General features: G+C 63.2%; 44 protein-coding genes (1 of these 44 running past the window's edge). 24 read left to right on the forward strand and 20 right to left on the reverse strand.

Annotated elements, in window-relative coordinates:
* The 3 genes from LPW29_RS07235 to msrA form a co-directional block, all read left to right on the forward strand.
* Positions 1 to 2,075 (forward strand): TRAP transporter permease (locus tag LPW29_RS07235; RefSeq protein ID WP_238627456.1); only part of this gene is annotated, 2,075 nt, incomplete at its 5' end.
* A gap of 112 nt (positions 2,076 to 2,187) precedes the next feature.
* Positions 2,188 to 2,763 (forward strand): hypothetical protein, encoded by a 576-nt coding sequence (locus LPW29_RS07240; RefSeq protein WP_238627457.1) that lies wholly within the window; start codon positions 2,188 to 2,190, stop codon positions 2,761 to 2,763.
* A gap of 121 nt (positions 2,764 to 2,884) precedes the next feature.
* Positions 2,885 to 3,526, forward strand: a complete 642-nt coding sequence (msrA, locus tag LPW29_RS07245) for a peptide-methionine (S)-S-oxide reductase MsrA (protein ID WP_238627458.1) — start codon at positions 2,885 to 2,887, stop codon at positions 3,524 to 3,526.
* Here msrA and LPW29_RS07250 read toward each other — a convergent pair.
* The 8 genes from LPW29_RS07250 to LPW29_RS07285 form a co-directional block, all read right to left on the reverse strand.
* Entirely contained in the window at positions 3,478 to 4,611 is a 1,134-nt protein-coding gene (locus tag LPW29_RS07250; protein ID WP_238627459.1) for a hypothetical protein, read from the reverse strand. The two genes, msrA and LPW29_RS07250, sit on opposite strands and share 49 nt — an antisense overlap.
* A complete protein-coding gene (locus LPW29_RS07255; protein ID WP_238627460.1) occupies positions 4,608 to 5,414 on the reverse strand; it encodes a DUF2169 domain-containing protein in 807 nt (268 codons plus the stop codon). Before LPW29_RS07255 ends, LPW29_RS07250 begins: the two co-directional genes overlap by 4 nt.
* A complete protein-coding gene (locus tag LPW29_RS07260; protein WP_238627461.1) occupies positions 5,407 to 6,576 on the reverse strand; it encodes a hypothetical protein in 1,170 nt (389 codons plus the stop codon). The genes LPW29_RS07255 and LPW29_RS07260 overlap by 8 nt, the downstream gene beginning before the upstream one ends.
* A 15-nt stretch (positions 6,577 to 6,591) precedes the next feature.
* Entirely contained in the window at positions 6,592 to 7,041 is a 450-nt protein-coding gene (locus LPW29_RS07265; RefSeq protein ID WP_238627462.1) for a DUF3540 domain-containing protein, read from the reverse strand.
* An 87-nt stretch (positions 7,042 to 7,128) separates the two neighbouring features.
* A complete protein-coding gene (locus LPW29_RS07270) occupies positions 7,129 to 7,914 on the reverse strand; it encodes a gamma-glutamyl-gamma-aminobutyrate hydrolase family protein (RefSeq protein ID WP_090251832.1) in 786 nt (261 codons plus the stop codon).
* A gap of 3 nt (positions 7,915 to 7,917) precedes the next feature.
* Positions 7,918 to 8,916, reverse strand: a complete 999-nt coding sequence (locus LPW29_RS07275; RefSeq protein ID WP_238627463.1) for an amidoligase family protein — start codon at positions 8,914 to 8,916, stop codon at positions 7,918 to 7,920.
* The gene (locus LPW29_RS07280; protein ID WP_238627464.1) at positions 8,913 to 9,824 is read right to left on the reverse strand and encodes a diguanylate cyclase domain-containing protein; all 912 of its coding nucleotides are present in this window, start codon (positions 9,822 to 9,824) and stop codon (positions 8,913 to 8,915) included. Before LPW29_RS07280 ends, LPW29_RS07275 begins: the two co-directional genes overlap by 4 nt.
* Positions 9,825 to 9,832: 8 nt before the next feature.
* Complete coding sequence (locus tag LPW29_RS07285) at positions 9,833 to 15,535, reverse strand: PAS domain S-box protein (RefSeq protein ID WP_443112350.1); 5,703 nt, start codon at positions 15,533 to 15,535, stop codon at positions 9,833 to 9,835.
* Between the two features lie 176 nt (positions 15,536 to 15,711).
* Here LPW29_RS07285 and dapF point away from each other — a divergent pair, with 176 nt between their 5' ends.
* The 9 genes from dapF to ubiB all read left to right on the forward strand — a co-directional run bounded on the left by dapF (position 15,712) and on the right by ubiB (position 23,905).
* A complete protein-coding gene (gene dapF / locus LPW29_RS07290) occupies positions 15,712 to 16,548 on the forward strand; it encodes a diaminopimelate epimerase (protein WP_238627466.1) in 837 nt (278 codons plus the stop codon).
* The gene (locus tag LPW29_RS07295; RefSeq protein WP_238627467.1) at positions 16,545 to 17,243 is read left to right on the forward strand and encodes a DUF484 family protein; all 699 of its coding nucleotides are present in this window, start codon (positions 16,545 to 16,547) and stop codon (positions 17,241 to 17,243) included. Before dapF ends, LPW29_RS07295 begins: the two co-directional genes overlap by 4 nt.
* On the forward strand, positions 17,240 to 18,157 hold the full coding sequence (xerC, locus tag LPW29_RS07300; protein ID WP_238627468.1) for a tyrosine recombinase XerC: 918 nt from the start codon (positions 17,240 to 17,242) through the stop codon (positions 18,155 to 18,157). The genes LPW29_RS07295 and xerC overlap by 4 nt, the downstream gene beginning before the upstream one ends.
* A gap of 255 nt (positions 18,158 to 18,412) precedes the next feature.
* Positions 18,413 to 18,946 (forward strand): ATP-dependent protease subunit HslV, encoded by a 534-nt coding sequence (gene hslV / locus LPW29_RS07305; RefSeq protein WP_025280226.1) that lies wholly within the window; start codon positions 18,413 to 18,415, stop codon positions 18,944 to 18,946.
* Between the two features lie 57 nt (positions 18,947 to 19,003).
* Positions 19,004 to 20,347 (forward strand): ATP-dependent protease ATPase subunit HslU, encoded by a 1,344-nt coding sequence (gene hslU / locus LPW29_RS07310; protein WP_090251855.1) that lies wholly within the window; start codon positions 19,004 to 19,006, stop codon positions 20,345 to 20,347.
* Positions 20,348 to 20,398: 51 nt separating this feature from the next.
* On the forward strand, positions 20,399 to 20,761 hold the full coding sequence (locus tag LPW29_RS07315) for a gamma-butyrobetaine hydroxylase-like domain-containing protein (protein WP_090251857.1): 363 nt from the start codon (positions 20,399 to 20,401) through the stop codon (positions 20,759 to 20,761).
* Positions 20,762 to 20,775: 14 nt separating this feature from the next.
* Positions 20,776 to 21,525, forward strand: a complete 750-nt coding sequence (gene ubiE / locus LPW29_RS07320; RefSeq protein ID WP_238627469.1) for a bifunctional demethylmenaquinone methyltransferase/2-methoxy-6-polyprenyl-1,4-benzoquinol methylase UbiE — start codon at positions 20,776 to 20,778, stop codon at positions 21,523 to 21,525.
* A 62-nt stretch (positions 21,526 to 21,587) separates the two neighbouring features.
* Positions 21,588 to 22,208 (forward strand): ubiquinone biosynthesis accessory factor UbiJ, encoded by a 621-nt coding sequence (locus LPW29_RS07325; protein ID WP_090251861.1) that lies wholly within the window; start codon positions 21,588 to 21,590, stop codon positions 22,206 to 22,208.
* An 8-nt stretch (positions 22,209 to 22,216) separates the two neighbouring features.
* Positions 22,217 to 23,905, forward strand: coding sequence for a ubiquinone biosynthesis regulatory protein kinase UbiB (gene ubiB, locus LPW29_RS07330; protein ID WP_238627470.1), 1,689 nt, complete (start codon positions 22,217 to 22,219; stop codon positions 23,903 to 23,905).
* Between the two features lie 332 nt (positions 23,906 to 24,237).
* On the opposite strand, the gene lpdA is transcribed toward ubiB, so the two are convergent.
* The 3 genes from lpdA to LPW29_RS07345 form a co-directional block, all read right to left on the reverse strand.
* On the reverse strand, positions 24,238 to 25,686 hold the full coding sequence (gene lpdA / locus LPW29_RS07335) for a dihydrolipoyl dehydrogenase (protein ID WP_238627471.1): 1,449 nt from the start codon (positions 25,684 to 25,686) through the stop codon (positions 24,238 to 24,240).
* A gap of 85 nt (positions 25,687 to 25,771) precedes the next feature.
* Positions 25,772 to 27,112 carry a 2-oxoglutarate dehydrogenase complex dihydrolipoyllysine-residue succinyltransferase gene (gene odhB / locus LPW29_RS07340; protein ID WP_238627472.1) on the reverse strand — a complete coding sequence of 447 codons (1,341 nt, stop codon included), beginning with the start codon at positions 27,110 to 27,112 and terminating at the stop codon, positions 25,772 to 25,774.
* A 100-nt stretch (positions 27,113 to 27,212) separates the two neighbouring features.
* Positions 27,213 to 30,041 carry a 2-oxoglutarate dehydrogenase E1 component gene (locus LPW29_RS07345; RefSeq protein ID WP_238627473.1) on the reverse strand — a complete coding sequence of 943 codons (2,829 nt, stop codon included), beginning with the start codon at positions 30,039 to 30,041 and terminating at the stop codon, positions 27,213 to 27,215.
* Between the two features lie 134 nt (positions 30,042 to 30,175).
* Here LPW29_RS07345 and uvrD point away from each other — a divergent pair, with 134 nt between their 5' ends.
* On the forward strand, positions 30,176 to 32,347 hold the full coding sequence (gene uvrD, locus LPW29_RS07350; RefSeq protein WP_238627474.1) for a DNA helicase II: 2,172 nt from the start codon (positions 30,176 to 30,178) through the stop codon (positions 32,345 to 32,347).
* A 227-nt stretch (positions 32,348 to 32,574) separates the two neighbouring features.
* On the forward strand, positions 32,575 to 33,681 hold the full coding sequence (locus LPW29_RS07355) for a TRAP transporter substrate-binding protein (protein WP_238627475.1): 1,107 nt from the start codon (positions 32,575 to 32,577) through the stop codon (positions 33,679 to 33,681).
* Between the two features lie 40 nt (positions 33,682 to 33,721).
* Here the strand turns inward: LPW29_RS07355 and LPW29_RS07360 are convergent, their stop codons facing one another.
* Together LPW29_RS07360 and LPW29_RS07365 are read right to left on the reverse strand one after the other, a co-directional pair.
* Positions 33,722 to 34,063, reverse strand: coding sequence for a DUF2782 domain-containing protein (locus LPW29_RS07360; protein WP_238627476.1), 342 nt, complete (start codon positions 34,061 to 34,063; stop codon positions 33,722 to 33,724).
* The gene (locus LPW29_RS07365) at positions 34,060 to 34,785 is read right to left on the reverse strand and encodes a TIGR00730 family Rossman fold protein (protein WP_238627477.1); all 726 of its coding nucleotides are present in this window, start codon (positions 34,783 to 34,785) and stop codon (positions 34,060 to 34,062) included. Before LPW29_RS07365 ends, LPW29_RS07360 begins: the two co-directional genes overlap by 4 nt.
* Positions 34,786 to 34,896: 111 nt before the next feature.
* Here LPW29_RS07365 and polA point away from each other — a divergent pair, with 111 nt between their 5' ends.
* Positions 34,897 to 37,653, forward strand: a complete 2,757-nt coding sequence (gene polA, locus LPW29_RS07370; protein ID WP_238627478.1) for a DNA polymerase I — start codon at positions 34,897 to 34,899, stop codon at positions 37,651 to 37,653.
* 414 nt (positions 37,654 to 38,067) lie between these two features.
* Here the strand turns inward: polA and yihA are convergent, their stop codons facing one another.
* Complete coding sequence (gene yihA / locus LPW29_RS07375) at positions 38,068 to 38,700, reverse strand: ribosome biogenesis GTP-binding protein YihA/YsxC (RefSeq protein WP_238627479.1); 633 nt, start codon at positions 38,698 to 38,700, stop codon at positions 38,068 to 38,070.
* 173 nt (positions 38,701 to 38,873) lie between these two features.
* Between yihA and LPW29_RS07380 the strand changes: the two genes are divergently transcribed.
* The 6 genes from LPW29_RS07380 (at position 38,874) to LPW29_RS07405 (ending at position 46,429) form a co-directional block, all read left to right on the forward strand.
* Positions 38,874 to 39,497, forward strand: a complete 624-nt coding sequence (locus LPW29_RS07380; protein WP_370642802.1) for a c-type cytochrome — start codon at positions 38,874 to 38,876, stop codon at positions 39,495 to 39,497.
* Between the two features lie 171 nt (positions 39,498 to 39,668).
* Entirely contained in the window at positions 39,669 to 41,732 is a 2,064-nt protein-coding gene (locus LPW29_RS07385; protein ID WP_238627480.1) for a cytochrome c biogenesis protein ResB, read from the forward strand.
* Between the two features lie 45 nt (positions 41,733 to 41,777).
* On the forward strand, positions 41,778 to 43,124 hold the full coding sequence (gene ccsB / locus LPW29_RS07390; RefSeq protein WP_238627481.1) for a c-type cytochrome biogenesis protein CcsB: 1,347 nt from the start codon (positions 41,778 to 41,780) through the stop codon (positions 43,122 to 43,124).
* A 69-nt stretch (positions 43,125 to 43,193) separates the two neighbouring features.
* Positions 43,194 to 44,078 (forward strand): endonuclease/exonuclease/phosphatase family protein, encoded by an 885-nt coding sequence (locus LPW29_RS07395; RefSeq protein ID WP_370642804.1) that lies wholly within the window; start codon positions 43,194 to 43,196, stop codon positions 44,076 to 44,078.
* Positions 44,068 to 45,411 (forward strand): GGDEF domain-containing protein, encoded by a 1,344-nt coding sequence (locus LPW29_RS15640; RefSeq protein ID WP_238627483.1) that lies wholly within the window; start codon positions 44,068 to 44,070, stop codon positions 45,409 to 45,411. Before LPW29_RS07395 ends, LPW29_RS15640 begins: the two co-directional genes overlap by 11 nt.
* Positions 45,412 to 45,490: 79 nt before the next feature.
* On the forward strand, positions 45,491 to 46,429 hold the full coding sequence (locus LPW29_RS07405) for a carbohydrate kinase family protein (RefSeq protein ID WP_238627484.1): 939 nt from the start codon (positions 45,491 to 45,493) through the stop codon (positions 46,427 to 46,429).
* Between the two features lie 105 nt (positions 46,430 to 46,534).
* On the opposite strand, the gene asnB is transcribed toward LPW29_RS07405, so the two are convergent.
* The 5 genes from asnB to LPW29_RS07430 all read right to left on the reverse strand — a co-directional run bounded on the left by asnB (position 46,535) and on the right by LPW29_RS07430 (position 52,341).
* On the reverse strand, positions 46,535 to 48,547 hold the full coding sequence (asnB, locus tag LPW29_RS07410) for an asparagine synthase (glutamine-hydrolyzing) (protein WP_238627485.1): 2,013 nt from the start codon (positions 48,545 to 48,547) through the stop codon (positions 46,535 to 46,537).
* Between the two features lie 65 nt (positions 48,548 to 48,612).
* Positions 48,613 to 49,677 carry an aspartate/ornithine carbamoyltransferase family protein gene (locus tag LPW29_RS07415; protein ID WP_090251899.1) on the reverse strand — a complete coding sequence of 355 codons (1,065 nt, stop codon included), beginning with the start codon at positions 49,675 to 49,677 and terminating at the stop codon, positions 48,613 to 48,615.
* A 34-nt stretch (positions 49,678 to 49,711) separates the two neighbouring features.
* Positions 49,712 to 50,443, reverse strand: a complete 732-nt coding sequence (locus tag LPW29_RS07420) for a cysteine hydrolase family protein (protein ID WP_238627497.1) — start codon at positions 50,441 to 50,443, stop codon at positions 49,712 to 49,714.
* Between the two features lie 17 nt (positions 50,444 to 50,460).
* The gene (locus LPW29_RS07425) at positions 50,461 to 51,717 is read right to left on the reverse strand and encodes a Zn-dependent hydrolase (RefSeq protein ID WP_090251903.1); all 1,257 of its coding nucleotides are present in this window, start codon (positions 51,715 to 51,717) and stop codon (positions 50,461 to 50,463) included.
* Between the two features lie 93 nt (positions 51,718 to 51,810).
* Positions 51,811 to 52,341, reverse strand: a complete 531-nt coding sequence (locus tag LPW29_RS07430) for a MarR family winged helix-turn-helix transcriptional regulator (protein ID WP_238627486.1) — start codon at positions 52,339 to 52,341, stop codon at positions 51,811 to 51,813.
* Positions 52,342 to 52,479: 138 nt separating this feature from the next.
* Here LPW29_RS07430 and LPW29_RS07435 point away from each other — a divergent pair, with 138 nt between their 5' ends.
* The gene (locus LPW29_RS07435; protein ID WP_238627487.1) at positions 52,480 to 54,864 is read left to right on the forward strand and encodes a sucrose synthase; all 2,385 of its coding nucleotides are present in this window, start codon (positions 52,480 to 52,482) and stop codon (positions 54,862 to 54,864) included.
* 89 nt (positions 54,865 to 54,953) lie between these two features.
* On the opposite strand, the gene LPW29_RS07440 is transcribed toward LPW29_RS07435, so the two are convergent.
* Positions 54,954 to 56,261 carry an MFS transporter gene (locus LPW29_RS07440; RefSeq protein WP_238627488.1) on the reverse strand — a complete coding sequence of 436 codons (1,308 nt, stop codon included), beginning with the start codon at positions 56,259 to 56,261 and terminating at the stop codon, positions 54,954 to 54,956.
* Positions 56,262 to 56,448: 187 nt separating this feature from the next.
* Between LPW29_RS07440 and coaBC the strand changes: the two genes are divergently transcribed.
* Together coaBC and dut are read left to right on the forward strand one after the other, a co-directional pair.
* Positions 56,449 to 57,654, forward strand: a complete 1,206-nt coding sequence (gene coaBC / locus LPW29_RS07445; protein WP_238627489.1) for a bifunctional phosphopantothenoylcysteine decarboxylase/phosphopantothenate--cysteine ligase CoaBC — start codon at positions 56,449 to 56,451, stop codon at positions 57,652 to 57,654.
* Positions 57,655 to 57,661: 7 nt separating this feature from the next.
* Positions 57,662 to 57,671: the 5' end (the start) of a dUTP diphosphatase gene (dut, locus tag LPW29_RS07450; RefSeq protein ID WP_238627490.1), read on the forward strand. It continues 446 nt past the right edge of the window; the window shows 10 of its 456 coding nt (coding positions 1-10); the start codon lies at positions 57,662 to 57,664; the stop codon falls past the right edge of the window.

Consider the following 57,671-nt stretch of genomic DNA (forward strand, 5'->3'; position numbering starts at 1 on the left):
AATACTGGCTGCTATTCGCGCTGGGGCTGACCTATACCAGCTTCCACCTGCTGGTCCTCAATGTCTTCCCTGTGGAGACCTGGACCTTCCGTATCCTGCACGTGGCGGGCGCCCTGGTGATCGGTTTCGCCATTGTTGCCGCCTGCGTACCGCCCGCCGATCAATCACCCGGGCGACGATGGTTGCTTGAGTTACTGCCCATGGTGATCACCGTGGGCGCTGCGCTCTACTCCCTGGGCGCCATTATCGGTGCTTATTTCATGCGCCATGCCTGGGATTATGACTCATGGTCCATGCCAGACTGGCTGTTCCAGAGTTTCAGCTGGACCCTGCTGGCCGCCACCGTGCTGGGTATCCTCTTTGCCTGGGTCTTCAAGCCCCGGTCGGATCGCATCGGCTGGTACGACTGGTCCTTGATGGCCAGCAGTATCTCGGTGGGCGCCTACCTGGTTTTCCATCTGGTGGACCTGCAGTTCAGGGCTGGAGTGATGCCCACTCAACCCGACTTCTGGGTTTCAGTGGCCGGTATCCTGCTCGTCCTTGAACTCACTCGCCGTGTCGCCGGCATGGCGCTGGTGGTGATAGCGGCCATCTTCATCCTCTATGGCTTCGCTGGTCCCTGGTTGCCGGGGGTGCTGGAGCATGGCGGGTACAATGCCGATCGTTTCTTTACCTATCTGTACACCGATAACGGCATCCTTGGGCCCACCACGGCGGTGTCCTCCACCTACATCATCCTGTTCATCGCCTTTGCCGCCTTCCTGCAGGCCTCCAAGGTGGGTGACTATTTCGTGAACTTTGCCTTTGCCGCCGCCGGGCGGGCCCGAGGTGGTCCGGCCAAGGTGGCGATATTCGCCAGTGGCCTGATGGGCATGATCAACGGCACCTCGGCCGGTAACGTGGTGGCCACCGGCTCCCTGACCATCCCGTTGATGAAGCGTGTGGGCTATAACCCACGCAGTTCGGGTGCCATCGAGGCGGCGGCCTCCACCGGTGGACAGATCATGCCGCCAGTCATGGGGGCGGGTGCCTTCATCATGGCGGAGATCACCGGCATCCCTTACACCGAACTCATCATTGCCGCGCTGATCCCGGCGGTGCTGTACTTTGCTTCTGTTTACTTCATGGTGGATCTGGAGGCCGCCAGGACAGGGATGAAGGGGTTGCCCTCCAAGGATCTGCCCAAGGTAGGTAAGCTGTTGAGGCAGGTCTACCTGTTCGCGCCCATTCTTATCCTGATCGGGGCGTTGTTCATGGGGTATTCGGTCATCCGCGCCGGTACCGTGGCCCTGATGAGTGCCGTGGTGGTCAGTTGGCTCACGCCCTTCCGCCTGGGCCTGGTGGGGTCTGCCAAGGCCCTGGAGCTGGCGGCACGCATGTCCATCCAGTTGATTGCCGTTTGTGCCTGTGCCGGCATCATCGTTGGTGTCATTGGTCTGACGGGTGTGGGGCTGCGCTTCTCCACCATGCTCCTGGCGGTGGCGGAAAACAGTCAGCTGCTGGCCCTGTTCTTTGCCATGGGGATCTCGGTGATCCTGGGCATGGGGATGCCCACCACGGCCGCCTACGCCGTGGCTGCCTCCGTGGTGGCCCCGGGCCTGGTCCAGATGGGTGTCGAGCCCCTGGTAGCCCACTTCTTCGTGTTCTACTTCGCGGTGATCTCGGCAATCACGCCGCCAGTGGCCCTGGCCGCTTATGCGGGGGCGGCCATTGCCGGTTCCGAGCCCATGCGCACCTCGGTGACGGCCTTCAAGATCGGGCTGGCGGCCTTCATCGTGCCGTTCATCTTCTTCTATCATCCGGCCGTGCTCATGGTGGGTGAATGGTGGCAGATCACGCAAAGCTTCCTGTCGGCCTTGCTGGGTGTGTTCATGCTGGCAGCAGGCGCTCAGGGGTGGTTCTTCGGGATGGCCAACCGCGTGGTGCGGACACTGCTGTTCGTTGGCGCCCTGATGGCCATCTCCGGTGAACTGGTCAGCGATATCATCGGTCTGGGCCTGGGGGTCTCGTTGCTCGTGTGGCAGTTGAAGATGGCCCGTGGTGGTGGAAAATCCACGTCGGCCGAGGCATCGTGACCATCGCAGGCAGGCCCTGATGCAGGGCCTGCCTGCTGGTGAGTGGCAATGGGGCGTTTGCCGGCTTTCGTCGGGAAGCTGTCCATGCGATGAATGGTGATAAGGGGGCGTCATGGGAGACAAAGCCTATCTGGTGGCGGTCACCGGGGAACGGGTCGAAGGGGTGGACCTGGCCACGGCGCGGTCCAACCTGGCAAGCCTGTTTCGTATCACCGAGGCGCGGGCCGCGGCCATGCTGTCGGGTAAGCCCGTGGTCATCAAGAAAGGGGTGGATGAGGTCACGGCCAGGCGCTATCAGGCCTCCCTCAGGGAGGCGGGTGTACTGGCCCGGCTGATGGCCTGCGCGCCGGAGCCTGATCCGTCGTCCACCGTCGATGCTGATCCGCAATCCTTGCATTCCACCTCGACCGAGGACCCGGGCGAGCCGCCCATCCCATCCGGTCCAGAGGCGCAGATCCCGGAGGCGGGTTGGACCCTGGCGCCTGTGGGCACCGATCTGAGCGATCGTGAGGAACCTCCTCCCCTGGAGGTGGACCTGTCTGAACTGACACTGGCCGAGCCTGGTGTCACCCTGGGCACCCCTCGGGACCACCCACCCTTGAAGGTGGATACCAGCGATCTCACCCTGGCATCAGCACCCAACGACGATGGGCCATCATCAGAGGGATCGGACAATCCCCGTCAGTAACCCGGATGCTCTGGGAAGCGGGCCTCGCCTGCGAAGTGAAAACGACGAGCACCAAACTTTCCCTTCCCGGTGCTTTCCAATACAGGCAAGCCAGCCATGCACTCCCGGGAGGTAACCCACCGTGTTCTCTTTCATGCGCAAGACCGCCATGCCCCGTCCTGACCAGGCCCTGCCCGGTCGAGATGAGCCAATGCCCGTGAGTGAGCGCCATGGGGTGCTCAACACCCCCATGAAACCCCCGTATCCTGAAGGCATGAAGATGGCGATGTTCGGGATGGGGTGCTTTTGGGGCGCCGAGCGGGCCTTCTGGCAGCTATCCGGGGTGCATGTGACCGCCGTCGGCTATGCTGGCGGCCATACGCCCAATCCCACCTACAAGGAGGTGTGTAGTGGGATGACCGGCCACAACGAGGTGGTGCAGGTGGTGTTTGATCCGCAGATCATCAGTTATCAGGATTTGCTGAAGGTCTTCTGGCAATCCCACGACCCCACCCAGGGCATGCGTCAGGGTAACGATGTCGGTACCCAGTACCGCTCCGGTATCTACACCCACGACGACGACCAGGCCCGACAGGCGGCCGAGTCCCGGGAGGTGTATCAGCAGGCCCTGAACGCCAGGGGGCGGGGCGCCATCACCACCGAGATTGTGCCGGCGCCGACCTTCTATTTTGCCGAGGACGACCATCAACAGTATCTGGCCAAGGTGCCGGGTGGCTATTGTGGACTGGGCGGTACGGGCATCCCCTGGCCACAGGCATCCTGACCGGTTTCATCGCCCAGAATGACGGCGCCGCGCTCGTCGCCAAGGGGACAATCCAGCACAGCGGTGGTGGCAATGCGGGGCCCGGCACCGGAACGGGCCATGAACCGGGTGTGCCGCATCCAGATGCCGGCCAGTGCCAGTTGTAGCAACCATTGCACGGCACCAGCGTGACCGGTGGTGACGCCGCTATTGAGGATGGGGGGCGTCACGGATTCCGGGGGCAGGGGATCGTTGTCGGGCGCTGGGGGGAGTGGCGAACCCTCCCGGATGTCGGCGCGCAGAGGCCACAGGTGTGCCTGACAACTCCACCACGCCCGATCCCCATGGGGGCCGCTTCCGGGTGGCAATACGATGCCATCCAGGTCCGATGGCTTGAGGCCCGCCTGTCCCAGGGCGCTGTCCAGGGCCTGGGGCAGGGCGGGATGCTCGTCGGGCGCGCCGCATCCTGTTGTGGGTTCGGGGCAGCTGTCCCAACCCAGTACATGGATTCCCCTGCCCTTATCCCGCATCGGGAGGAAGATTGCGGCCTCGCCCGGGACGAGGCCGTCTTCATTGTCCCAGGCCAGGGGCACCTGGCAGTCCACCAGGCTCAGCAGGCTTTCAGGGTGTAGCAGGCTGTCCACGCCACCCAGGAACAGAGTGCGCTCCGGGTGGCAGGACAACGCATCCCGCGCTTGATCCAGTAGCGTAATGGCGGATCCATCCACGCAGACAGGTTGCCATCGTGCTTCGGGGTGGCGCAGGCCTGCCTCGGCCATCCAGCTCCAGAAAGCTTCCGGGTGCGGTCGGGTCCGTTCACCCGAGGTGGGGTGATACGGCCATAAGACCAGAGCCTGGGCGGGCAGGGGATGCCTCAGGGCGCCCCTGAGCAGGGCTCGCATTCGCGTGACGCTATCCTGCGAGGTGTTCATCGAGGGCACCCCGCGCAGCACCTGGTGACATCCCCCGGGAGAAGCCAATGCTGCCGGGTGGGTGAGGCGTTGCTCCATGCCCAACGGTGTGGAAGCCGCGGCCCAGAGCGCCAGGGGATCGTTGCCGGCTGCGGTGTACAGACTCATATGGGCCGTGTCCAGCACCAGTGTCATGGGTCATTGTCTCCGGGGACGATGTTGTCCTGCTCATCCCGGTGGCGGACGATGATCCAGCCGGCATTGTCGGTCCTCCCCTGGGGCAGGCAAGCCCGGAATAGCCGATGAACCCGTCGGGTGACCAGATCCAGGATCAGGGTATCGCAAGTCAGATGCAGTCGCTCCCGTTGGCCATTGCCAATCGCCCAGGCCTGAACCGGGTCGGTTGATGGCAGTATCAGATTCAGATGCCGCTCATCCCGCCGTGCTCCGCGCGCCTTCAACTGAAGCCGTTCGCCCCCCGTGAAGGGACCTGGCAGGCGCTGATCCGGTGGAGCTGCCTGGTGGCAGTGCAGGGGCAGTGTGCCCTGGATGGGAGGGGAATGAATACGATCGGGGGCCGGATTCAAGCCCTTCAGGAGGCGTGCCCGGTGCGAGGGAAGGCCCGCTGCATCCTTGCCGGGCCTCAGGGTGATCGCCTGGGTGCGTTCCCGAAAGTGTTTTCCCCAGAGCCGGTGTCCATCCCGCCACAGGGTGATGTCCAGGCCTCTTCCCCTACCGGGAGATCCGTGCAGCAGAAACTCCGCCTGTGCCTTGAAGGGCACGATCTCCGAAGGACGACACAGCTCAAGGCCCGGGTGGGGGATATCCCGCGTGTCGGTCAATACCAGCGGTTCACTGGGCAGCAAGGCTCGCAGGCGGCCCGTGCTGTCCAGCGCGTGGCTGCACTTCACCACCAAAGTGATCCCCCTGTGTCCCTGGGGATCAAAACCGGGGAAGAGACCGGCGGTCCATGTGGTTCGGTTCGTCAGTTCATGCATGCACCACCTCCTGATGGGATGCCCCCCGCAGTGCCTGAATACGCTCGGCCAACTGCTGTCGTCGCCGGTATTGCCAGTGTTCCCGAGGTAGCGCCGGGGGCCCACCCAGGGTCAGGGCAAGACGCAACTGCAGCCCATCCGCCTCGCGTCCCGCCGTGGCCATCACCTGGCGGGCCAGACTGATGGGGTTTTGCGGTGCGCCCTGCCAGAGGCGCTGACGGGGATGGAGCCGAGGACGCATCCCTCGCCACCAGGAGTGGGCCATCGCCTGAGGGTCAGGGCTGGCATCGGCGCGCCATGGCCGCGGGCCGCGCGAAACCCTTGGCAGTCGCAGACCCGAAACGGCTTCCAGCGCCGCATGGATTTCAGTCAGGTGGCGAGCCTGGGTCAGGCCCGCGATGAGCGCATCCACTGCTGCTGGCGTTCCATTCAGGGCCAGGCCCCATGCCGCACCCGATTGTCGGGGGAGGGCATCGACCAGCGTTTCCAGGGCCTCAGGCAGGCCCAGGACGCCCATGAGTCGCAGCACGGCGTCGCTGGTCTCGATCTGTTGCAACTGCGCCAGGCCCTCACGGGCCGATATCCGCCCCCGAGCACAGGCGCCGCGCACCCACCAATACTGCATCGCCGAAGAGGCATCGCTTGCCAGGATGTTCCGGTCGACGTTCGGGGCGCCGGGATGATCGGCCATCCAGCGTAGCTGGGCCAGCATGGCGTTGGAATCGTCGGTGGATGTGAGGGGAGGCAGCTGGGTGGGTACACCTTCCTGGCAGCGGGCGATTTCCCAGCAGAGCGGTCGCAGGGCTGGAATGGAATTCAGGGTGGTCAGCCAGGGGCCCAGTGGCTCGGGGGGCAGATGAATCAGCAGCCAGCGCCAGGGATGATGTTCATCCTCGATCAGGGCACTAACCACGTCATCCGGATGGGGCGGCTGATGGCTCACCCAGGTGGCGGCGCAGCGCAGAAAGCGGGCGGAGTCTGAGGCGTCCTCAGGCAGCACGGCGTTGGCGTCACAGCCCAGCAACAGCCATTGGGTAAGCAAACGTTGCTCCAGCCGCTCGAGGCCGGTGGCGTCGTCCAGTGACAGGGTCTGACGGCGGCGATGCTGATCCCACAGGGCCCGGGCCAGGTCTTCATGTTGTTTCCAGAGAGGCCGTTCCATGGCGATGCTCCTGGGTCAGTTGAAGTGGATCCGGGCCGCCAGAAAGTGCATCAGCCGGGCCATGATGCCGTGCAGTTCCCGGCCACGCATTTCCATGCGGCCCGTCGGATCCAGGGTCATGGAGGACTCCCCGCAGCGCAGATACAGACCGCGTTCGGCCCGCAACTGCACGTGGCCGTCACGTTCGGTGACCGCCTGGGAGGGCGGGGCCTCCCCATGGCGACGGAGGCGGTCCAGGATCACCGGACCCGTGGCCGGTTGCAGCAGTACCAGCACCCGGTCTCCCGGGCGCAGGGCCGGTGTGGACTGGGCGTGGGCCATGGGGCACACGGTGGTGCCCTCGCAGTCCACCCAGAGGGCCTCGCCGGCCTGGGCCTGGACAACGCGGGCCAGTGTCACCTGGCGGGTATTCGCAGGCGATGACTGCGGGTTGGGGTCCAGCAGCAAGATGTCCTTGGCCTGCATAATGGCACTCTCCCTGTGAGCGGGGCCGCGGCCCCAGGATGGTCCTTTGGGCGATTCCCCTCGCCCGGTACCAGCATCCTACTGGGATCAGACCCTGACCGACAAGTCCCTGCTGGATTCCACCAGCCCCTGGAACAGGCGTCGCTGGCGTGACTTCTGGGGCAGGTACTCCGGGTGCCACTGTACCCCCAGGATGAGCGAAGCGCTTCGACTCTCGATGGCCTGGATCACGCCGCTGGCTTCCCGTGCCGCCACCACCAGATCCTGGCCCAGGTCGGCCACCGCCTGGTTGTGCAGGGCATTGACGGACAGGGGTTCCGCGCCGGTCAGTTCGGCAATGCGTGAGCCCTCGGTCAGGGTGACCACCTTGCGCGGCAGCACACTGCGCACCTGGGGGTGCTCCTGGTAAAAGCCTTCCAGATTCTGGTGCAACGTGCCGCCGCAGACCACATTCAGCAACTGCATGCCCCGGCAGATGCCCAGCATGGGCAGGCCCTGATCCAAAGCCTCCAGGATCAGCGTCCGTTCGAGACGATCCCGGTCAGCGTCGCCACCATGCCGTTTGGTGTACAGCACCCGGCGCAGCAGCCACAGCAGTGGATAGAGCACAAACCCCAGGATGCGTTGTCTCCAGCCAATCTCGGTGGCATCGATCTCGCGGATCAGGCTCAACGGATCCTGGCCATAGAGGCTGGGATCCACGTCCGCACCGCCGCCGATCACCAGGCCGTCCAGTTCCCGACAGCTGCGGGGCCGCCCGGGGGTGATATGAATGGCCTTGCCGCCAGCCCGCCAGATGGCCCACCACGTCATGATCCAGGCGGCCACGCCGCCCCGGTCTGGCCCGGTCACGCCAATGCGGGGGCGTGCCATGATTCAGCTCCGCAGCCAGTGACTGACTTTTTCCACCCAGCGCTGGCCCTTTTCGGTCAGCGTTTCAGGTTCCGCAGCCAGATACTCCCGGGCCATGGCGCCCAGGCGTTGCGGGTCCGCTGCCAGCCGTTCCACCTCCACCCAGGCGTTCCAGGGTACGCTCAGGTCCCAGTCCGGTTCATCGATTCGGCAGTCCGGCAGGCGATAATGAAAGGTGGGCCGGGGGCGGATCAGATGATGCTCCACCGGGGCGGCATCGATCTGTTCCGGCGACAGTTGAGCAAACAGCGGCAACATGTCCAGCGGGCGGTTACGGGTGGGGTTATGGGCAAGATAATCGTCGATCAGGTCCGTGAGGTCCGGGTGGTAGCCGGGTTCCAGGATCAGGCGGGCATAGTCCTCGGGGAACGGGTCCACAAAGGGTGTGAGGCGTCGGGATAGATCCGCCTGGGAATGGCTGAGCAGCCAGTCATACAGGAGCATGAAGGCCTGAAGATGATGCAGGATCTCATCGGCATCCAGGCGTGCCAGCTCCAGATTGATCTGCAGGCCGAAGGCGTAAAACAGGGATCCATGGGTCCCCTTGGCCCCCTCCTGTTGCAGGCGCTGGCGCAGCCTGTCCAGTTCCGGCAGGGCATCGTGGGGGATGGGCGGTGCCACCACCTCATGGGGCACCACCAGACCGGCCACCTGGGACAGGGCGGTCTCCAGGGCATGAGGCCCGGCCTCACGATCCACCTCCACGCCCATGTTCTCCAGGTAATCCAGATACTCCCGGCGCTTGAGCAGGTCGCTGTCCAGTTCCAGGCCGAAATCACCGAATCGTGTCCCGGTGACACGGTGTTCAAAGGGGGAGGTCTGCTGATGCACACCTCCGAAAAGCACCATGATGGCATCGGCGATGACATCCAGGGAGACCTCCGCCATCTCCATCTCGATACCCACGCGGCGCCGATCGCCATCCGGATTGTGACTGTGGGGCAGGTTGCTGAATTCCGTCATATCTCACCCTGGTATCGGTTACGCCCGTTGGTCTTGGCCTGATAGAGGGCGGTATCAGCAGCCTTTTTCAGGTCTTCGGCCGATGGTTTGGGGTGTTGCCTTGATTGGATGGCGCCACCAATGCTGATGGTGACATGGGGTGCCACATCTGAGTAGTCGTGGGTGACTTCAAGGGATCTGACTGCCTCAAGCATTGCCTGGGCCACGTGCTGCGCGCCCCGCGTATCGGTCTCCGGCAGTAACACCACGAACTCCTCACCCCCGTAACGGGCCACCAGGTCCGTGGCGCGTGTTGGTACGCGTCTCAGGGCCTGGGCCACACGCCTGAGGCACTCATCACCAGCCCCATGTCCATAATGATCGTTAAAGGGCTTGAACTGGTCAATGTCCACCATGAGTAACGCCAGTGATTGATCATTGCGACTGGATCGCGCCCATTCTTCCGCAAGTTTTTGATCGAAGTAGCGCCGGTTGGGGATCTCGGTAAGGCCGTCCTGCAGGGAGATCTTTTCCAGCATGTCGGTCTTGAGCTTGAGGTTCACCTGGTTGCGCACCCGGGCGCGCACGATGGCCGGATTGAAGGGCTTGGAAATGTAGTCGGACGCGCCCAAGTTCAGGCCCTGCTCTTCATCCTTGTCGTGGTCCAGCGCGGTCACGAAGATCACCGGAATGGACCGGGTGGCCTCGTTGTCCTTGAGCCGCCGACAGGTCTCGTAGCCGTCCATGTCCGGCATGACGATATCCATCAGGATCAGGTCCGGAGCCTGCTCGGCCTGGGCCAGTTCCAGTGCCTTTTCGCCCCGCGTGGCGGTCAGGATCCGGTAATCCGCCTTTAGCAGGGAAGCCAATGCATGAATATTGGTCGGCTGATCGTCAACGATCAGCACCGTCGCTCTTGTTTCCGACACACCAGACCTCAAGAAAGTGTGATACCGGCCTGCTCGGCCAGCTGTCTAAGCAGCGTGGCTGCTGCATCATGATCGAACTGATCCACCCGTTCCCGCAGTTCCTGGGCAGCGCGGGGGGTGCCCCGCTGTTCCAGGCAGGTCGTGACGTGGTCCAGCTCCCCTTCATCCACCAGCTCGCCCGTGGAAAGGCATCGCAGAAGGTGCTCCATGGCGGCGGCCAGGGCCTTGGGATCCGTGCCCTGAACGCTGTTGGGGGCTTGTTTTTCGGGCAGGGTGGCCAGTTGATCCCGAACGGTCTTCAAGGCCTCCATGAAGGCTTGTACATCGTCCTTTGAAAAGGACGCATCCTTTTTCAGGCTGGCCTCCAGGCGCTCGGCCCGGTGGGCCAGTTCATGAGCCCCGACGGTGGCCGCCAGACCCCTGAGGGTGTGGAGCATCCGCCGTGTGCGGGGATCTTCGGGCTGATCCAGGTAGTCGGGCAGGGTGATCCACTCCCCGTCAAGTTGCTCCGCAAAGCGGTGCAGGGTGCGCAGATACAGGCGCGTGTCACCGTCGAACCGCTCGAGCCCCGCGGCCATGTCGAAGGCCTTCAGTGTAACAGGCAGTCCTGGACCTGGGGGCTCGTCTTCCTGGGGTTCGGTGCAGGTGCCGTCACGTTGCAGCCACTGCTCCAGCGTATGCAGTAGTGCCTGAGTGTCGATGGGCTTGGCCAGATGGCCGTTCATGCCGACAGCCCGGGCCCGCTCACGGTCATCCTCCATCACTGCCGCCGACAGGGCGATGATGGGCAGATCGGGGAATCGGTCACGGATATGCCGGGTGGCTTCGAAGCCGTCCATGACGGGCATTTGCAGGTCCATCAGCACCAGGTCGATGGGTTGTCGTGCCACCTCATCCACCGCCTCGCGGCCATCATTGGCCAGTACCACCCGGACCTGGGTTTTTTTGAGGATTTCGCGGGCCACTTCCTGATTCAGGGCATTATCTTCTACCAGCAGGACAGTCTGCCCCTTGAAGCACGGGGTGTGCTGAATGGGTGCCCAGGATACTCCGGTTGTCTGCTCGGCCATTGCTAGGTTCATGGCCTCCAGCAGCGCACGTGGGGTAACAGGCTTGCTCAAAAAGGCGCTGAAGCGATCCGAATGAGGCGTCAGATCCTCCTGACTGTAGGCGCTGATAATCAGTGCGGGGACGGTGGTCTGTCCCAGATCCCCCTGTTTGCGCAGTGTATGCAACCGGTCCAGCGCCTGTATCCCGTCCAACCCACCGGGCATCTTCCAGTCCATGAGAATGAACTCAAAGGGTGCGTCAAGCCGCTCGGCCTGCTGGACGGCCTCAATCGCCGCCTCGCCGCTGGCAGCTTCGGTCGCCTGGAAGCCCTGGCTTTGAAGCATATTGCTGAGCACCGTGCGTGCGATGGCATGGTCGTCCACTACCAGGACACGCGCGCCGGCTCGCAAGGATTCATGTGACGATTCCACAGCCTGATCCGGCGAGATGGGCAGCGTGAGTTCGAAGTGGAAGTTGCTGCCTGCGCCCGGGGTGGAATCCAGCTGCAATACACCCCCCATCCTTTCCAGCAATTTGCGACTGATGACCAGTCCCAGTCCCGTGCCACCATATTTCCGGGTGGTGGAGGTGTCCGCCTGCGAGAAGGCCTGAAACAGCCGGGCCTGCTGGTCGGGCTCGATACCGATACCCGTGTCACGCACCTCAAACCGCAGGCGTAGGCCGTCCATATTGTGGTCCTGCTGACGAATGGAGAGAACCACCTGTCCCTGCTCGGTAAACTTGATGGCGTTGCTGAGCAGGTTGGTGAGCACCTGTCCCAGACGCAGGGCATCGCCCTCCACGGTGGCTGTGTCCTGGATATCCAGGTCAAACACCAATTCGATACCCTTGGCATCGGCTGCTGAGGCAAACAGGGTGCGCATCTGGTCCAGGAGATCATCGATGCGAAAGCCATGCGTTTCCAGCTCCAGCCTGCCGGCCTCGATCTTGGAATAATCCAGGATGTCGTTGATGATGCCCAGGAGCATGCGCGAGGAATCGCGGATCTTGCCCAGGTAATCCCGCTGTTTGGTGTTGAGCGGCGTGCTCAGCAGCAGATCACTCAGGCCGATCACGGCGTTCATCGGGGTGCGGATTTCATGGCTCATGTTGGCCAGGAACTGACTCTTGGCATGGTTGGCCCGCTCGGCTGTCTCCTGGGCCTGCTTGATCTCGGTGAGGTCGTTGTAAACGGCCACCACTTCCCCGGAAGAGAGCTTGAACAGCGTGTTCTCGCGCCATCCCCGGAGGCTGCCATCGTCATACAGGGAGATGGGCAGATACTCGCTCTGCCCCGTGCGAGCCACCCGGCGCAAGGCATCCATGAGGCCCATCTTTTCGACGGCCGGGAAGCACTCTGACAGGCAGTGGCCGATCACATCATCGCGACAGACATGGTCCATCCGCTCGGCGGCGGGATTGTAATCAGTGAATACGAAATCCCGGGCATCATCCACCGGACGGAAGACGGCCACCCCGCTGCCCGTCTTCTCGAAGATCCCTCTGAAGCGCTCTTTTTCGGCCTCCAGGGCCTTCTTCGCGGTAATGGCTTCGGTCACATCCAGATCGCTGCCCCGGTATCCCCGAAAGGTTCCGCGGTGATCGATCAACGGCAAGGCGTGGGTGGACATCCAGAGGACCCGTCCCCCTTTGTCAGCAACGGGATTGATCAACCCCTGGAAGGTTTTGCGGCGCGCAAAGTCCTGCAGGACTTTGGCCTTGAAGGCCTCCCGGCCTGCCTCGGGATGGAGTTCATAAAACTGCTTCCGTCCCACCAGGTCGCTGGCCGAATACCCCCAGACGGCCTCGGCTACCGGGCTCACATAGGTGAAGCATCCCTGAGCGTCCACCTCCCAGGTGACGTTGCGGCTCTGGGCCGCCAGTTGCTGTAGCCGCTCTTCCCGGTCCTTGAGTTCCTGTTGCGCCTGCTTGAGGGCCGAGATGTCCTGAATCAGGGACCAGATGACTTCACGGCCCTCGGCAGTGGAGGTTTTGAAGCCATGCAGAAGCACCGGGTAGCGCGTGCCGTCCTTGCGGATGTACTCCTTCTCGAAGGGACCGTAGACCCCCGTTTTGTTCATGGACTCCAGCACCTGCTGTTCCTCCGACAGGTATTCCGACGGAGTGACCTCCCAGTAACTCAGTTGCCGGAATTCCTCTTGGGTGTAGCCGGCGGGTTCGTTGATGGCGTTATTGAATTCCAGGAATTCCCCAGTGTGGAAATCGTTCATGGCGATACCCACCGGCGAGAGTTCGAACAGGGTGCGGAACTTGGCCTCCTCCGCGGCCAGTTTGCGGTCGGCCAGAATGCGCTCGGTGATATCCTCGTTGACCCCCACCACCCGGATGGCCTTGCCCTGGGCATCACGAATGGCCCGAGCCAGGCCACGCAGGGTGCGAATCTGACCGTCGAAGCCGCGGCGGATCTGGATCTGCACATCAAAAGGCTCGTCTTCAAGGATCAGGGCCTGGAACGCTGCCTGCGCGGGCGGTAAGGAGTCGGGCATGAGCATGTTGCCCCAATCGGCGAATCGCCCTCCAAAGTCATTGCGCTCCACACCATAGATCCTGAACATCAGCTCGTCCCATACCAGGCGGTCGTTCTGGACGTCATAGTCCCAGATACCGAGTTGGGCCGCCTCGGTGGCCAGCTTCAGGCGTTCCTGGCTGTCACGCAGACGGTTTTCTGCCCGTTTGCGTTCGGTAATGTCCCGGAAAACCGCCAGCAGGCAGCATTGCGTGCCCATCTCCATGAGCGTGACGGTGATATTCACATCAATGAGGGTGCCGTCCTTGCGCCGGTGCTGGGTTTCGAAATCATCATGGCCCTGGTCCAGAATCCTGCGCACATGCTGCGCCACCTCTTCGGGGGTTTCCAGGGCCTCGTAGTCGGCGATGCGCAGACGGGCAAACTCTTCGGCACTGTAGCCCAGTTGACGGTGGGCCACGGAATTGAACTCCAGCGTCGTCCCGTCGGTGGCATCGATCAGTACCGTGGCATCGGGGTAGAGCTCGAACAGCGTACGGAAGCGTCGCTCCTGTTCCTCCAGGGCGCGGTGGTTCTCCAGCTTTTCCGTCTGGTCTATGAGGTAGCCACGCAGGGCTGTCAGGTGGCCATCGGCGTCATACTCGGGAAAGGAATAGTCATAGAAACGCCGGTACTTGCCGTCCTTCCTTTTCAGGCGATACTGATGCTCCATGACAGTGGCCCGCCGGGCCAGATAGTCATCGATTTCGCGATCGACGCGGGCCACGTCCTCAGGATGCGCCAGCTGCGAAAACCCGAACTGATTGTCGGTCAACTCCTCCCGAGGGTAGCCCAGGATATCGGCGACATTGGGTGAGATGTAATGGAGTGGCCAGCCGGGCTTGGGCAACCAGACACAGACCATCACCGGGCCCCGGGAGAAGAGATCCAGTTCCTGCTCCAGCTGGCGGGCCTGCAGGACCGCATTGCTTGGATCCTGCAGCAACAGGAGAAACCCACCCCCCTGGGTCATGGGCTTGGCCTTGAGTTCAATCACGACCGGGGTGCCGTCCTGGTTGATCATCACCTCGCTGCCCGCGAACGATCGACCCTGCCGCAGGGCCTGGAACACCTGGCAGCGTTCCGCGGGGATCCAGCCCTGGCGATGGTCGCAGCGCAGCCAGTTGGATCCCCTATTCCCCTGGTGTGTGCAGCGAAAGAAGTCGAGGGCTTTCTGGCCCACCACCGCGTCGGATGAGTAACCCAGAAGTTCTATCGTGGCCTGGTTGATGCGGGTGATGAGGCCGTCGTTGTCGATGACCATCAGGCCGGCCGGGACCTCTTCGGTCAGGCTCGCCAGGGCCTGGTTGGTCTCGTGCAGCGCTTGGTTGAGCTGATCCACCTGCTGCTGATGGTCCTTGAGCAGGTTGAACCAGCGGTTGTAATACAGGCTGACCAGTTCTTTTTGCCCCACCAGACCGGTAAAGCGATGGTGGGCATCCACCACCACCACCCGCTTGATGCGGCGTTGACGGCAGAAGCGCAGCGCCTCGGCAATGGTGGTGTCTTGGCTGAGTGTCTGCAACGGGGTGGTCATGCACTCGCCGATGGGCTGATCCAGGTCGGCATTGGCATCGATCAGGTCGATCACATCCCGCTGGGTGAGAATGCCCACAGGGATGCCCTGGCGGATCACGATGGTGGCGGTAAAGTGCCCCCCATCCATGCGCTGCATCACCTCGTGCACGGGCTGGGTCTCCTCCACGGTGAGGGCCTGCAGGCCGTGGAGCAATTGTCCCAGGCTATGGCTCTCGGCCAGCACCTCCGGGTCCAGGCTGCCGGCCAGGTCGCTGTAGCTGACAATGCCCTCCAGGATGCCCTCTTCATTGATCAGGCAGATGTGCTCGGACTCGTTGCGAATGGCCTTGAGCCCCTCCAGCACGGTCTCATCAGGATCCAGGATGGCCGGCTCGGGAAGGTCCAACTCGCCCAGGGGTGTGGACAGCGACACACCCTGGACCCGCAGGCTCAACAGCCGGCTGGAGAGCATCAGGCGATAGTGGGCGTCGCGGGTGACCACCACATCACGGATATTGTGTCGTCGCATGCTGTGCACCGCCTCAGCCAGGCTGGCGGTCGCCGGCAGAGTAATCACGTTTGGGGTGGCGATGCTGCGAAGTTTCGGGAAGAACATGCGCACCTCGGTGGCGTTCGTCGGCGACAAGGCTGGATGGTATCAAGCCGGAGCCCCTGCGCCGAGACTTGCGCAAGCCGGTTTGCGCATGGTGATTTGCAATGGTCTCTGATGGCGACGCCGTCCGCGCTATCCCACGCTTCCCAGCCGGACCCCCACCCTTTACGCTTTTGCCGATGACACTCTCATTTACAAAGATGCACGGCCTGGGCAACGACTTCGTGGTGATCGACGGGGTGCGCCAGGCGGTTGAACTCACGCCGGAGCGGGTGCGGTTTCTGGCTGATCGACGGCTGGGCGTGGGCTGTGATCAGGTGCTGCTGGTGGAGTCGCCCGCCGATCCCGCCACGGCGGCCTTTCGTTACCGGATCTTCAACGCCGATGGCGGCGAGGTGGAGCAGTGCGGGAACGGGGCCCGGTGTTTTGCCGTGTTCGTGCGCGATCAGGGGCTGACGGACCAGACGCTGATCCCGGTGGAGACCGCCGGCGGGTTGATCCACCTTCAGGTGGAGGACAATGGGGAGGTCACGGTGAACATGGGCCGGCCCCGGTTGGAGCCGGTGGAAATCCCGTTTGCGGCAGAGGCACCGGCGCCGGCCTATGCATTGGAAGTGGGTGGACACACGTTGGAGGTCGGTGCGGTGTCCATGGGCAACCCCCATGCCGTGCTGCGGGTGGAGGATGTCTTGAAGGCACCGGTGGAATCCCTCGGCCCCGCCATGGAATCCCATCCGCGCTTTCCCCGACGGGTGAACGCAGGCTTCATGGAGGTGGTGGCGCGGGACCATATCCGGTTGCGGGTGTTTGAACGCGGCGCCGGGGAGACCCAGGCCTGCGGCACCGGGGCCTGCGCCGCCGTGGTGTCCGGGCGTACGCGCGGCTGGCTGGACGAGCGGGTGGCGGTGGATCTGCCTGGCGGGCGGCTTGTGATACAGTGGGAGGGCTGCGAAGACGCTCCGGTCTTCATGACCGGCCCCGCGACATCGGTCTTTACGGGTAACATCAAGCTATGAGCACACAAGGCAAGGGCGCGCTGGCCGAAGAGGCCTTGTCCGAGGAGGCGGTGGAGTCCTATCTGCGCGCGCATCCCGATTTCTTCGAACGTCATCTACCCCTGCTGGAGGTGTTGCGTCTGCCTCATCCCAGCGGCGTGGCCGTGTCCCTCATTGAACGTCAGATGGCCGTGATGCGGGACAAAAATCGCGCCCTGGAGCGCAAGCTCATGGACCTGGTGCACACGGCCCGCGAGAACGAGCGCCTCAGCCAGCGCATGTATCAGCTGGCCCTGGGGGTGATGGAGGCGGAAAGTCTGGATGCCGTGCTGGCCATCACCCAGGAACAGTTGCGCAACGAATTCCGCGCCGATGTGGTAGTGGTGCGCCTCTGCGGCGACCCGGCCCAGGGCATGCATTTCATGGCCGAGGATGGCCCGGCCATGCAGAGCCTGGCCCATTTGTTCGAGCATCGCCGGCCGATGTGCGGGCGCCTCTCGGACACTCAGCTGCATGCCCTGTTCACTGCGGAAGATGCCCCGACTGTGGCCTCGGCCGTGGCCGTGCCGCTCATGGATGGCACCCGACCCCTGGGTTTTGTGGCCCTGGGCAGTCAGGATGCATCGCGGTTCCATCCGGGGATGGGTACCCTGTTTCTGGGGTACCTGGGCGAGATCATCTCCCATGCCGTCGGGGGGCGCCTGGGGCAGGCATGAGTGCCTCTCTGGATCCCTGGATCGATGCCTACTTGGGGCATCTTGCCCGGGAGCGGGGCTGTTCGCCGCATACCATCAGCAATTACCGCCGGGATCTTCTGGTCCTGCAGGGACATGTGCCGCAGCCGGCGTTTTCGGATCGTCGTGACTGGTCCGAGGTCACTGTTCACGACATCCGTGCGCTGGTATCGGGCCTTCATCGGGGGGGCAAGGCCGGACGCAGTCTGCAGCGGCTGCTCTCCTCGGTGCGGGGATTCTTCAATTATCTGATCCGCGAAGGCGTGGTCGGCGCCAATCCCGCCCAGGGCGTGCGCGCGCCGCGCACGCCCCGCAAGCTGCCCGAGGTACTGGATGCCGAGCAGGTGGCGCGATTGGTGGAGGTGCCCGGGGACGATCTGCTGCTGGTAAGGGACCGTGCCCTGCTGGAGTTGTTCTACTCGTCTGGTCTGCGCCTGGCGGAACTCACCGACCTGAATTGCACCGACCTGGATCGGGCGGATGCCATGGTGCGGGTCACTGGCAAAGGCCGCAAGACACGCACCTTGCCGGTGGGTCGCAAGGCCCTGGCGGCCCTGGACGCCTGGTTGCAGCGGCGCAGCGAATGGGTGGCCCCGGACGAGCCGGCCCTGTTCGTGAGTCGTCGCGGAGGGCGTCTCACGCCTCGATCAGTGCAAAAGCGCATGGCCGGCCATGCGCTTGCCCAGGGCCTGGAGCGACGGGTGCATCCGCACCTGCTGCGCCATTCCTTCGCCAGCCATCTGCTGGAATCCTCCCAGGATCTGCGTGCCGTGCAGGAGTTGCTGGGGCATGCCGACATCGGCACCACCCAGATCTACACCCATCTGGACTATCAGCACCTGGCGCGGGTGTATGACACGGCGCACCCCCGGGCGCGGCGCAAGGCCAAGGGCTGATCCTGTTCCTGGTGGGAGCGGGCCTTGCCCGCGAAGGCGGCGGGCACAGGGCTTGGTCCGGGCGCTGCTGGCGCAGCGCATCGCTGGCAGGCCAGCTCCCCGAGGGCCACTCCGATCTCCGGTTTGGATGGCAAACTTGAGGCGTTTTGCCATTCGCGGCAGGGGGCCTCTTCCAGCGGGGCCGTTGCCCATCCCTCATGGCAGATCTTTCCGTTACAATGCCCCTTTTGAATCGCGGCACATCGGAGTCTTTTCTTGGAACAGTTTCGCGGCACCACCATCGTCAGCGTCCGTCGCAATGGCCGGGTCGCCCTGGGCGGCGACGGCCAGGTTTCCCTGGGGAACACCATCATGAAGGGCAACGCCCGCAAGGTGCGGCGCTTGCATCATGACAAGGTCCTGGCCGGTTTCGCCGGCGGCACCGCCGATGCCTTCACCCTGTTCGAGCGCTTCGAGGGCAAGCTGGAGAAATACAGCGGCAACCTGGTGCGCGCCGCCGTGGAACTGGCGAAGGACTGGCGCACCGAGCGCAGCCTGCGTCGCCTGGAGGCCCTGCTGGCCGTGGCCGACCAGGAGGCCTCGCTGATCATCTCCGGCAACGGGGACGTGATCGAGCCCGAGGAAGGCCTGATTGCCATCGGCTCCGGCGGCCCCTTCGCCCAGGCCGCGGCCCGTGCGTTGATGGAAAACACGGAACTGGAGGCTCGAGAGATTACCGAAAAGGCCTTGAACATCGCCGCCGACATATGCATCTATACCAACCGCAACCTGAGCATGGAAGAGCTGTGATGCTCGGTCGTATTGCGGTCAAACCCCAGTCCCCATGTCTTATGAAGGGATGTTCCCATGTCTGAGATGACACCCAGAGAAATCGTTCAGGAGCTGGACCGCTTCATCATCGGTCAGGATCCTGCCAAACGCTCGGTGGCCATCGCCTTGCGCAATCGCTGGCGCCGCCAGCAGCTGCCGCCGGAGTTGGCCCGGGAAGTCACTCCCAAGAACATCCTCATGATCGGCCCCACCGGGGTGGGCAAGACGGAGATTGCCCGGCGCCTGGCGCGTCTGGCCAATGCCCCGTTCATCAAGGTGGAGGCGACCAAGTTCACTGAAGTGGGCTATGTGGGCCGGGACGTGGAATCCATCATCCGCGATCTGGTGGAGGCCGCGGTGAAGATGGTGCGCGAGCAGGAAATGGAAAAGATGCGCCCCCGCGCTGAGGAGGCCGCCGAGGAGCGCATTCTGGATGCCCTGCTGCCGCCACCGCGCAGCAGCGGCACCGGCTTCATGGCGGAAGAACCCCAACCTACCCGCCAGGATAACGAGACCCGGCAGAAATTCCGCAAGCGCCTGCGCGAAGGCAAGCTGGACGACAAGGAGATCGAGATCCAGGTGCAGGCCATTCCCTCCGGCGTGGAGATCATGTCACCCCCGGGTATGGAAGACATGGCCAGCCAACTGCAGGGGCTGTTCCAGAACCTGGGTGGGCAGCGTACCCGTAATCGCAAGCTCAAGATCAAGGAAGCCTTCAAGCTCATCACCGATGAGGAGGCCGCGCGCCTGCTCAACGATGAGGACATCAAGCTGCGTGCCGTCTCCCATGTGGAGCAGAACGGCATCGTCTTCCTGGACGAGATCGACAAGGTGGTGCGCAAGGGGGAATACAGTGGCGGCGATGTCTCCCGCGAGGGTGTGCAGCGCGATCTGCTGCCCCTGGTGGAAGGTTGTACCGTGACCACCAAGGTGGGCTCGGTGCACACCGACCACATCCTGTTCATTGCCTCCGGCGCCTTCCATCTTTCCAAACCTTCCGACCTGATCCCCGAACTGCAGGGCCGACTGCCCATCCGGGTGGAACTGGAAGCCCTGACCGCCGAAGACTTCGTGCGCATCCTCACCGAACCCAAGGCCTCACTGACCGAGCAGTATGCCGCCTTGATGGCCACCGAGGGCGTGACCGTGGAGTTCACCGACGATGGGGTGCGGCGTCTGGCGGAGATCGCCTTCCAGGTGAACGAGCGCACCGAAAACATTGGTGCTCGGCGACTGCATACCGTGATGGAACGGGTCGTGGAGGTGATTTCCTACGAGGCCCCCGACTGCTCCAGCCCCATCCGCATCGATGCCGACTACGTGAACCAGCGCCTGGATGATCTGGTTCAGGACGAGGACTTGAGCCGTTATATCCTCTAGGGTTCCTCACCGGTCGGGGGGGCGTTCCCTCGGCGAGGGAGTATCAATACGATGACCGCCAAGCACCGCCCCACCGATATCCGGCTGCACCAGCAGTCGCGCGTTCTGGAACTGGTCTATACGGATGGCGAAACGCACCGGCTCGGTTGCGAGTTCCTGCGGGTGCACTCGCCCTCGGCAGAGGTCACCGGCCACGGGCCGGGACAGGAGGTGTTGCAGGTGGACAAGGAAGACGTGAACATCACCGGTATCGAGCCGGTAGGCCATTACGGCATCAAGCTGGTGTTTTCCGATGGGCACGACACCGGCATCTATGACTGGAATTACCTCTACCACCTGGGCGCCCATCAGGACCAGCTGTGGGAAAAGTACCTGGAGCGACTGGCGGCCGCGGGTCACCAGCGTAAGGGCTGACAACGGGAGCAGGCATGTCCGACGACAAGACCACTGATTTCGGCTACGAACGTGTGCCGGTAACGGAAAAGGCCAAGCGGGTGGGGCAGGTGTTCCACTCGGTGGCGCAGCGCTATGACGTGATGAACGATCTCATGTCCATGGGGATCCATCGGGCCTGGAAACGTTTCACCATCGAAGTGGCCGCCGCGCGCCCGGGTTGGAAGATTCTGGACCTGGCCGGTGGGACCGGTGACCTGGCGGCGAAATTCTCACGCATCGTCGGCCCCAAAGGCCATGTGGTGCTGTGTGATATCAATGCCTCCATGCTGGAATGCGGTCGCGCCCGTCTCGTGGACGAGGGGCTGGTGGAAAACCTCAACTACGTGCAGGGCAATGCCGAGTGCCTGCCCTACCCGGATGACTATTTCGACCTGATCACCATCGCCTTCGGCCTGCGCAATGTCACCGACAAGAACAAGGCCCTGGCTTCCATGCTGCGGGTGCTCAAGCCCGGTGGCAAGCTGCTGGTGCTGGAGTTCTCCCAGCCCACCTCCAAGGGTTTCAGCCAGATCTACGATCTTTACAGCTTCAAGGCCTTACCGATGATGGGCAAGCTGGTGGCCAACGATGCCGAAAGCTATCGCTACCTGGCGGAGAGCATCCGCATGCATCCGGATCAGGAAACCCTCAAGCAGATGATGGAAACCGCCGGCTTCGAGCGATGTGACTACCACAACCTCACGGGGGGCGTGGTGGCGCTGCACAAGGGTTACAAGCTGTAGGCATGACGGGCGCGCGCCCACCATGCACCCACCCAAACAGCCACGTGTACAGGAGAGCTGACATGACCATCGCACCGACACCGGTCACCGCCCTGCTGGAAGGGGCCATCAACCAGTATCTCTCCATGGATCCGGGCAGTCGTCAGCGGTTGGCGGCCCTGAAGGGGGGCGTGGTGGCGCTGCACGTGAGCGGCGTCGGCGTGACCCTGTATTTCGTCCCCGGTGAGGAAACCCTGCAGGTCTCCGGACAGTTCGATGGGGACCCGGACGCGCACATTGCCGGCACCCCCCTGGCCCTGGCCGGCCTGCTGGCCAGCGAACCCACCGCCCGCATGCCCGAATCCGTCACCCTGGTGGGGGACGTGGAACTGGCGCGGCATTTCAATGACCTGCTGCGCCGGGTGGACCTGGACTGGGAGGAACTGCTGTCACGATTCACCGGCGACCTGTTTGCCCACCGGGCCGGTGAAGCCTTTCGGGAGTTCGAGTCCTGGCTTCAGCGTGCTCGCGAATCCTTTCGCGGAGACGTGGCCGAATACCTTCAGGAAGAGACCCAGACCCTGCCAGCCCGTGCGCAGGTGGAGGCCTTCATGGATGGAGTGGATGGTTTGCGTAGCGACGCCGACCGCCTGGAGGCGCGCATCCAGCGCCTCGAACAAGCCCGGGACCGGGCCAGATCATGAGAACCTAAATGCTGCAGCACCTGCATCCCGCCCAGCTGCTCCGGCTGGTGACCATCAACCGCGTGCTCATCCGTCATGGCCTGGATGAGGTGGTTTTGGCGATCCGTCTGTTCCGGCCGGTGCGTTTCCTGCTCTATCTGGCCCCGTGGAACTGGTTTCGCACGGTGCCCTATGAGCGAGGCGAGCGCATCCGCCGTGCTCTGGAGGATCTTGGCCCCATCTTCATCAAGTTCGGGCAGATGGTCTCCACCCGGCGCGATCTGCTGCCAGACGACATCGCCCATGAACTCTCGCGTTTGCAGGATCGGGTGCCCCCGTTTCCCAATGAGGAGGCGCGGGCGATCATCGAAAAGGCCCTGGGCTATCCCATCGAGACGTTGTTTGCCTCCTTCGAGGCCACGCCCATGGCCTCGGCTTCCATCGCCCAGGTGCATGGTGCGGTCCTTCATGACGGACGACGGGTGGTGGTCAAGGTGCTGCGCCCCCATATCGAGAAGGCCATCCGTCGCGATGTGGAACTGATGTACGTGATCGCCGAACTGGCGGAACGCTACTGGCCCGAGGGGCGGCGCCTGCGGCCCGTGGAAGTGGTGCGCGAGTACGAACAGACCATCATCGACGAACTGGACCTGCTCCGGGAGGCCGCTAACGCCTCACAGCTGCGTCGCAATTTCGAAGGCTCCGATGTGCTCTACACCCCCGAGGTGCACTGGGACTACTGCCGTCGCAATGTCATGGTGATGGAACGCATCCACGGGGTACCCGTGTCCGACGTGGCCACCCTCAAGGCCCGGGGCGTGGATCTCAAACTGCTGGCCGAGCGTGGTGTCGAGGTCTTCTTCACCCAGGTGTTCCGCCATAACTTCTTCCACGCCGACATGCACCCGGGCAACGTCTTCATCGACGCCACCGACCCCGCCGACCCCAGCTACCTGGCAGTGGATTTTGGCATCGTCGGCACCCTGTCACCGGCTGACCAGCGCTACCTGGCAGAAAACTTCTATGCCTTCTTCAACCGCGACTATGCCCGGGTGGCGGAACTGCACGTAGAGTCCGGTTGGGTTCCGTCCGATGTGCGGGTGGCCGACCTGGAAGGTGCCATCCGCACTGTCTGCGAACCCATCTTCGAAAAACCCCTCAAGGACATCTCCTTCGGCCACGTCCTGGTGCGCCTTTTCCAGACGGCTCGACGCTTCAATATGGAAGTGCAGCCCCAGCTGGTCCTGCTGGAGAAGACCCTGCTCAACATCGAGGGCATGGGTCGCGACCTCTACCCTGAACTGGACCTGTGGCAGACGGCCCGCCCCTTCATTCAGCGCTGGATGGACGAGCAGGTGGGTGTACGGGCCCTGGTCAAGGGCCTGAGACGCAATCTTCCCTTCATCCTGGAAAAGGCCCCCGACCTGCCGGGACTCATCCACGAGACCCTGCGCCAGCAGGCCACCGCAGATGAGCGCCAGGCCCTGCAGCAGGCCCAGTTATACCAATTGCAGAGAGAGATCCGTGCCTCCAATCGGCGCACGGTCTATGCCGTGATGGGCAGCGCCCTGGCCCTGGGTGCCGTGCTGCTCACTTCCCAGTCCCCGGAGATGCCGGAACTGCTCACTGTCCCCTGGCCCGCCTGGGTCCTGGGCACCCTGGGCCTGGCCTTCCTGCTGGGCGCCGTCTGGAAACGGTCGGCTCTGCAGGAGTCGTAACGTCGGGAGCCGCCGCCCGGGTCGTTCGCGAACGACCCCTACCGGGCAAGCTGGTTGGGGAAGGCTCGATCCCAGTAGGGGCGCTTCGGGAAGCGCCCGCGGCCGGGGTATCTGATGCCCCGAAGCCTGAACCTGATGCACTCGCTGCCCCAGGCCTCCCACGGGTCGTTCGCGAACGACCCCTACCGGGCACGATGTTGGGGAAGGCTCGATCCCAGTAGGGGCGCTTCGGGAAGCGCCCGCGGCCGGGGTATCTGACGCCCCGAAGCCTGAACCTGATGCACTCGCTGCCCCAGGCCCCTCACGGGTCGTTCGCGAACGACCCGTGGAGACTACCCCCGCTTCCCCTTGGGCGGAATATGCAGCGGATGCCCCAGGGTCGCCAGGGCCGCCTCGTGGATCGCCTCCGACAGGGTGGGATGGGCAAACACCGTGCGTGCCAGATCCTCGCTGCAGGCCCCGAACTCCATCGCGATCACACACTCGGCGATCAACTCCGAAGCCCGTGAACTGATGATATGCGCCCCCAGAATGCGATCCGTCTCCGAGTGGGCCAGCAGCTTCACAAACCCCGTCGTATCCTCCATGGCCCGGGCCCGGCCCGACGCCACAAAGGGAAACACCCCGGCGGCATAAGGAATACCCTGCTTTTTCAGATCCTGCTCCGTCCGACCCACCCAGGCGATCTCCGGCAAGGTGTAAATCACATTGGGAATGGTGTCGTAATTCACCGTGCTGCCCATCTCCGCAATGCGCTCCGCCACCATGACGCCTTCCTCGGAACCCTTATGGGCCAGCATCGGCCCGCGTACCGCATCACCGATGGCATATACCCCGGGCAGGGTCGTCTCACAGTGCTCGTTCACATGGATGGTGCCACGCTCATCCATGGCCAATTCCACCGGGCCGCTGATCAGGCCATCGGTGGCTGGCCGTCGTCCCACACAGACGACCAGACGATCAAAGCGTTCCTCATGCTGGCCGTTCTCATCCTCATACACCACCGAGACCTGGCCCTTGTCCTTGTCCACCTTTGTGGCAGTCACCCGGGCCGAAAGACGGATGTCCAGGCCCTGCTTGCTCATGATCTTCAGCGACTCATTGGCCACCTGATCATCACAGAAGGACAGGAAGCGGTCCTGCGCCTCCAGCATCACCACCTCGGAACCCAGGCGCCGCCAGACACTACCCAACTCCAGGCCGATCACACCGGCACCGATCACCCCCACGCGCTTGGGCACCTCCGCAAAGCGCAGGGCACCGGTGGAGCTGACAATGTATTCCCGGTCAAAGGGCGCGCAGCCCAGCTCCACGGGAAAAGAGCCCGGGGCCAGGATCACATGCCTGGCCTGCAGCATCTGCTCCTTGCCATCGTGGCTGGTGAAGTGTACCCGGCGCTCTGCCTGAAGCTGGCCGTGGCCCTTGAACCACTCCACCTGGTTGGCCTTGAACAACCCCTGGATACCCTGGGTGAGGTTGTTCACCAGACGATCCTTGCGTGCCATCATCCCGGCCAGATCCAGTTCCACCTGGCCGCAACGCACCCCATGGGTTTGCAAGTGCTTCTGGCTGTGCTCGTACAACTCGGAAGATTCCAGCAAGGCCTTGGAGGGAATGCACCCCACGTTCAGGCAGGTACCGCCCAGACGCTCCTTGCCCTCCGGGTCCTGCCAGCGGTCGATACAGGCCGTCTTCAGGCCCAACTGGGCACAGCGGATGGCGGCCACATAGCCGGCCGGGCCACCACCGATGACCACTACGTCATATTCCTGTTCTGCCATGATGTCTGGCTCCCGATCTTTCTTGTCGATGTCTGGTGTTGCCGGCCCGAGAGCCGGCATATGATTTCAGGCTGCGGGGGGTGGGTCACACCTCCAGCAGCAGGCGGGCCGGATCCTCCAGCATGTCCTTGATGGTGACCAGGAACTGCACGGCCTCCCGTCCATCCACCAGGCGATGGTCATAGGACAGGGCCAGGTACATCATGGGACGGATCACCACCTGGCCGTTCTCGGCCATGGGTCGCTCCTGAATACGGTGCATGCCCAGGATGGCGCTTTGCGGCGGATTGATGATGGGGGTGGAGAGCAGCGAGCCGAATATGCCACCGTTGGAGATGGTGAACGTGCCCCCGGTAAGATCCTCCATACTCAGGTTGCCTGATTCGGCCCGTTTGCCAAACTCATTGATGTTGCGCTCCACATCCGACATGGTGAGGCTGTCCGTATCCCTGAGGATGGGCACCACCAGGCCTCGAGGGGCCGAGACGGCGATGCCGATGTCGAAATAGCCGTGGTAAACGATGTCCTTGCCGTCGATGGAGGCATTCACTTCCGGGAAGCGCTTGAGCGCCTCGGTGGCCGCCTTGACGAAGAAGGACATGAAACCCAGGCGCACGCCGTGACGCTTCTCGAAGCGATCCTTGTACTGGGCTCGCAACTCCATGACCGGCTTCATGTTCACCTCATTGAAGGTGGTGAGCATGGCCGCCGTCTGTTGGGCTTCCACCAGCCGCTCCGCCACCCGTGCCCGGAGCCGGGTCATGGGAACGCGCTTCTCTGTGCGTCCGCCGGCGGTGCTGGCACTGCTGGCCGGAGGGGCCGCCGCCGGCTTCTTCCCTGCCTGTGCGGCGGGTGCGTCCTGATCGCTCTTGGACTCGGCTTTGGGCTCGGGTGTCGGGGCGGAGTCGGTATCCATCTCTTCCAGGTGCTTGACCACGTCCTCCTTGAGGATGCGTCCACCCTTGCCGCTGCCCTGGATTTGCCCCGCATCCAGGTCATGTTCGTTGATCAGCTTGCGTACCGCGGGGCTCAGGGCCGGATCATCCCCGGTCTGGCTTCGTGACGAGCTCGCTGCCTCCCCGGCGTCGCTGTCTGGCTTGTTGTCCTTGTCCGCCTGCTTGTCCTTGCCGCTGTCTTTCTTGCCGGACTTCTTCTTGCCCGACCCCTTGCCGCCCGAATCCGTCTCTTCGCCAGCCTTCACATGGCCAATCACCTGCCCGGCGGTGACCACCGATCCCTCGTCTTCGATAATGTCTTCCATGACACCGTCCTGGGGCGCGGGGACCTCGAGAACCACCTTGTCGGTCTCGATATCCACCAGGATCTCGTCCCGCTGAACGGCGTCACCGGGACGCTTGTGCCAGGAGACGATGGTGGCATCGGACACGGATTCGGGAAGTTGCGGGATCTTGACCTCTGTACTCATATCATTTTGTCCTTATTGGTTTCGGCGAGAGGGTCATGGGCGGTGGCTCTGCCGAGGGTATCAATGAATGCGTCCACTGGCGCGATGGGATGATCGCTGCCTACGACTGACGCAGGGCGCGTTCGATCAGGGCTTCCTGCTGCTTCACGTGCACATCCAGGTGTCCCACGGCGGGTGCCGCACTGGCGGGCCGGGTCACATGCTGCAGGTAACGGTCAGGGCCAAGCAGGGTGCGCATGTGATGCTGGCTGGAATACCACGCACCCTGATTGAGCGGTTCTTCCTGCACCCAGTAGAACTCCTTGGCGTTGGGGAAGACATCCAGGGCACGGGACAGATCTTCCTCCGGGAAGGGATAGAGCTGCTCGATACGCAGCACGGCGATCGAGTGCTTCTCTTCCTTGCGGCGGCGTTCGAGCAGGTCGTAATAGACCTTGCCGGAGCACATGACCACCCGGGTCACGCCCTTCGGATCCAGATCATCGATCTCGCCGATCACATTGTGGAAACGACCCTCGGTGAGATCTTCCAGGCTGCTGACCGCCAGCTTGTGGCGCAGCAGGCTCTTGGGCGTCATGACCACCAGGGGCTTGCGGTACGGGCGCACCATCTGCCGGCGTAGCAGATGGAAGATCTGCGCGGGCGTGGTGGGGACGCATACCTGCATGTTGTTCTGTGCGCACAGTTGCATGTAGCGCTCCAGGCGCGCCGAAGAGTGCTCCGGACCCTGGCCTTCGTAGCCGTGGGGCAGCAGCATCACCAGGCCGCACAGGCGGCCCCATTTCTGTTCACCGGAACTGATGAACTGGTCAATGACCACCTGGGCGCCGTTGGCAAAGTCTCCAAACTGGGCCTCCCACAGGGTGAGGGTGTTGGGTGTGGCGGTGGCATAGCCATATTCGAAGGCCAGTACCGCTTCCTCGGAGAGCAGTGAGTCGATCACCAGAAAATCCGCCTGCCGATCCGACACATGTCGCAGCGGGATCCAGCGGTCTCCGTCCTTCTGATTGAACAGCACGGCATGTCGGTGGAAGAAGGTGCCCCGACCACTGTCCTGGCCGGTGAGCCTGACCGGATAACCCTCGGCCAGCAGCGCGGCATAGGCGCTGGTCTCGGCAAAGCCCCAGTCCAGGGGCAGGGATCCGGCAGCCATCTTGCGGCGATCGTCCATGATCTTGGCTACCCGGGGGTGGATGTCGAATCCTTCGGGGATGTCGCCGATGCGCTTCCACAGGTCCCTCAGCGTGTCCTTTCCCACCCGGGTCTGGGCCGTTTGACGCCAGTCCTGATCCAGGAAGGGCTTCCAGTCCACCGATTTGTCATAGCTTTGATCGTTGTCCTCCAGCAGGTAGGGCATGATGCCCTCGCCGGTATCCAGTCGGGTGCGCAGGGAGGTCTCCATCGAGCGGGCCTCGTCATCATCGATGACCCCCGCTTGTTCCAGGCGCCGGGCATAACGGGCCCGGGTAGTGGGGCTCTCCTTGATGCACCGGTACATGGCCGGTTGCGTCACTGCGGGCTCATCCGCCTCGTTGTGACCCTGTCGCCGATAGCAGACCAGGTCGATGACCACATCCTTCTTGAAGGTCATGCGGTAGTCCAGGGCGATCTGGGCGGCGAACATCACCATCTCAGGATCGTCGCCGTTCACGTGCAGGATGGGGGCGTTCACCATCTTGGCCACGTCGGTGCAGTAGGGTGTGGAGCGAGCATCCTTGAGGGTGCTGGTGGTGAAGCCGATCTGGTTGTTGATCACCACATGCACTGTGCCCTTGGTGGCAAAACCTCGGGTCTGGGACATGTTCAGGGTTTCCATGACCACGCCCTGGCCGGCAAAGGCGGCGTCACCATGGATCACCAGGGGCAGAACCTGATCACCCTCCTTGTCGCCCCGCCGGTTCTGGCGCGCCCGCACCGACCCCTCCACCACGGGCCCGACGATCTCCAGATGGGATGGGTTGAAGGCCAGGGCCACATGCATGGAGCCTCCCGGCGTCTGCAGATCCGAGGAGAACCCCAGGTGGTATTTCACGTCGCCAGTGCCCGGGTGGCGGCGCCCCGTGCCCTCGAATTCCTGGAAGAGTTCAGCCGGGGACTTGCCGAGGATGTTCACCAGCACATTAAGGCGGCCGCGGTGGGCCAGACCCATGACGGTCTCCTTGACGCCTTGCTCGCCCGCCCGGTGAATGATCTCGTCCAGCAGTGGGATCAGGCTCTCCCCGCCCTCGAGAGAGAAGCGCTTCTGGCCCACGTAGCGGCTATGCAGGTAGCGCTCCAGGCCCTCGGCAGCGGTCAGGCGATCCAGGATATAGCGCCGACGTTCGTCGCTGAACTGAGGTTCGCCGCGCACCGATTCCAGCTTTTGCTGCAGCCAGCGCTTTTCCCCGGTATCGGTGATATGCATGTATTCGGCACCGAGGGTCTTGCAGTAGGTGCCGGTGAGGATGCGCATGATCTCCCTGAGCTGGGCCTCATCGGGGCCCACCAGGGAGCCGGTATTGAATACGGTGCCCAGATCCTGCTCGGAGAGCTCATGGTGTTCCAGGGTGAGTTCCGGAAGCGATGTCGGCTGAGCCAGACCCAGCGGGTCCAGATCCGCCTGCAGGTGTCCGAGGAACCGGTAGGCATTGATGTACTGCAACACCCGAACCTGCTTGCGTTCGTGTTCCAGGCTGCCCATGGGCAGGCCACGTCCGGGGCCGGCCTCGGCCAGCTCGCGAAATTCCTCCCGCACCTGGCTGTGGAGCACCGAGGTGTCGCGTCCGCCGTGGGTGATGTCGTCGAAGTGCTGTCGCCAGATCTCCGGGACCTGGGCAGGGTCCTGCTGGTAGGCCTCGAAGAGTTGTTCCAGATAGGCGGCGTTGCCCGCGTCCAGGAAGGAGGAGTCCCATTGGGACTGCATGTCGCGGGCTTGGCTGGGCTTGGTCATGGGCGTGTCTGTCTGTGGGCGCTGTGGGGTGTGGGATGCCTGTCTTGCGTTGTGCTCAGGATCAAGTCTCGACCCTAAACGGCGAACTGGCAAGTGGTGCGTTCCGGGAGTCGAGGTTTTGATAAGATTCGCCCATGGATGTTTCCCCTGTGTTTGATTCTCTGAACGAGGCCCAACGCCAAGCGGTGGGCAGCCCCTCTGGTCCGATCCTGGTGCTGGCCGGCGCCGGCAGCGGCAAGACCCGTGTGCTGGTGCATCGCATCGCCTGGTTGATCCAGGCGGAGGGTCTCTCGCCTCACAGCATTCTGGCCGTCACCTTCACCAACAAGGCGGCCAACGAGATGCGTGGGCGTCTGGAAGGGCTGCTGGGGATGCCGCCCCGGGGGCTTTGGGTGGGGACCTTTCATGGCCTGTGCCATCGCCTGCTGCGGGCCCACTGGCGCGAGGCCAGGTTGCCGGAGAACTTCCAGATCCTGGATTCGGACGATCAGTACCGCTTGGTGAAACGCGTGCTCAAGTCTCTGGAGCTGGACGAGAGCCAGTGGCCGCCACGCAAGATGCAGTGGTTCGTCAATGGCCGCAAGGATGAGGGGGTGCGTCCGGCGCACATGCAGGACACCGGTGATCCGGTGAACCGGCAGATGATCCGCTTCTACACGGCCTATGAGCAGGCCTGCCAGCGGGCCGGGGTGGTGGACTTCGCCGAGCTCATGCTGCGCAGCCTGGAGTTGCTGCGTGACAACCCGACGCTGCTGGAGCATTACCGCAGCCGCTTCCGCCACTTGCTGGTGGATGAATTCCAGGACACCAACGATATTCAGTATGCTTGGCTGCGCCTTCTGGCCGGGGAGCAGACTCCAGTGTTCGCCGTGGGTGATGATGACCAATCCATCTATGGCTGGCGCGGTGCCCGTATCGAGCACATCCAGCAGTTCACCCGAGACTTCCCCGGTGCCCTGACGGTGCGACTGGAGCAGAATTACCGCTCCACTGCGACCATTCTCGGAGCGGCCAACACCCTGATTCGTCAGAATGGCTCGCGCCTGGGCAAGGAGTTGTGGACCGATGGGCTGGAGGGGGAGCCCATCACTCTCTACGGCGCCTTCAACGAGTATGACGAGGCCCGGTTTGTCGCCGACCAGCTCCGCAGCTGGCGGGAGGCGGGTGGGGCCTGTCGTGAGGTGGCCATTCTCTACCGCTCCAACGCTCAGTCGCGGGTGCTGGAGGAGACACTCATCCAGGCGGGCATCCCCTACCGGGTGTATGGGGGGTTGCGGTTTTTCGAGCGTGCCGAGATCAAGGATGCCCTGGGCTACATGCGACTGGTGGCGTCGCGCGCCGATGACACCGCCCTGGAGCGGGTGATCAATCAACCCACGCGAGGCTTGGGTGAGCGCAGTGTGGCGATGATTCGTCAACAGGCCCGGGAGCAGGGGGTGTCTCTCTGGGATGCCGCTGGCAGCCTGCTGGAGCAGGGCGCCCTCACGGCTCGGGCGGGTCATGCCCTGAGGGGATTCAGGACGCTGATGAATGACATGGCTGCTGCCTGCGCGGATCTGGATCTGCACGAGCAGGTGGAACATGTGATCGAGCATTCTGGTCTCAAGGCCCACTATGCGGCGGAGAAGGGTGAGAAGGCCCAGGGGCGGCTGGACAACCTGGATGAGTTGGTCAGCGCGGCCCGGGGGTTTGTCCATGATCCGGAGCGGCATGAGGGCATGAACCCGTTGACGGCGTTCCTGTCCCATGCGGCCCTGGAGGCCGGTGAGGGCGAGGCGGATGCCTGGGAGGATTGTGTTCAGTTGATGACGCTGCATTCGGCCAAGGGCCTGGAGTTCCCGCTGGTGTTTCTGGTGGGGATGGAGGAAGGGTTGTTCCCGCACCGGATGTCGCTGGATGAGCCGGGTCGGCTGGAGGAGGAGCGCCGCCTGGCCTATGTGGGGATCACTCGGGCCTGTCGTCGTCTGGTGCTGACCCATGCGGAGAGCCGGCGTTTGCATGGGCGAGAGAGTTATAACGCGCCTTCGCGTTTTATCGCGGAGTTGCCGGAGGGGTTGCTGGAGGATGTGCGTCCGCGGGCGACGCTGCGGCGGCCGGTGGCGGAGCCGGTGCGGGCCAAACGGGTCAAGGAACCGCCGGCGGATGGGTTGGCCCTGGGGGCGCGGGTGCGGCACAAGAAATTCGGCGAGGGGGTGATTCTGGATTGCGAGGGTCAGGGGTCGTCGGCGCGGGTGCAGGTGCGGTTTGACGGGGCGGGTACCAAGTGGCTGGTGGTGGGATATGCGAAGCTGGAGCCTGTGGCTTGAGGTCTGGGTGTTCGTTGGGCATCGGGGTGCGGCATAGTGGGGTGCTGCGCCGGCCACTGGTGGGCGGTATCCCTGGCCGCGGGACGCCGTGAATACCTCCCTGTAAGCTCGACCGCCGCATCCATGCGGCGAACGCCCGCTCTCAGGGATACCACCCACCAGCGGCCTGCATCGTGGTGGTATTGGCTTCAGAGATTCGATCAAGAAGACATCCAGTGAGGTCTTTCATGCGGCGAAGGGAATTTCTGGGTAAGGCGGGTGGTCTGGCGGCCCTGGCTTCGGCGGGGGCGTTGGCGGGCTGCGGTTCGCCGGAGGCCAATGGTGAGAGTACCGGGGTGCGGGATACGGGGTTGCGGTTTCACTGGCGCATGGTGACCGCCTGGCCTCATGGTTCGCCGGGGCTGGGAGCGGGTGCCGAGTATCTGGCCCGCGCCATCAATGAGCTCTCCGGGGGGCGTATCTCGGTACGGGTCTTCGGGGCCGATGATCTGGTGCCGGCGCTGGAGGTGTTTGATGCCGTGGCGCGTGGCTCGGCGGAGATCGGTCATGGGGCAGCCCATTACTGGGAGGATGTGGGCCCTGCGGCTCAGTTATTCACGTCGGTGCCCTTTGGCATGAATGCTCAGGAGACCCATGCCTGGCTGTATCAGGGGGGTGGGCTGGCGTTGTGGCGGGATCTTTACCGGCACTTCGATGTGATTCCCTTTCCGTGTGGGAATACCGGTGCCCAGATGGGGGGGTGGTTCAAGCAGGAGATTCGCGAGTTGTCGGATCTGGAAGGGTTGTCGATTCGCATGTCCGGGCTGGGGGGGGAGGTCATGCGTCGCGCCGGTGCCCGGGTGGTGTCCATGGCGGGTGATGACATTCCTGAGGCCATGCGAGGGGGGCGCGTCGACGCGGCCGAGTGGGTGGGGCCCTATGGGGACAGGGATCTGGGGCTGCACCGATGGGGTTGGCATTACTACTATCCGGGCTGGCAGCAGCCCAGCTCGCTGGTGGAGGCGCTGATCAACCGTGAGGCCTACGAGGCGTTGCCGTCCGGGCTTCAACAGGCGGTAACACATGCCTGTCGGGTGGCCAGTGACCACATGCTCATGGAGTTTACAGCCCGCAACCAACAGGCCCTGGATGAGCTCATCAGTGTGTACGATGTGCCCGTGCAGCGTTTCCCTGAGCCGGTGCTGGCCTCGTTGCGACGCCTGACGGATGAGGTACTGGAAGAGATGGCCGACGAGGACAGCACCGCTCGGCGGGTGATTCGTTCCTATCAGGATTTCCAGTCTCAGTTGGCGCGCTGGCGTGAGTTGACGAACCTGGATCCGTCGGCGGGCTGAAAGGTGGGCGGTGTCGGAATGCCAGGGGGCGTTGTGTTTTTCAAAAACTGAAGATCACCCAGGCTGGGATGAGGATCTTGGGGTCCAGTTCATCCATCCGGGTTTCCAGGTGGCCGTCGCCGTCCGTGTCCACCAGGTAATAGGCCGGTGCATTGTCTGGTTGTACGCGAATCATGTACAGCTCGCCCTGAAGTCGGTATTCCTCGATGCGCTCTCCCACGCGCTCGGTGATGGTGACCTGGGGTTCCATCAGTTCCCGAGTGACCCGGGTCGAATCGTCCAGCAGGGGCGGGGGAGGCGGTGCGGCCTGCTCCTGGGCTGACAGGGGCGTGGCCAGGCAGGCGGTCAGGGCCAGGGCGGTGAGGGCGTGACGCGTGTTCATAGGTCCATGAGCCTCTCGCGCTCTTCGCTGGTGGGTTCCAGGCCGCCGTATTCGTAGAAGTTGAAGATGGCGTCGACCACGGATTTGGCATCGTCCACCACGGTGTAAAGATCCAGGTCCTCCTGGTTGATGGTCCCCTGTGCCACCAGGGTGTTCTCAAACCAGTCCAGCAGTCCCTTCCAGAAGTCCGAGCCCACCAGGATGATCGGGATACGGCGGGTCTTGTCCGTCTGGACCAGGGTGAGGATCTCCGCCATCTCATCCAGTGTGCCGAAACCGCCGGGCAGGACCACATAGGCCGATGCGTATTTGACGAACATCACCTTGCGGGAGAAGAAGTGCCTGAAGTCCAGGGAGACGTCCTGATAGGCATTGGCGGTTTGCTCATGGGGCAGGTTGATGTTCAGGCCAATGCTCGGTGACTTGCCCGCAAAGGCCCCCTTGTTGGCGGCTTCCATGATGCCGGGGCCGCCGCCGCTGACCACGGCAAAACCGGCATCGGACAGGTCCCGGGCGATCTTCTCGGCCAGTTGGTAGGTGGGGCTTTGCGGTGGGATGCGAGCGGAGCCGAAGATGCTCACCGAGGGCTTGATTCGAGCCAGGCGCTCGAAGCCTTCCACGAATTCGCCCATGATCTGGAATATCTTCCAGCTCTCACGGGTGAGCATGGTGTCATCCATGGGTTGCAGGCCTGGATGGGCGGCTCGCTGGTCACGCTTCATGATGTGCTCGATGTTCCATTGTTTGATCGAAGCATATCGTGTTCCCTGGCCTTGGCAAACCGCATTGTTTGGTCATTTTTCCGCATCGGGCCACAATGGGGTTCTCCGGCGATGCCGGCCCCCATCGACCTCGTACCCAAAGCAAGAGAACAACCCGTGACTGACAGCAAGCCCCTGGTCCTGGTGGACGGCTCATCCTACCTGTACCGCGCCTTCCATGCCCTGCCGCCCTTGTCCAATTCCCGGGGGGAGCCCACCGGGGCCGTGCTGGGGGTGGCCAATATGTTGCGGCGGTTGATCAGTGACTATCAGCCCGAGCACATGGTCGTGGTCTTCGATGCCAAGGGGCGCACTTTCCGCGATGATCTCTACGAGCAGTACAAGGCCAATCGTCCGCCCATGCCCGACGAGCTGGTGGCGCAGGTGGATCCGCTGCATGAACTGGTGCGGGCCATGGGCATCCCCCTCCTGGTGGTGCCAGGGGTGGAGGCGGATGACGTGATCGGCACCCTGGCCCGTCAGGCCCGGCGAAGGGACATGGATGTGGTGATCTCCACGGGGGACAAGGATCTGGCACAACTGGTAGAACCCGGCGTGACCCTGGTGAACACCATGACCGGTACGACGCTGGACGAGGCTGGCGTGAAGGAGCGCTTCGGTGTGCCCCCCTCATTGATTGTGGATTACCTGACCCTGGTGGGGGATACCTCGGACAATGTGCCCGGGGTGGACAAGGTGGGCCCCAAAACGGCGGTGAAATGGCTTGAGGCCCATGGGGATCTGGATGCCATCATGGCCCATGCCGACGGCATCAAGGGCAAGGTGGGCGAGAACCTGCGCGCCAGCCTGGACAGCCTTCCCTTGTCGCGGGAACTGGTCACGGTGCGCTGTGACCTGGACCTGGATCTGACCCCTGCGGGGCTGAATCTGCAACCACCTGAGTCGGAAACCTTGCGCGGCTTGCTGGAACGCTTTGAATTTCGCCATTGGCTCAAGGAGTTGGATGGCCATCAGTCGAGCGGGCAGGCGCAGCTTGAGCAGGCGGCTACCGAAGGGGCGCCTGTGGAGTACGAGACTCTGCTCGAACAGGAACAGCTGGATCGCTGGCTTGAGCGGCTGCAAACGGCGGAGTTGTTCGCCTTCGATACCGAGACCACCAGCCTGGATTACATGCAGGCCCGGGTGGTGGGTGTGTCGTTCTCGGTGCGCCCGGGCGAGGCCGCCTATCTGCCCCTGGCCCATGATTATGCCGATGCCCCCCGGCAGCTGCCCCTTGAGGAAACCCTGGCCCGGTTGAAGCCGCTGCTGGAGGACGATAGCCGGCCCAAGCTGGGTCATCATCTCAAGTATGATCGCAATGTGCTGCTCAATCACGGGATCGAGTTGCGTGGCATCACCCACGACACCATGCTCTCGTCCTATGTGCTGAACAGCACTGCCAGCCGCCATGATATGGATACCCTGGCTGATCGGCACCTGGGGATCCGCACAACCCATTACGAAGAGGTTGCCGGCAAGGGAGCCAAGCAGATTCCCTTCTCCCAGGTGCGCCTGGACGAGGCTGCTCCCTATGCAGCCGAGGATGCGGACGTGACCCTGCGCCTGCATGAGTATCTCTGGGGGCGGCTCCAGGGCGAGACGGGACAGCGGCGCGTCTACGAGGAGTTGGAGATCCCTCTGGTGCCCGTGCTCTCGCGCATGGAGCGGGCCGGCGTACGGGTGGACGCGGATCTGCTCTTCACCCAGAGCCACGAACTGTCCGACCGCATGGGAGAGATCGAGCGCGAGGCCCACGAGGTGGCCGGTGGCAGTTTCAATCTGGGCTCTCCGAAGCAGATTCAGGAGATCCTGTTCGAACGCCAGAAACTGCCGGTGGTGCGCAAGACCCCAAAGGGTCAGCCCTCCACGGCGGAGGATGTTCTGGAACAGCTGGCCGCAGATTACCCGCTGCCCCGGCTGATCCTGGAGCATCGCGGGCTCTCCAAGCTCAAGTCCACCTATACCGACAAGTTGCCGGGCCGTATCGACCCCGACACAGGGCGGGTGCATACGTCCTACCATCAGGCGGTGACCAGCACCGGGCGACTGTCCTCCTCCGAGCCCAATCTGCAGAACATCCCCGTGCGCACGCCTGAGGGACGACGCATCCGCCAGGCCTTCGTGGCGCCGCCGGGCCGGGTGCTCATGGCCGCCGACTACTCGCAGATTGAATTACGCATCATGGCCCATCTGTCTGGCGACAAAGGCCTGGTGGAGGCCTTCAATCAGGGCATGGACATCCACCAGGCCACGGCCGCCGAGGTCTGGTCCCTGGGCCTGGATCAGGTCACCGGGGAGCAGCGGCGGGCTGCCAAGGCCATCAATTTTGGTCTGATCTACGGCATGTCAGCCTTCGGACTGGCCCGGCAACTGGGCATCGAGCGCGGGGCTGCCCAGGAGTATGTGGATCGATACTTCGCCCGCTATCCGGGAGTGAAGGCCTACATGGACGACACCCGGGACCGGGCCCGGGAGCAGGGGTATGTGGAGACGGTCTTCGGTCGTCGTCTGTATCTGCCGGAGATCAAGGCCCGCAATGCCCAGGTGCGTAATCAGGCGGAGCGTCTGGCCATCAACGCCCCCATGCAGGGGACGGCGGCGGATATCATCAAGCGGGCCATGCTGGCAGTGGATGCCTGGATCCAGTCCTCCGGGCAGCCACTGACCATGATCATGCAGGTGCATGATGAACTGGTGTTCGAGGTGGATGAGGGGGCCGTGGACACGGTGCGTGAGGCACTTGACCGCCTCATGTGTCAGGCTGCCGAGCTGGAGGTGCCGCTGGTGGTGGACGTGGGGGTAGGCACCAATTGGGACGATGCGCACTGAGGTCTACCGCGACTCCAGTGAGATGTGTTTCACGTTTTGGCACATCCATGTTCCGTTGGTCTTCGGGACCAGAACTTTCCCCTGAAGACCCTGTCCATCGGGTTAAGCGTCCCGGATGGGGCGCTCCCCGCTTGGCCCCCTGAGCGGGATGCTCTGACTCCCCCAAGTCGAGCCCAAGCCTGGCCCCGTCTCGCCATTGCGATGCGGGGCTTTTTTTTTGCGCTTTTACCCGAGAAAAACACTGAACCATTAGCGCGTCAGGCAGTCACAGGAATTAAGCGCTGCAGCCCGGCGCTTCCCGCTTACCTCCCTGAGCGGGATGGCTCGAACTCCCCCAAGTCGAGCCAACCTCTGCCCCGGATCAGCCAACCCCCAATGGCCCCGGGGCTTTTTTTTGAGCGCGCCATGCCGCGTTCAGAGCACTTCCGGGGCGTCTGCCTCGGGATGATGGGCGGCGAAGAGCCAGTGATCCAGCACCGAGTGGGCATCATCCACGCCCTGCTTCTTCAGGGATGAGAAGGGCTGTACCGTGGCTTCCACGTCTTCGGCGCCCAGGGCTGAGGCCACTTGACGCACCGTGTCCAGGGCAGGGCCCCGCTTGAGCTTGTCAGCCTTGGTCAGCAGGACATGCAGGGGCAGTTGCCGCTGGTGGGCCCAGCCCACCATTTGCCAGTCGTGTTCCGTGAGGGGGTGGCGGATATCCATCACCAGGATCAATCCGCGCAGGCACTCGCGTCCCGCCAGATATTCTTCCATCAGACGTCCCCAGCGGCGGCGTACGGCCTCGGGAACCTTGGCGTAACCGTAGCCGGGCAGGTCTACCAGACGATGATCCTCGTCCAGGGCGAAGAAATTGATGAGCTGAGTCCGACCAGGCGTCTTACTGGTACGCGCCAGCGCCTTTTGCTGGCACAATGTATTGATCGCGCTGGACTTGCCAGAGTTGGAACGGCCGGCGAAGGCGACTTCGCGCCCTGTTTCCGGTGGCAAGCCCTTGAGGCTGGCGGCACTGGTCAGGAACTCGGCCCGGGAGTAAACCGGGTTCATTGAGTGTCTAACTCTCTCTAGCGATGGTTGAGGTCCGCCCCTGCCCGTTTTTGCGGCGGGGGGGTGAGTGTGATATACATTGCGGCTATTTTGAGGTTGCGCCGGTCGCGTCCGGGTGCCACAGGTTACCAAAGAAAAGCGCACACTGTTTCAGGTTCAGGAGTCAACCCACAATGAAAAAATTTGTCGTTATTGCCGCCGCCACCCTGGGAATGAGTCTGTCGGCATCGTTGCACGCCGAGCCGGGCGATCCCGAGCGCGGCAAGGAACTGTCCACCCCATGCATCGCCTGCCACCAGGCCGATGGGAACAGCGTGAATCCTGCGTGGCCAAAGACCGCGGGTAAAGATGCGGGTTATCTCTTCAAGCAATTGATGGATTACAAGTCGGGTGAACGCAGCCACCCGCTGATGAATCCTCAGGTGGCACGCCTAGATGAACAGGATATGCGTGACCTGGCCGCCTACTTTTCCATGCAGGAAACCGCGCCTGGCCGCACCAGCGCCGACGAAGAGACCCTGGCCCTTGGTGAACAGGTTTATTTCGGTGGCAATGTGAACGACGGCGTGGCTGCCTGCGTGGCTTGTCATGGTCCTGGCGGCAAGGGCAACCCCGCCGCCGTGTTCCCCAAGCTGGCCGCTCAGCATGGCGCTTATAATCTGGACCAGCTCAATCAGTTCAGTAGTGGCCAGCGCCACAACGATCCCGGCCGGATGATGCGCACCATCGCCTCGCGCATGTCAGAGGAAGAGATGAAGGCCGTATCCGAGTACATCGCGACCCTGGATCCCAAGTGAGCGACGTTCGGTTGCCCATGGGGCAGTAGTCAGTCCGTAAGAAAAAGGGTGGCCTCGGCCACCCTTTTTTCCTTGGGACCCATCTCGATGATGTCCTGTGTCATCGCATAACCGGATCTTTTCCGGGTTTTTGTGGTCCCACCGGCATCCCAACGGATCTTTACCTAACGCATGAGTCGTTCCCCGCAGGATTCAGCCTCCCCTCGTCGCCCCTCCCGGCTTGCCATCCTGGTGAGTTTCCTGGGGTCCATGAACCTGGCCATCACGCTCCTGGTGGTTCTGGCGGTGGCTTCCGTGGTGGGCACGTTGCTGGAGCAAAACCAGCCCTTCCAGAACTACCTGATGAATTTCGGGCCCTTCTGGCATGAGTTGTTTCGCACCCTGAACCTCTACAATGTCTACTCAGCGGGCTGGTTTCTCTTTGTCCTGGCCTTCCTGGTGATTTCCACGGCCGTATGCATTTACCGCACCACGCCGACCATGCTACGCGACATGCGCAGCTTCCGCCTGGGCGTGCGCGAGAAATCCCTGCGCGGTTTTGCCCACAACGTGCAAAGCGAGGCGCATCCCGAGCCGCCCGAACAGGTGCTGGAGCGGGCTGGAAAGGTGCTGGGTTCGCGAGGCTATCGGATTCGTCAGGTGGAGCAGTCCGACGGCACACGCCTGCTCTCAGCCATGCGCGGCAGCGGCAATCGCCTGGGCTACTTTTTCGCCCATGGGGCCATTGTCATCATCTGCGTGGGTGGCCTGATCGATGGCAGTGTACCCCTGAGGCTGGCGGAGATGACAGGCCGGCTGGAACTGGAGACACGCGAGATTCCCGCTTCCCAGGTGCCCGAGCAAAGTCGCCTCGGGGATTCCAATCTGTCGTTCCGGGGCAGCGTCGAGATTCCCGAGGGGCATAGTGCGGACGTGGCCTTCATTACGATCCGTGATGGCTATGTGGTGCAGGATCTGCCGTTTCGCATCGAAGTCAAGGATTTCCGTGTGCAGCGGCACGAGACCGGCCAGGAACGCGCCTATGAGTCCGACCTGGTCATCCATGACGACACCCTGGATGAACCCCTGGCGCGTACCGTCCGTGTGAACGAGCCTCTGGTCCACCGTGGTCATGCCATTTACCAGGCCAGTTTCCGGGATGGCGGATCTTTCCTGGATCTGGACCTGCATCACCTGGGGCGAGGTGCCCGGGAACCCCTGCCGCTGGATGTCAGGGTGTACGGCAACCATGTTCAGGAATTGACTGACGGGAATCGCTATACCTTCGAGTTCACTGGCTTGCAAACCCACAATATGGGTACGGTGGTGGACACGGAAGGAAATCCGGAGCGCCGCGACATGGGGCCGAGCCTCGACTACACGATTCGCGATCCCAGTGGTGTGGGCACATTCTACCGCGCCATGAAAAACCCCATGGAGCGGGATGGCACGAACTTCATGCTCACCGGCGTGCGTCACAGCACGGCCCAGCCGTTCCAGTATCTGTATGTGCCCCAGGATCCGGACGGCCGCGGTGTGGATCGTTTCATGCGTATGGTCTCCGCGATCCATGATGATCAACGGGTGGCCGATGTGGTGGGAGAGGTGGCCGCTTCCGCGGCTCGCCAGTTCCACGGCAGTCAGGGAGACGTCCCGCTGGAGGTGGTTGAATCCATCATGATTCGCCTGATGGAGCTGTTTGTTCAGGGGGGATACGACGCCATCGTGGAGGACATCGAGCAGCGGGCCCCTCAGCATCAATGGGACGCGCTCATGGACCTGTTCGGTCGGGTGGTGAATATGACCCTGCGCGAGCTTTACATCCAGGTTCTGGAAGAAGAGGGTATCGATTCCATGAGCGGCAAGAATGCGGCCTACCTGGATGACGCCCTGGTGGCCCTGGATGCGTTGCCCCATTTTGGTTCGGACTTCCTGATCATCTTCAACGATTTTGAGCAGGTTCAGGCATCGGGCCTGATGATCAGCAAGGCGCCGGGTCAGAATGTGGTCTATTTTGGCAGCCTGATGCTGATTCTGGGCGTCTTCCTCATGTTGTACATGAGCCATCGTCGCTGCTGGTTGATGGTCCGCCCGGCGGGGCAGGGCAGTCAGCTGGTTTTCGCTGGCACCAGCAATCGGAATATGCTGGAATTCAACGAGGAATTTGACACGCTCAGTCGTTATGTGCTGGGTCAGGAGATCCCCAGCGATGCCACCGGTTCCGACCCGGCAAGGTCGGAAAACAGTCCCCGGTGATCCTAATGAACCCAATCCGGTTTAGCACGACGGGAGGTAAGAACCATGTCCGTCCCGCATGACACCATCGGGGCCGAATACCCCGGCTTTTTCAAACGCCTGTCCCTCACCGACTGGTTGTGGGCCGCCCTGGTGACGGTATCCACCGTATTTGTCCTGGCCATGTTCGGCGGTTACATGGACATCTATCAGGTGATCACGTTGATCGTCCACGCGATTGTGGGGATCTGGCTGGGTTGGTACTGGAAGCCTTTCAGGGGCTATGCCCTGGCCGTAGGCCTGCTCAGTGTGCTCGGCGTGCTCAGTTACGGCGACTCACTGGCGCGGGCCGAGACCAACTTCTTCCTCAAGTATCTGGTTTCCGGGCAGTCCGCCGTCATGTGGATGTGCGCCCTGTTGTTCATGTCCACAGCCGCCTATATCGCCTACCTGTTCCGCCGCGAAGCCACGGGCACAGCGGGTGTGGTACCGGCCCTGATCATCGCCGGGGGCGCCGCCGTACTGGGCGGTGGCCTGCTCTGGCTGGGTCAGGGGGGGATCATTCAGGGTCTGGAATGGGTCAGCCCACTGGCGTTCCTGGTGGCCGTGGGCGCACTGACCGGTCCGCCGAGCCGTACTGAATTCAGTGCCCAGGTGGGGGGCGCGCTGGCCTGGGCGGCAGCAACCTTCGGCCTCGTGGGGTTGTTCGTGCGCTGGCGTGAAACCTACCTGCATGACCCCGCCTGGGGTTACATCCCGGTGAGTAACCTCTGGGAAGTCTTTGTCCTGTTCTGCGTGATCACGGTGCTGATGTATCTCTATTACGAGGGCCGGAGTCGTAATCGGGGCATGGGCGGCTTCGTCCTGCTGCTGGTGAGTGGCGCGGTGGCCTTCCTGCTGTTTTACACGCTGGACCGCCAGGCCCACGAGGTTCAGCCGCTGGTGCCGGCCCTGCAGAGTTGGTGGATGAAGGTACACGTGCCGGCCAATTTCATCGGCTATGGGGGGTTTGCCATCGCCGCCATGGTGGGTGTGGCCTATCTCATGCGGGCCCACGGCGAACGGCATCGCCCCAGTGGTCTGCTGGCAACCCGTCTGCCCGGGCGACAGGTCCTTGATGATGTCATGTACAAGACCATCGCCATCGGTTTTGCCTTCTTCACCATCGCCACGGTGCTGGGGGCCATGTGGGCCGCCGAGGCCTGGGGTGGCTACTGGTCATGGGATCCCAAGGAGGTGTGGGCCCTCATTGTGTGGCTTAATTACGCGGCCTGGCTGCACATGCGCTTCACCAAGGGGTGGCGTGGTGTGCCCATGGCCTGGTGGTCCATTGTGGGCCTGTTTGTGACCACCTTTGCCTTCGTTGGGGTGAACATGTTCCTCGGTGGGCTGCATTCCTACGGGGAAATGTGATCCATGGCGCCGGTGCTCGCCGAGCCGTACTTTGACCGGTTGGGACTGAATTATCGGGACGAGGCGGGGATGACCCTGGAGGGGCCTTTGACCTCCAGCCTCTCCGTGGGTCCGAGCACACCGCCGGTGCGGGGCCAGCGCCTGCGCATCCTCAGCTATAACGTCCAGGTCGGGATCGCTTCGGGGCGATTTCACCATTACCTGACCAACAGCTGGAAGCACGTGCTGCCCTATGGGGGGCGCATGGGCAATCTGGACAGCATCGCCCGATTCATCGCCGGCTTCGACATGGTGGGCCTGCAGGAGCTGGACGCCGGCAGCCTGCGCAGCAACTTCGTGAATCTGGCCGAGTACCTCTCTCGACAGAGCCAGTTGCCCTACTGGTACAGCCAGACCAACCGGAATCTGGGCAAGTTCGCCAAGCACAGCCTGGGGTTGCTATCACGTTATCAGCCTCACTCCGTGATGGAGCATCGCCTGCCCAGCCGCATCCCGGGACGAGGGGCACTGGAGGCGCATTTCGGGGCCGAAAGCGGCGAGGATTCTCTGGTGATCATGCTGGTACACCTCTCCCTGGGGCGAAAGACCCGCATGCGACAGATGCAGTACATCGGCGAAGTGCTGCGGGATCATGAGCATGTGGTGGTGATGGGGGATCTCAACACCCCGACTCATTCGGCGGAAGTACGCAAACTGGTGCGCAACACACGCCTGCAGGAGCCCCTGGACAGTGCCAAGACTTATCCGAGTTGGCGTCCCATGCATGCTTTTGACCATATTCTGGTCACCCCGGGCCTGGGGCTGGAACAGGTGCATGTCTACAATCTGAATTATTCCGACCACCTGCCTGTGGGCGTGGAGCTGGTCATTCCGGAGTCCGTGAAGCTGGCCCAGTTTCATGCCGGGGGGCAGGTGGGAGGGCACGTCCGAAGAGGCGCCATGGGTGAGCACTGACGAGGTACGCCGCAGGTGTCTGGATACCATTCGGGAGCTGGAACAGGCACTGGATGATCAGGCCGCGCTGGAGGCCAGCCTGAGGCGATTGCTGAATCGTTTGTGCATGGCTGCCGAGGGAGCATGCCCGCATCTGGATCCGATCCTCAACCGCCTGCAAGTGGATGTGTCATCCCAGGAGACTCTGACCCCCGCTCAGTTGGAGGCCTACCTGAGCGAACTCTCCGACTGGCTGCATGATCGCGGCCGAGGCGCGCACCACCCCGCCGCTCACGGTCATTCCGGGGATGCGGCGGAGATTCGCTCCCTGGGCCTGCAACTGCTGATGGAACTGGCCTCATTACCCCGGTTGCAGGATGCCATGGACCGCCTGCGCCAGGAATTGCACGTCAGCGAGCGTGTGCCCCCCTGGTCGGAATGGGTCTCCCGCGTGGCTCAGGCGGTGCATCAGTGTTTGAGTGACCTTCACAACCAGCGGGAGGAGATGGAAGACTTTCTGCAGGATATTACCCGGGAATTGGCCAGCTTTGATGATTACCTGGCAGGTCAGGGTGACCACCTGCGTGATTCCCAACGCAACCGCGAGACATTTCGCGATCATCTTGCACAGGAGATGTCCCTTCTGAATTCCGGTCTATCGGATCGGGATCTGGAACTGGGTCATCTCAAGGAATTGGTGAGGGGGCGTATTCGGGCCATCGGCCAGCACATGGAGACCTATCGCGGACAGGAGGCCCTGCGAGACCAGGAGGCCCGCCTCGAGACCGAGCGCCTGCGCCAGCGGGTGGCGGACCTGGAACGACAGTCCGCACAGTTGCGCGAGGCCTTCCTGTGGCAACAGAACCGTGCCCACCAGGATAGCCTCTCAGGCCTGCCCAACCGTGAGGCTTTCGATGAACGCATCCGTGATGAGTTGAGCCGCTGGGCACGCCTCGGCACGCCCCTGAGTCTGGTGGTCTGGGACATTGATCACTTCAAGCGGGTGAACGACACCTATGGTCACAGTGCCGGGGACCGTGTGATCACCACCGTGGCCCAGTGCCTGAAAGAGCGCTCCCGGTGCACCGACATGGTGGCCCGCTATGGGGGGGAGGAATATGTCATGATCCTGGTGGGCACGCCCGCCGCTGACGCGTTGGCGTTCTGTGACTCTCTGCGCGAGGCCGTGGCTGGCCTGGGGTTTCATTTTGACGGTGATCCGGTGGACATCACCCTGTCTGCCGGTGTGGCCGAGGCCAGGGTGGGAGATACCCCTTCATCCTTGTTCGACCGCGCCGACAAGGCGCTTTATCAGGCCAAGCACCGCGGGCGTAACTGCTGCGTCCAGGGATGATCGGTCGCCCCCGCGGCTTGCCAAGGCCTTTTCGCGCTGGGTAACCTCGAAGCCTTTCCTATCATCGCAGGAGGCCGACGTGACAGCGAATCCCGAACCCGTGATCTTCGGAGAAGTGCTCTTCGACTGCTTCGAGGCGCGTTCCGTGCTGGGGGGGGCGCCCTTCAACGTCGCCTGGAATCTCAAGGGGTTGGGCCGCGATCCGCTGTTCATTGGTGCCGTGGGCGACGATGCACTGGGCGCGCAGGTGCGGCAGGCCCTGTCTGCCTGGGGCATGCGCCCCGAAGGCTTGCAGCGAGACCCGCATCACCCTACGGGTCAGGTCCAGGTCACCTTGAGTGGAGGTGAGCCTCGATACGAGATCCTGGCGGATCAGGCCTACGATCATGTGGAGGTGGCAGGCGCCCTGGACGCGTTGCCCGATCACGGCATCCTTTATCACGGCAGCCTGGCTCTGCGTGAGGCATCCGCACGCCATGGCCTGGAGCGCCTGAGGGGGCACATGGATGCCCGTGTGTTCATGGATGTGAACCTGCGTGCGCCGTGGTGGAAGCGTGAGGAGGTGCACGACCTGATGGCCCATGCCACCTGGGTCAAGCTGAATCAGGACGAACTCTCGGCGCTGGCGCCGGAGCCCGCCGCCGACCCGGAGGTCCAGGCGCGCCTGACGCTGGCCTGTTTTGATCTGGAGGCGATGATCGTTACCCGCGCTTCGGAGGGGGCCATGGTGCTCACACGCGAGGGGGCCGTGCATGCCATGAATGCCCCGGCGGTGGCTGGGCTCAAGGACACCGTGGGGGCAGGGGATGCCTTCAGTGCGGTCACCTTGCTGGGGTTGCTGGAGGGATGGCCGTGGGAGGTGATCCTGCATCGCGCCGCCGGATTTGCCGCCAGGGTCTGTACCCTGCATGGGGCCACCACGGAGGATGCGGAGTTTTATGCGTCGGCTCATGACGCCTGGAACTCCGCGGGCCCCTCACCCCAACCCCTCTCCCCAGAGGGGAGAGGGGCTCGGTGAGTATCGACACCCTGACATCTCTCTCTCCAGTGGGAGGGGACTCAGTGAGTGTCGACGCCTCTTTACAACCCTCTCCCCTTGGGGAGAGGGATAGGGCTTGTCACCTCAGGGGTGCCACCCCAGGGCTTCGGCCCGCTTGCGGGCCAGTCGCGGGATGTCCTGGGCCACGAAGTGACTGTGCAGCACCTGCACGCCGATCATGTGGTTAATCACCGCATCCAGCTGCACCTGGGTGGAGGTGGTGGTGTCCGGTGCGTCATGCAGGTCAAACAGGGCCTTCACGCCGGCAGGATCCAGCAGGCCCGCCTCCTTTATGGCATCGTCCGACAGGTACTGATCCGCCAGGGCTTTCATCGCCGCCCACTTCTTGGGGTCGGTATGGGCCGGCGGCGCCATGAAGGCGAACTTCTCGCGCTCGTACAGCACCTTGGGGAGTAATCCCTTCATGGACTCGCGCAGCACGTACTTTTCCGTGCGCCCCTTGATGCGCATGGACGGGGGCAGTTGGGTTGCGAACTCCGCCAGGTGATGATCCAGGAACGGCGGACGGGCCTCCATGGAATTAGCCATGTCCACGCGATCACCTCCCCAGGTGAGGATCTGCCCTTCCAGCATGGTCTTGATCCAGACGTACTGGGCCTTGTCCAGGGGATGACGGCCTTCGATCATGTCTGCATCCAGGGCGTTGGCGATGGCGCGGCCCGGCTCGTAACCCTTCACCTGCTCACGCAGATGCGGGGCCATCAGGCCCGGAGCGTGTTCGGCGCTGGCCAGCCAGGGCTGCAGGCAGGAGGGAGTGAAGCCCACCAGGGCGTCCAGGGCCGGGTCATGGAGCTCGTTCTCCGCCAGCATGGCCCCCTGGAAAAGTTGATTGCTCTCCGCCAGCATCTGTTGCCAACTGGCCCGCTCGGCGGGGGACAGGGTGTCCAGACCATGCAGGAACATGTCCCGGCGGAAGGAGGGGTAACCCCCGAACAGTTCATCGGAGCCCTCGCCAGTCACCACCACCCGGTAGCCGGCCTTGTTCACGTGACGGCTCATGAGCAGCTTGGCCACGCCCAGGGTGTTGTAGATGGTGCGCTCCGCGTGCCACAGCGTCTCCACCAGGTTGTCATAGAGATGATCCGCGTTCAGCGTCATCACGTCCTGGTCGGCGCCCACGCTTTCGGCCATCTCCGTGGCAATGGCAGTCTCGTCGTAGTCGGCATTATCAAAGCCGATGGTGAAGGCCTTCACCGGAGATTGCTGAGTGGCTGCGGCGAGGCCCAGGGTGATGCAGGAGTCGATGCCGCCGGAGAGATAGCAGGCCACCGGCACGTCGGCTTCCAGGCGCAGCTGTACCGCCTCCATGAGTTTGTCGCGCACGCCCTCGATATAGAACGATTCGTCCTTTTCACCGCCCCGCTCGGACATCAAGGGGAAGTCCATGTCCCAGTAGCGGTCTTCACGGATCTCGAACTTGCCATGGCGTCGCTCGATGGTGACCACGTGGCCGGGCTTCACCTGGTGGATGCCTTCAAAGGCGGTCTGACCGGGGACCATGGTCTGCATCAGTTGATGATACAGGCCCTGGGCCTCAAAGCGGCGCGGGACATCTGGATGGGCAAACAGCACCTTGAGTTCCGAGCCGAACACCAGCTTGCCGTTGACCTCGGTCCAGTACAGGGGCTTCACGCCGAAGCGATCGCGAATCAGCATGAGGCGGTCATGCTGACGATCGTACAGGGCAATGCCGAATTCCCCCCGCAGGTGCGGCAGCATGTCCTCCAGCCCCAGATCCTTGTACATGTGCAGTACCATCTCCGAGTCGCTCTTGGTGCGGAACTTGGCACCTCGGGAGGTGAGATCGGCGCGGATGCGCTTGTAATCGTAAAGCTCTCCATTCACCGCCAGCATCAGGTTGTTGTCCGGCGACATGAAGGGCTGGCGGCCGCGATTTTCATCCAGGTCGATGATGGTCAGACGGGCATGGGAGAAGCCCACGCCGCGGTCGTCCTGCACCTTGTAGCCGAAGCCGTCGGGGCCACGGTGATACTGGATGGCCGCCATGGCCACCAGGGTTTCCGGATCCACCGGTTGATGGGGATCGGCGTGCATGACGCCGGCGATGCCGCACATAGGGAACTCCTCGTGAATGAATTCGTATCAGCAGGTGCCTGGGATCAAGCGGGCAGGAAGCGGGCTCAGGTGTCCATCACTTCGCTCACCCGGCGCACCATGCAGGTGAGCAGGGCCATACGCACGAAGACCGCGCCCCGCGCCTGGGCGAAGTACCAGTTGTGGAGCGTGGGGTCCAGGTCCGTATCCAGTTCTTCACCGCGGGCCAGGGGATGCAGGATGATGGAGTCTTTCTTCAGTGGCGAGTGGGTGGAAAGTTTCAGTTCCGCACCCATCTGCTCGTAGCTGTCACCCACCCAGGCAATGGCATTGATGTACACCACATCGAGATCGGGAAGCTCAGGCTCCAGTCGCTTGGACACGCGTACCGACAGCCCGGCCTGGTTCAACTCCTCTGCTTGCCCTTCGTCGAAGGGACTGTCCTGGTCCGTGAAGATCACCACTTCCTCGATGGCGGTGGGGAAGCGCGCCAGCAGCAGCAGCAGGCTGCGCACGGTGCGCATGCGGTTGGGCACACCAATGATGCCCACACGGATCCGCTTGTCCCGGGGCAGGTCCGGGTCCAGCAGTTCCGGGCGCCACTTGAAGATGGTGTACACGTCCGCCATCGCCTGGGTGGGGTGCTCGTCGATGCCATTGCCGGCATTGACGATGGGGATGCGCAGGGCATCCAGCATGTCGTAGACGGAGCGGTCCTCGTTGTTGCGCAGGACGATCACATCCCCGTAGTTGTTGAACATCTCGGCGATGTCCTGGATGGATTCCCCCTTGGCCATGCCCGTGCTCTTGGGGTCGGTGATGGACATGATGTCCCCCCCCAGGCGGTGCCAGGCGCTCTCGAAGGAGAGCCGGGTTCGGGTGCTGGGCTCGTAGAAGGCGCTGATCAGGATCTTGCCCTGCAGCGGCAGATGCATCAGCGCCGGCGTGCTTTCGTACTGGGCCGAGAGGCGGAAAAGCTGGGTGAGCGTCTCCCGGTCAAATTGCCGCGAGGACACCACATGCCGACTTGCCAGGGCCAGCAGTGGACTGGGATCTTCGGGGATGCTCTCCGCCAGGGCGCGGGGCCGCTCGATGCCGGCGGTACCGTCCTTGGGGCGAAGCGGCTTTTGAAGCTGCGAGTCGACTACCATGGCTAAGGCCTCTTTGACTGGGGAAGACAACGGTTCACTCGGCGATCTCCTCCACCTTGGAGATCTCTGCCAGGGCCTGTTCGGTGCTCATCACCCGGGCGTAGCGGTCCTTCATGGTGAGCATGGTGGCCCGCTGTAACTCGGGCGTGACCGTGGCGCAGGCGTCCTCGATCAGGGTGACGTAAAAACCCAGGTCGCAGGCATCCCGGATGGCGGTGGAGACGCATTCGTTGCTATAGACACCCACCACGAACAGGGCCGTCACATTCAGGTTACGCAGCACGTATTCCAGGTTGGTGGCGGTGAAGACACCGCTGGCCGTCTTGTTGATGACGATTTCGTCGTCCCGAGGCGCCACGATCTCCAGGAAGTCCGCCTCCTTGGAGCCTGGGGCCGCGTGCAGGCCCAGGCGCTTGTGGCCGGGCCCCCGATCGCGGCCATCCTGGGTAAGGGACTGGATGCGTGTGTGGATCACCTCCAGGCTCAGGGAGCGAAAGCCGTCCTGCAGGCGGCGAACGTTAGGCAGAACGGTATTCTCCAGACGATCGAAGTAATAGTCCTGGGCCTCGGGGGGGAGGCCGGAGCGTTCCGCATCGGCAAACACCCCCCAGCCGCGTGCCGCATCCAGGTATTGCAGGTCGATGCACAGCATCGCCGCATGGTGGGTGCCCAGGGCCCGGGTCAGGGCCCGGTTGGTGATCAGGGTCTCCCGGTACTGTTCACGCAGCGGATCCACGCTGTCGTAGACGGGGCCGCCACTCGCCATCTCTTGGGTCTTGTTGTTCACTTGACTGCCTCCCCGTTTTCGGTGGCCAGGGACAGAATGGCCTGTAGCATCAGGTTGGCACCGCGTTCGATATCCTCCCAGTTGGTCCACTCAGCGGCTGAATGACTGCGCCCCTCAAGGCTGGGCACGAAGATCATGCCCGTGCGGGTGAGCGAGGCCATGATCTGGGCATCGTGAGCGGCGCCGCTGGGCAGGCGCAGATGCTTCAGGTCCAGGGTGCGGGCCTTGTCCTCAAGCAGTTGCACCAGGGCCGGATCGCAGCGTTGCGGCGGCAGCTCCGAGAGCACCTCGAATTCGAACATCAGCGAGCGCCGTCGGGCCATGGTCGACAGGGTACGCCGGAACGCATCGGCCAGATTGCTCAGGGTGTCCGGATCCGTGTCCCGCACATCCAGGGAGAAGCTGGTATAGCCGGGCACGGTATTGGCGGCGCCGGGTCTGAGTTCAACGCGGCCGATGGTGGCTCGACTGTGAGGGCTGCCGTGCTCCTCGAGAATCCGCTCGATCTCGCCAGCGAACTCGGCCAGCCCCTGGAAGGTGTCATTGCGCATATCCATGGGCGTGGTGCCGGCGTGGTTGGTCTGACCCTTGAGTTGCACATCCCACTTGAACAGTCCCGTGATGGCCTCCACCACGCCCACGCTGATGTCCCCCCGGTCCAGTACCGGACCCTGCTCGATGTGCAGCTCCAGATAGGCGTGGATGGAATCCTTGGGCCGGCGGGCGAACAGGGCCGCATTGGCGTCCAGCCCCCAGGCGGCCATGGCCTCGGTGAGGGTGACCCCCTCCAGATCCCGGGCGGCATGAATCATGGCCGGTGTCAGTTGACCGGCCACGGCCTGAGAGCCAAACAGGCCGCCGAACCGCCCCTCTTCGTCGGTGAAGTTCACCACCTCAAGGGGGTGGCTCAGGGGCAGTCCCGACTCCTTCACGGTACGCAGGACCTCCAGACCGATGAGGACGCCCAGGGCCCCATCCAGTGGGCCGCCGCTTGGCACGGTGTCCAGATGGGATCCCATCATCACACTGGGCCGCTGACCATCCCAGTCCAGGCGTCCGTGCAGGTTGGCAGCGCCGTCTTCGTAGAAGTCCAGGTCGGCTTCGAGGATGCGCTCCCGGAACCACTGACGTCCGGCGAGATCCCCCTCGCTGAAAGCCATGCGGTGAATGCCGCGGTCGGCATCCCGGCCGATGGCCGATAGCGCCTCGATATCCTGCTGCAGGCGTTGGAAGTTGATGCGGGTGGGCGTCATTCAGTCCCCTCTCTGCTATGCATATGACCCTTGGATACTACTAGGCCGGGTGGCTGCAAGGCCAGCGATGACCCGGGCGCGGGAGCGGGTCCGTCAATCGTCGGCGATGGGCTTCAGCGCCGCTTTCTCGTCCGGGGTTTCCATGATGTCCAGCAGATCACCCAGACCGGCCTCCAGGGCCGCGAGGCTGTCGGCAGGCAGGGCCTGCAGGGCCCGGTTGAGTTCCCCTTGAGCCGGTGCCGGGGCGTGGTCCAGCAGGCTTTGGCCCGCGGGCGTGGTGAACAGCCGGACGACGCGCTGGTCACGGCCAGCGCGCTGGCGTTCCAGCAACCCTTTGCGTTCCAGTTTGTCGAGCATGTTGGAGGCCGTCGATACGTGGATGGAAAGTCGTTGAGAGAGATCCCCCACGCTCAATCCCGGCTCCAGTTGAACCTCCCAGAGGGCCCATAGCTGGGCGGCACTCACGCCGCAGTCCTCCTGGATGCGCCTTGAGTGTCCCTGCAGGGACCGGAACAGCACCCGTAGCCGCTGGATGATGGCCTGGACGCGCGCCTCGTCGGCGTGACGAGGGCTGCCATGCCGCAAGGCGGGATGGGAATGGATTCGGGTCCGGAGGCTGGCCATGAGATTTCTTTTTGCACAAATTCTTTTTGTACAATAGCATCAAGCTGAACGGGCCACAAATGGGCTTGCAGGTCGGCCTTGCTACACTCTCAAGCCACGCCGTACCTGCCATCCCATGAGCACCAGAGGGGACATTGCATGTTGGAAGCCTTGCGGGAAAACATCGCCCAGCACCGGGAATTCACCTATCTGCTGCTGCGTCGCTATCAGAATCTGGGGCGCGCCTTCGTGTTGCGCTCGGACATACAGGACGCCTTCCAGGACCTGGAGGCGGAGCATGATGCCCCGCCCCCCGATACCTCGGCCCTGGCGCAAATGGTTGAGGACGTGCAGGAGGCGGTGATCACCCCGCCCTGGATTGCCTTCTCCGTGCGTCCGCGCGTGGGGCGCTGGGTGTACCTGCGTATCCACGCAGATGAACTGGCGGTGGAGTCGCTGAGCGTGGGTGAGTTCCTGGCCTCCAAGGAGCGTATGGTTGCCCCGCACCTGGAGGAAGACCGCCCCCTGGAGTTCGATATTGGCGCTTTCCAGCGCAACTTTCCCAACATGCGGGAGTCCCGTTCCATCGGCCAGGGGGTGGAGTTCCTTAACCGCAAGCTGTCCAGCCAGTTGTTCGATGGCCAGGGCCAGGGCTTCGACAAGCTGTTTCAGTTCCTGCGGGAGCATCGCTGCAACGGCCAGCAATTGATGATCAATGATCGGGTGCGGGATGTGGATGGCCTGCGTACCGCCATCCGCTCCGCCGAGAAAAAGCTCACCCGCAAGGATCGTCAGACCCCCTGGGCTGACGTGGCCCATGCACTCCAGGACCTGGGTCTGGAGGCCGGCTGGGGCAAGGATGTGGGTCGGGTACTGGAGAGCCTGCAGTTGCTTTCCGAATTGCTGGAGGCGCCTTCACCCAAGACCCTGGAGCATTTTCTGGCCAGGATTCCCATGATCTTCAGCATGCTGATCCTCTCGCCCCACGGGTTCTTCGGGCAATCCAATGTGCTCGGCCTGCCCGATACTGGTGGGCAGGTGGTGTACATCCTGGACCAGGTCCGAGCATTGGAGCGGGAGATGCATGCACGACTGGCGGAGCAGGGTCTGGACATCCAGCCCCGCATCCTGGTGGTCACCCGCCTCATCCCCGAGGCCCGGGGCACCACCTGCGATCAACCCGAGGAGATGATCTCCGGCACCCAGAACGCCAAGATCCTGCGCGTGCCGTTTCGTGGTCGCGACGGCGAAGTGGTACCCCACTGGACCTCCCGTTTCGAGATCTGGCCTTATCTGGAGCGTTTCACCAATGATGTGGAGACCCGGGTGCGCGCGGAACTGGGGGGGCGCCCCGATCTGATCGTGGGCAACTATTCCGACGGCAATCTGGTGGCTACCCTGTTGTCGGCACGCATGCATGTCACCCAGTGCAACATCGCTCACGCCCTGGAGAAGACCAAGTACCTCTACTCGGATCTCTACTGGAAGGAAAACGAGGAGCACTACCATTTTTCCTGCCAGTTCACGGCGGATCTGATTGCCATGAACGCGGCGGATTTCATCATTACCAGTACCTATCAGGAGATCGCCGGTACCGATCATGCCATCGGCCAGTATGAGAGTTATGGCTCCTTCAGCATGCCGGATCTTTATCGGGTGGTGAATGGGATCGATGTCTTCGATCCTCGATTCAATATCGTGTCGCCGGGGGCGGATTCCGAGGTGTATTTCTCCCACCGGGAAGGGGCTCGGCGTATCAAGGGGTTGCACGAAGAATTGCATGAGATGATCTTCGGCGGCCATCACCCGGAGGGGCGCGGCGTGCTGGCGGAGCCGGACAAGCCCATCATCTTCACCATGGCCCGTCTGGACCGCATCAAGAACATCACCGGTCTGGTGTCCTGGTACGCGGCCAATCCGGAGTTGCGCCAGCGGGCCAACCTGGTGGTGGTGGCCGGTTACACCGACGCCTCCCGTTCCTCCGATCGGGAGGAACAGGAACAGATCGCACACATGCATCGGCTCTTTGATGAGCATGGCCTGGAGGATCAGGTTCGCTGGCTGGGGGTGCGCCTGGACAAGGTGCTGTGCGGCGAACTCTACCGCTATGTGGCGGATCACCGCGGCGTGTTCGTGCAGCCGGCCCTGTTCGAGGCCTTCGGTTTGACGGTGATCGAGGCCATGGTATCGGGGCTGCCCACCTTTGCCACCCTCTATGGGGGGCCGCTGGAGATCATCGAGCACGGGCATTCCGGGTATCACATCGACCCCAACCATGGGGACGAGGCCGCAGAGATTCTGGTGGACTTCTTCGCCCGTTGCGAGCGCGACCCGGGCCACTGGAACCGTATCTCCCAGGCCGGTATGGACCGGGTGGAGGCCCGCTACACCTGGAAGCTCTACGCCGAACGCATGATGACCCTGTCCCGTATCTACGGATTCTGGAAGTACGTCACCAACCTGGAGCGTGCGGAGACCCGGCGTTATCTGGAGATGTTCTATGCCCTCCAGTATCGGCCTCTGGCGGCGCGGCTGGAGAAATAATGATGCCGGGGGCTCAGGTGCTGATGCGCCCCTCATCCCCAACCCTTCTCCCCAAAGGGGAGGCAAGACTCCTGAGCCCCTTTCCCCTCTCAATCCTCCACAACATTCCTCCCCCGGGTCTCCACCAGCCGCCACGACGCCACCGTGGCCAGCGCCGCAAAGCCGGTGAGCAGCCACAGCCCGCGCTGGTAGTCCCCGGCATCATAAACAGGGATGCCGGTGGCGCTGAGGGTGCCATCCCAGCCCAGATCCATCACCCAGCCAAACAGCGGTTGGAACAGGGCTGCACCCAGGAACAGCCCGGTGTTCACCAGGGCGATGGCCATGCCCGAAAGGGCGGGTGGCGCCACCTCCTTGGCATGGGCATAGGCCACCACGAAACAGCCGGCGCTCAGGCCCAGCAGGATGAACAGGCTCATCCCCAGTACCCCCGGCCCCCAGGGTAGCCACAACAGGCCCAGACACATGGCCAGGTAGGCCAGGGCACCGGCCTGCAAGACCGGGCGGCGTCGACCCAGGCGGTCGGAGACATTGCCCGCGACCAGGCAGCCGATGGCAAAGGCCACGGTGGCCAGGGTGGTGTACAGGGAGGCGTCGCCCCGGCTCAGATCATGCACATCCCGCAGCAGGGGGATGGCCCAGAGCCCCAGCATGCCGAACAGGCTGCCGGTGATACCGAAGTCGTAGATGAAGCCGGGCCAGAGGCGCCGGTTCTTCATCACCGATTTGAGATCCTGGATCCAGTGCTGCTGGCGCGGTGTCGATGGCGGCAGGCCTTCCATTGCACGCACCGAGGGAAAGCCCATCTGTTCGGGCTTGTCACGCACCAGCCACCAGGAGAGCAGGGCCAGGCCAATGGCGATCAGCCCCAGGGCCACGAACAGGCTGCGCCAGTCCACCAGCAATAGCATCAGTGCCAGGGGGCCGGTGGCGGCGATGGCACCCAGATTGCCCAGCAGCAGGGTCAGGCCGCTGATGGTGCCGTAGCGCTTGGCGCTGAACCACACGGAGTTGCTCTTCATGAGCCCCACAAATACCACCGACACCCCCAGGCCCACCAGAAAGCGCCCGATGCTGGCGGTGGCCAGGGTCTCCGCCAGGCCAAAGACGATGGAGCCGCAACCGGCCACCGCGTTGCCCAGCATCACGGCAAAGCGCGAGCCCAGGGTATCCGCCAGCACGCCCGCAGGCATCTGCATGGCGGTGTAGATGTAGAAATACATGGCGGATAGCGAGCCCAGTGCCGCCGCCGTAATGCCGAAGGTCTCGGTGAGTTCACCAGAGACCATGGCGGGCGCAAAGCGGTGAAAGAACACCAGCATGTAGGCGGCGATGAGCACACTGTAGATGGTCCAGCGTGCCCGTTCAAAGCGGGCGGAATCGTAGGCTTGAGACATCGGGAGTCCTGGGTCTGGGAGGGTTCATCCAGGGTGTTACGTTACCGTCCCCGTGGGGTGGACGTCACGCATTGTGCCTCACTCATCAAGGGGAGAGGGGTTGGGGTGAGGGGGAAGGCGGGCACAGGGCAGGGAGATACTGCCCTCCTTGCAGGACTTGCCCTTGCCGACAAGGTAGAATCCCCCCATGTCACTCACGCAAAAAAACATCCTGCTGGGCGTCAGCGCCGGCATTGCCGCTTACAAGAGTTGCGAACTGGTGCGCCTGCTCATCGGGGCCGGGGCACGGGTGCGGGTGGTGATGACCCCCCGAGCCACGGAATTTGTCGCGCCACTCACCTTCCAGGCCCTGTCCGGCCACCCTGTGCGCACGGCCGTGTTCGATGCCGAGGCGGAGTCCGGAATGGACCACATCAGCCTGGCCCGCTGGGCCGACGCCATCCTGGTGGCCCCTGCCACGGCGGATGTCATGGCCCGCCTGGCCCACGGCATGGCTGATGATCTGCTGAGCACCCTGTGTCTGGCCACCGAGGCCCCCGTCTGTCTGGCCCCGGCCATGAACCGGGCAATGTGGGGCCACGTGGCCACCCGGGACAATGCCCGCCTGCTGGCCTCACGCGGCGTACACCTCTTCGGTCCGGGCACCGGTGGGCAGGCCTGCGGTGAGATGGGGGCAGGGCGCATGCTCGAGCCCGCCGAGTTGGTGCAGTCTCTCCAGGCCCTGTTCGAGGCCCCGCGCCTTGAAGGGCGCCATGTCCTGATCACTGCTGGCCCCACCCGGGAGCCCATGGACCCGGTGCGTTATATCACCAATCGCAGTTCCGGACGCATGGGGTATGCCGTGGCTGCCGCCGCTGCCCTGGCCGGCGCCCGGGTCACCCTGGTGAGCGGTCCGGTGGCACTGGAGGCCCCTGTGGGTGTCGAGCGTCTGATGGTGGAGACGGCCGGTCAGATGCAGGAGACGGTGATGGCCCACTTGCCGGGTGCCGACATCTTCATCGCCACTGCCGCCGTGGCCGATTACCGCGTGGCGCAACCGGCGCAACAAAAGATCAAGAAACAGGGCGACACCCTGGACCTGCAACTGGTGAAGAACCCGGACATCCTCGCCGAGGTGGCCGCCTCCGGGGATCGCCCCTTCACTGTGGGGTTTGCCGCCGAGACCGACTCCCTGGAGCCGCATGCCCGCGCCAAGCTGGAGAACAAGCGCCTGGACATGATCGCCGCCAATGACGTGTCCGATGGCCAGGGGTTCGATGTGGACGACAATGCCCTGAGGGTATTCTGGGTCGATGGAGACTGCTCGCTGCCGCGTCAATCCAAGGTCACCCTGGCGCGGGCGCTGGTGCGGGTGATCGCAGACCGTTTTGAAATGGCACGAGAACAGGACTGAGCCGAACATGCAGACCG

Source organism: Ectothiorhodospira sp. 9100, assembly GCF_022227565.1.
Taxonomy (GTDB): Bacteria; Pseudomonadota; Gammaproteobacteria; order Ectothiorhodospirales; family Ectothiorhodospiraceae; genus Ectothiorhodospira; species Ectothiorhodospira marina.

Coding starts and splice junctions, on each gene's coding strand:
- LPW29_RS07240 (WP_238627457.1), top strand. CDS start 2,188: ATGGGAGACAAAGCCTATCTGGTGGCGGTCACCGGGGAACGGGTCGAA.
- LPW29_RS07250 (WP_238627459.1), bottom strand. CDS start 4,611: ATGACACTGGTGCTGGACACGGCCCATATGAGTCTGTACACCGCAGCC.
- LPW29_RS07255 (WP_238627460.1), bottom strand. CDS start 5,414: ATGCATGAACTGACGAACCGAACCACATGGACCGCCGGTCTCTTCCCC.
- LPW29_RS07260 (WP_238627461.1), bottom strand. CDS start 6,576: ATGGAACGGCCTCTCTGGAAACAACATGAAGACCTGGCCCGGGCCCTG.
- LPW29_RS07265 (WP_238627462.1), bottom strand. CDS start 7,041: ATGCAGGCCAAGGACATCTTGCTGCTGGACCCCAACCCGCAGTCATCG.
- LPW29_RS07270 (WP_090251832.1), bottom strand. CDS start 7,914: ATGGCACGCCCCCGCATTGGCGTGACCGGGCCAGACCGGGGCGGCGTG.
- LPW29_RS07275 (WP_238627463.1), bottom strand. CDS start 8,916: ATGACGGAATTCAGCAACCTGCCCCACAGTCACAATCCGGATGGCGAT.
- LPW29_RS07285 (WP_443112350.1), bottom strand. CDS start 15,535: ATGTTCTTCCCGAAACTTCGCAGCATCGCCACCCCAAACGTGATTACT.
- dapF (WP_238627466.1), top strand. CDS start 15,712: ATGACACTCTCATTTACAAAGATGCACGGCCTGGGCAACGACTTCGTG.
- LPW29_RS07295 (WP_238627467.1), top strand. CDS start 16,545: ATGAGCACACAAGGCAAGGGCGCGCTGGCCGAAGAGGCCTTGTCCGAG.
- xerC (WP_238627468.1), top strand. CDS start 17,240: ATGAGTGCCTCTCTGGATCCCTGGATCGATGCCTACTTGGGGCATCTT.
- hslU (WP_090251855.1), top strand. CDS start 19,004: ATGTCTGAGATGACACCCAGAGAAATCGTTCAGGAGCTGGACCGCTTC.
- LPW29_RS07315 (WP_090251857.1), top strand. CDS start 20,399: ATGACCGCCAAGCACCGCCCCACCGATATCCGGCTGCACCAGCAGTCG.
- ubiE (WP_238627469.1), top strand. CDS start 20,776: ATGTCCGACGACAAGACCACTGATTTCGGCTACGAACGTGTGCCGGTA.
- LPW29_RS07325 (WP_090251861.1), top strand. CDS start 21,588: ATGACCATCGCACCGACACCGGTCACCGCCCTGCTGGAAGGGGCCATC.
- ubiB (WP_238627470.1), top strand. CDS start 22,217: ATGCTGCAGCACCTGCATCCCGCCCAGCTGCTCCGGCTGGTGACCATC.
- lpdA (WP_238627471.1), bottom strand. CDS start 25,686: ATGGCAGAACAGGAATATGACGTAGTGGTCATCGGTGGTGGCCCGGCC.
- odhB (WP_238627472.1), bottom strand. CDS start 27,112: ATGAGTACAGAGGTCAAGATCCCGCAACTTCCCGAATCCGTGTCCGAT.
- LPW29_RS07345 (WP_238627473.1), bottom strand. CDS start 30,041: ATGACCAAGCCCAGCCAAGCCCGCGACATGCAGTCCCAATGGGACTCC.
- uvrD (WP_238627474.1), top strand. CDS start 30,176: ATGGATGTTTCCCCTGTGTTTGATTCTCTGAACGAGGCCCAACGCCAA.
- LPW29_RS07355 (WP_238627475.1), top strand. CDS start 32,575: ATGCGGCGAAGGGAATTTCTGGGTAAGGCGGGTGGTCTGGCGGCCCTG.
- LPW29_RS07360 (WP_238627476.1), bottom strand. CDS start 34,063: ATGAACACGCGTCACGCCCTCACCGCCCTGGCCCTGACCGCCTGCCTG.
- LPW29_RS07365 (WP_238627477.1), bottom strand. CDS start 34,785: ATGAAGCGTGACCAGCGAGCCGCCCATCCAGGCCTGCAACCCATGGAT.
- polA (WP_238627478.1), top strand. CDS start 34,897: ATGCCGGCCCCCATCGACCTCGTACCCAAAGCAAGAGAACAACCCGTG.
- yihA (WP_238627479.1), bottom strand. CDS start 38,700: ATGAACCCGGTTTACTCCCGGGCCGAGTTCCTGACCAGTGCCGCCAGC.
- LPW29_RS07380 (WP_370642802.1), top strand. CDS start 38,874: ATGAAAAAATTTGTCGTTATTGCCGCCGCCACCCTGGGAATGAGTCTG.
- LPW29_RS07385 (WP_238627480.1), top strand. CDS start 39,669: ATGAGTCGTTCCCCGCAGGATTCAGCCTCCCCTCGTCGCCCCTCCCGG.
- ccsB (WP_238627481.1), top strand. CDS start 41,778: ATGTCCGTCCCGCATGACACCATCGGGGCCGAATACCCCGGCTTTTTC.
- LPW29_RS07395 (WP_370642804.1), top strand. CDS start 43,194: ATGACCCTGGAGGGGCCTTTGACCTCCAGCCTCTCCGTGGGTCCGAGC.
- asnB (WP_238627485.1), bottom strand. CDS start 48,547: ATGTGCGGCATCGCCGGCGTCATGCACGCCGATCCCCATCAACCGGTG.
- LPW29_RS07415 (WP_090251899.1), bottom strand. CDS start 49,677: ATGGTAGTCGACTCGCAGCTTCAAAAGCCGCTTCGCCCCAAGGACGGT.
- LPW29_RS07420 (WP_238627497.1), bottom strand. CDS start 50,443: ATGGCGAGTGGCGGCCCCGTCTACGACAGCGTGGATCCGCTGCGTGAA.
- LPW29_RS07425 (WP_090251903.1), bottom strand. CDS start 51,717: ATGACGCCCACCCGCATCAACTTCCAACGCCTGCAGCAGGATATCGAG.
- LPW29_RS07430 (WP_238627486.1), bottom strand. CDS start 52,341: ATGGCCAGCCTCCGGACCCGAATCCATTCCCATCCCGCCTTGCGGCAT.
- LPW29_RS07435 (WP_238627487.1), top strand. CDS start 52,480: ATGTTGGAAGCCTTGCGGGAAAACATCGCCCAGCACCGGGAATTCACC.
- LPW29_RS07440 (WP_238627488.1), bottom strand. CDS start 56,261: ATGTCTCAAGCCTACGATTCCGCCCGCTTTGAACGGGCACGCTGGACC.
- coaBC (WP_238627489.1), top strand. CDS start 56,449: ATGTCACTCACGCAAAAAAACATCCTGCTGGGCGTCAGCGCCGGCATT.